This is a genomic window from Methanomassiliicoccales archaeon (genome assembly GCA_036504055.1).
Lineage (GTDB): Archaea > Thermoplasmatota > Thermoplasmata > Methanomassiliicoccales > UBA472 > DASXVU01.
In genome coordinates this window covers 1-56,231 of sequence record DASXVU010000030.1, presented here as the reverse complement: position 1 = coordinate 56,231, position 56,231 = coordinate 1, and the positions used below count along the sequence as shown (strand labels likewise).

General features: G+C 55.8%; 61 protein-coding genes and 1 tRNA gene (1 of these 62 running past the window's edge). 38 read left to right on the top strand and 24 right to left on the bottom strand.

Annotated elements, in window-relative coordinates:
• Positions 1–298: the beginning of a hypothetical protein gene (locus VGK23_06625; GenBank protein ID HEY3420211.1), read on the bottom strand. 473 nt of this gene lie to the left of the window's left edge; the window shows 298 of its 771 coding nt (coding positions 1–298); it begins with the start codon at positions 296–298; the stop codon falls past the left edge of the window.
• A gap of 865 nt (positions 299–1,163) precedes the next feature.
• Between VGK23_06625 and VGK23_06620 the strand changes: the two genes are divergently transcribed.
• From VGK23_06620 to VGK23_06610, 3 genes are read left to right on the top strand one after another with little or no spacing between them, the layout of a single operon-like run.
• Positions 1,164–1,424 (top strand): hypothetical protein, encoded by a 261-nt coding sequence (locus VGK23_06620; protein HEY3420210.1) that lies wholly within the window; start codon positions 1,164–1,166, stop codon positions 1,422–1,424.
• 1 nt (position 1,425) lies between these two features.
• Complete coding sequence (locus VGK23_06615; GenBank protein HEY3420209.1) at positions 1,426–1,788, top strand: acetolactate synthase; 363 nt, start codon at positions 1,426–1,428, stop codon at positions 1,786–1,788.
• 50 nt (positions 1,789–1,838) lie between these two features.
• Positions 1,839–2,765, top strand: a complete 927-nt coding sequence (locus VGK23_06610) for a branched-chain amino acid transaminase (GenBank protein HEY3420208.1) — start codon at positions 1,839–1,841, stop codon at positions 2,763–2,765.
• Between the two features lie 498 nt (positions 2,766–3,263).
• Here VGK23_06610 and VGK23_06605 read toward each other — a convergent pair whose 3' ends face one another.
• A complete protein-coding gene (locus tag VGK23_06605; GenBank protein ID HEY3420207.1) occupies positions 3,264–3,998 on the bottom strand; it encodes a hypothetical protein in 735 nt (244 codons plus the stop codon).
• Between the two features lie 312 nt (positions 3,999–4,310).
• A complete protein-coding gene (locus tag VGK23_06600; protein HEY3420206.1) occupies positions 4,311–4,739 on the bottom strand; it encodes a hypothetical protein in 429 nt (142 codons plus the stop codon).
• 121 nt (positions 4,740–4,860) lie between these two features.
• Between VGK23_06600 and VGK23_06595 the strand changes: the two genes are divergently transcribed.
• From VGK23_06595 to VGK23_06575, 5 genes are all read left to right on the top strand, one after another.
• Complete coding sequence (locus VGK23_06595; protein ID HEY3420205.1) at positions 4,861–5,763, top strand: 2-oxoacid:acceptor oxidoreductase family protein; 903 nt, start codon at positions 4,861–4,863, stop codon at positions 5,761–5,763.
• On the top strand, positions 5,757–6,929 hold the full coding sequence (porA, locus tag VGK23_06590; protein HEY3420204.1) for a pyruvate ferredoxin oxidoreductase: 1,173 nt from the start codon (positions 5,757–5,759) through the stop codon (positions 6,927–6,929). Before VGK23_06595 ends, porA begins: the two co-directional genes overlap by 7 nt.
• Positions 6,929–7,897 carry a thiamine pyrophosphate-dependent enzyme gene (locus VGK23_06585; protein ID HEY3420203.1) on the top strand — a complete coding sequence of 323 codons (969 nt, stop codon included), beginning with the start codon at positions 6,929–6,931 and terminating at the stop codon, positions 7,895–7,897. Before porA ends, VGK23_06585 begins: the two co-directional genes overlap by 1 nt.
• A gap of 18 nt (positions 7,898–7,915) precedes the next feature.
• Positions 7,916–8,902: a hypothetical protein gene (locus VGK23_06580; GenBank protein HEY3420202.1), complete on the top strand. Its 987-nt coding sequence runs from the start codon at positions 7,916–7,918 to the stop codon at positions 8,900–8,902.
• A gap of 68 nt (positions 8,903–8,970) precedes the next feature.
• Complete coding sequence (locus tag VGK23_06575; protein ID HEY3420201.1) at positions 8,971–9,369, top strand: carboxymuconolactone decarboxylase family protein; 399 nt, start codon at positions 8,971–8,973, stop codon at positions 9,367–9,369.
• Positions 9,370–9,406: 37 nt separating this feature from the next.
• On the opposite strand, the gene VGK23_06570 is transcribed toward VGK23_06575, so the two are convergent.
• Positions 9,407–11,041 carry a thiamine-phosphate synthase family protein gene (locus tag VGK23_06570; protein ID HEY3420200.1) on the bottom strand — a complete coding sequence of 545 codons (1,635 nt, stop codon included), beginning with the start codon at positions 11,039–11,041 and terminating at the stop codon, positions 9,407–9,409.
• A gap of 693 nt (positions 11,042–11,734) precedes the next feature.
• Between VGK23_06570 and nifH the strand changes: the two genes are divergently transcribed.
• The 18 genes from nifH to infB all read left to right on the top strand — a co-directional run bounded on the left by nifH (position 11,735) and on the right by infB (position 27,884).
• Positions 11,735–12,556 (top strand): nitrogenase iron protein, encoded by an 822-nt coding sequence (nifH, locus tag VGK23_06565; GenBank protein ID HEY3420199.1) that lies wholly within the window; start codon positions 11,735–11,737, stop codon positions 12,554–12,556.
• A gap of 30 nt (positions 12,557–12,586) precedes the next feature.
• Positions 12,587–12,913, top strand: a complete 327-nt coding sequence (locus tag VGK23_06560; protein ID HEY3420198.1) for a P-II family nitrogen regulator — start codon at positions 12,587–12,589, stop codon at positions 12,911–12,913.
• A gap of 12 nt (positions 12,914–12,925) precedes the next feature.
• Positions 12,926–13,345, top strand: a complete 420-nt coding sequence (locus VGK23_06555) for a P-II family nitrogen regulator (GenBank protein HEY3420197.1) — start codon at positions 12,926–12,928, stop codon at positions 13,343–13,345.
• Positions 13,346–13,357: 12 nt separating this feature from the next.
• The gene (gene nifD / locus VGK23_06550) at positions 13,358–14,980 is read left to right on the top strand and encodes a nitrogenase molybdenum-iron protein alpha chain (protein HEY3420196.1); all 1,623 of its coding nucleotides are present in this window, start codon (positions 13,358–13,360) and stop codon (positions 14,978–14,980) included.
• Complete coding sequence (locus tag VGK23_06545; protein HEY3420195.1) at positions 14,973–16,340, top strand: nitrogenase component 1; 1,368 nt, start codon at positions 14,973–14,975, stop codon at positions 16,338–16,340. Before nifD ends, VGK23_06545 begins: the two co-directional genes overlap by 8 nt.
• Positions 16,341–16,365: 25 nt before the next feature.
• Positions 16,366–17,754, top strand: coding sequence for a nitrogenase iron-molybdenum cofactor biosynthesis protein NifE (gene nifE / locus VGK23_06540; protein HEY3420194.1), 1,389 nt, complete (start codon positions 16,366–16,368; stop codon positions 17,752–17,754).
• Positions 17,751–19,127 carry a nitrogenase component 1 gene (locus VGK23_06535; protein HEY3420193.1) on the top strand — a complete coding sequence of 459 codons (1,377 nt, stop codon included), beginning with the start codon at positions 17,751–17,753 and terminating at the stop codon, positions 19,125–19,127. Before nifE ends, VGK23_06535 begins: the two co-directional genes overlap by 4 nt.
• A gap of 1 nt (position 19,128) precedes the next feature.
• On the top strand, positions 19,129–19,440 hold the full coding sequence (locus VGK23_06530) for a 2Fe-2S ferredoxin (GenBank protein HEY3420192.1): 312 nt from the start codon (positions 19,129–19,131) through the stop codon (positions 19,438–19,440).
• 13 nt (positions 19,441–19,453) lie between these two features.
• Complete coding sequence (locus VGK23_06525) at positions 19,454–20,086, top strand: Fe-only nitrogenase accessory AnfO family protein (protein HEY3420191.1); 633 nt, start codon at positions 19,454–19,456, stop codon at positions 20,084–20,086.
• Positions 20,087–20,181: 95 nt separating this feature from the next.
• Complete coding sequence (gene modA, locus VGK23_06520) at positions 20,182–21,000, top strand: molybdate ABC transporter substrate-binding protein (GenBank protein ID HEY3420190.1); 819 nt, start codon at positions 20,182–20,184, stop codon at positions 20,998–21,000.
• 31 nt (positions 21,001–21,031) lie between these two features.
• Positions 21,032–21,865 (top strand): ABC transporter permease, encoded by an 834-nt coding sequence (locus tag VGK23_06515; protein HEY3420189.1) that lies wholly within the window; start codon positions 21,032–21,034, stop codon positions 21,863–21,865.
• Entirely contained in the window at positions 21,855–22,661 is an 807-nt protein-coding gene (locus VGK23_06510; GenBank protein ID HEY3420188.1) for an ABC transporter ATP-binding protein, read from the top strand. Before VGK23_06515 ends, VGK23_06510 begins: the two co-directional genes overlap by 11 nt.
• A gap of 264 nt (positions 22,662–22,925) precedes the next feature.
• Positions 22,926–24,368 (top strand): hypothetical protein, encoded by a 1,443-nt coding sequence (locus VGK23_06505; GenBank protein ID HEY3420187.1) that lies wholly within the window; start codon positions 22,926–22,928, stop codon positions 24,366–24,368.
• Between the two features lie 169 nt (positions 24,369–24,537).
• The gene (gene rpl7ae, locus VGK23_06500) at positions 24,538–24,915 is read left to right on the top strand and encodes a 50S ribosomal protein L7Ae (protein HEY3420186.1); all 378 of its coding nucleotides are present in this window, start codon (positions 24,538–24,540) and stop codon (positions 24,913–24,915) included.
• 16 nt (positions 24,916–24,931) lie between these two features.
• The gene (locus VGK23_06495; protein HEY3420185.1) at positions 24,932–25,144 is read left to right on the top strand and encodes a 30S ribosomal protein S28e; all 213 of its coding nucleotides are present in this window, start codon (positions 24,932–24,934) and stop codon (positions 25,142–25,144) included.
• A gap of 18 nt (positions 25,145–25,162) precedes the next feature.
• Positions 25,163–25,537 (top strand): 50S ribosomal protein L24e, encoded by a 375-nt coding sequence (locus tag VGK23_06490; protein HEY3420184.1) that lies wholly within the window; start codon positions 25,163–25,165, stop codon positions 25,535–25,537.
• A gap of 17 nt (positions 25,538–25,554) precedes the next feature.
• Entirely contained in the window at positions 25,555–26,007 is a 453-nt protein-coding gene (ndk, locus tag VGK23_06485) for a nucleoside-diphosphate kinase (protein ID HEY3420183.1), read from the top strand.
• A gap of 128 nt (positions 26,008–26,135) precedes the next feature.
• Positions 26,136–27,884 carry a translation initiation factor IF-2 gene (gene infB / locus VGK23_06480; protein ID HEY3420182.1) on the top strand — a complete coding sequence of 583 codons (1,749 nt, stop codon included), beginning with the start codon at positions 26,136–26,138 and terminating at the stop codon, positions 27,882–27,884.
• 38 nt (positions 27,885–27,922) lie between these two features.
• On the opposite strand, the gene VGK23_06475 is transcribed toward infB, so the two are convergent.
• The 3 genes from VGK23_06475 to VGK23_06465 form a co-directional block, all read right to left on the bottom strand.
• Positions 27,923–28,681 carry a zinc ribbon domain-containing protein gene (locus tag VGK23_06475; GenBank protein ID HEY3420181.1) on the bottom strand — a complete coding sequence of 253 codons (759 nt, stop codon included), beginning with the start codon at positions 28,679–28,681 and terminating at the stop codon, positions 27,923–27,925.
• A 68-nt stretch (positions 28,682–28,749) separates the two neighbouring features.
• The gene (locus VGK23_06470; protein ID HEY3420180.1) at positions 28,750–29,802 is read right to left on the bottom strand and encodes an EamA family transporter; all 1,053 of its coding nucleotides are present in this window, start codon (positions 29,800–29,802) and stop codon (positions 28,750–28,752) included.
• A 211-nt stretch (positions 29,803–30,013) separates the two neighbouring features.
• Positions 30,014–30,151: a hypothetical protein gene (locus tag VGK23_06465; protein HEY3420179.1), complete on the bottom strand. Its 138-nt coding sequence runs from the start codon at positions 30,149–30,151 to the stop codon at positions 30,014–30,016.
• 337 nt (positions 30,152–30,488) lie between these two features.
• Here VGK23_06465 and VGK23_06460 point away from each other — a divergent pair, with 337 nt between their 5' ends.
• From VGK23_06460 to VGK23_06450, 3 genes are read left to right on the top strand one after another with little or no spacing between them, the layout of a single operon-like run.
• A complete protein-coding gene (locus VGK23_06460) occupies positions 30,489–30,884 on the top strand; it encodes a 30S ribosomal protein S6e (GenBank protein ID HEY3420178.1) in 396 nt (131 codons plus the stop codon).
• Positions 30,881–32,116: a translation initiation factor IF-2 subunit gamma gene (locus VGK23_06455; protein HEY3420177.1), complete on the top strand. Its 1,236-nt coding sequence runs from the start codon at positions 30,881–30,883 to the stop codon at positions 32,114–32,116. The genes VGK23_06460 and VGK23_06455 overlap by 4 nt, the downstream gene beginning before the upstream one ends.
• Before the next feature lie 6 nt (positions 32,117–32,122).
• Complete coding sequence (locus VGK23_06450) at positions 32,123–32,485, top strand: twitching motility protein PilT (GenBank protein ID HEY3420176.1); 363 nt, start codon at positions 32,123–32,125, stop codon at positions 32,483–32,485.
• On the opposite strand, the gene VGK23_06445 is transcribed toward VGK23_06450, so the two are convergent.
• Positions 32,482–33,300 (bottom strand): methanogenesis marker 8 protein, encoded by an 819-nt coding sequence (locus VGK23_06445; GenBank protein HEY3420175.1) that lies wholly within the window; start codon positions 33,298–33,300, stop codon positions 32,482–32,484. The two genes, VGK23_06450 and VGK23_06445, sit on opposite strands and share 4 nt — an antisense overlap.
• A gap of 173 nt (positions 33,301–33,473) precedes the next feature.
• Here VGK23_06445 and VGK23_06440 point away from each other — a divergent pair, with 173 nt between their 5' ends.
• The gene (locus tag VGK23_06440) at positions 33,474–34,148 is read left to right on the top strand and encodes a DUF120 domain-containing protein (GenBank protein HEY3420174.1); all 675 of its coding nucleotides are present in this window, start codon (positions 33,474–33,476) and stop codon (positions 34,146–34,148) included.
• Positions 34,149–34,152: 4 nt separating this feature from the next.
• Here the strand turns inward: VGK23_06440 and purQ are convergent, their stop codons facing one another.
• The 6 genes from purQ to VGK23_06410 all read right to left on the bottom strand — a co-directional run bounded on the left by purQ (position 34,153) and on the right by VGK23_06410 (position 39,749).
• A complete protein-coding gene (purQ, locus tag VGK23_06435; protein HEY3420173.1) occupies positions 34,153–34,992 on the bottom strand; it encodes a phosphoribosylformylglycinamidine synthase subunit PurQ in 840 nt (279 codons plus the stop codon).
• A 4-nt stretch (positions 34,993–34,996) separates the two neighbouring features.
• The gene (purL, locus tag VGK23_06430) at positions 34,997–37,324 is read right to left on the bottom strand and encodes a phosphoribosylformylglycinamidine synthase subunit PurL (GenBank protein ID HEY3420172.1); all 2,328 of its coding nucleotides are present in this window, start codon (positions 37,322–37,324) and stop codon (positions 34,997–34,999) included.
• Positions 37,325–37,329: 5 nt separating this feature from the next.
• Positions 37,330–37,572, bottom strand: coding sequence for a phosphoribosylformylglycinamidine synthase subunit PurS (purS, locus tag VGK23_06425; protein ID HEY3420171.1), 243 nt, complete (start codon positions 37,570–37,572; stop codon positions 37,330–37,332).
• A 58-nt stretch (positions 37,573–37,630) separates the two neighbouring features.
• Positions 37,631–38,284 carry an NAAT family transporter gene (locus VGK23_06420; GenBank protein ID HEY3420170.1) on the bottom strand — a complete coding sequence of 218 codons (654 nt, stop codon included), beginning with the start codon at positions 38,282–38,284 and terminating at the stop codon, positions 37,631–37,633.
• A 219-nt stretch (positions 38,285–38,503) separates the two neighbouring features.
• On the bottom strand, positions 38,504–39,268 hold the full coding sequence (locus VGK23_06415) for a tRNA (adenine-N1)-methyltransferase (GenBank protein HEY3420169.1): 765 nt from the start codon (positions 39,266–39,268) through the stop codon (positions 38,504–38,506).
• A 40-nt stretch (positions 39,269–39,308) separates the two neighbouring features.
• A complete protein-coding gene (locus VGK23_06410) occupies positions 39,309–39,749 on the bottom strand; it encodes a hypothetical protein (GenBank protein HEY3420168.1) in 441 nt (146 codons plus the stop codon).
• A gap of 121 nt (positions 39,750–39,870) precedes the next feature.
• Here VGK23_06410 and VGK23_06405 point away from each other — a divergent pair, with 121 nt between their 5' ends.
• The 3 genes from VGK23_06405 (at position 39,871) to VGK23_06395 (ending at position 41,874) form a co-directional block, all read left to right on the top strand.
• The gene (locus tag VGK23_06405) at positions 39,871–40,893 is read left to right on the top strand and encodes a hypothetical protein (GenBank protein HEY3420167.1); all 1,023 of its coding nucleotides are present in this window, start codon (positions 39,871–39,873) and stop codon (positions 40,891–40,893) included.
• Between the two features lie 188 nt (positions 40,894–41,081).
• Complete coding sequence (locus VGK23_06400; protein HEY3420166.1) at positions 41,082–41,534, top strand: DUF2127 domain-containing protein; 453 nt, start codon at positions 41,082–41,084, stop codon at positions 41,532–41,534.
• A gap of 130 nt (positions 41,535–41,664) precedes the next feature.
• Positions 41,665–41,874 (top strand): hypothetical protein, encoded by a 210-nt coding sequence (locus VGK23_06395; protein HEY3420165.1) that lies wholly within the window; start codon positions 41,665–41,667, stop codon positions 41,872–41,874.
• Positions 41,875–41,981: 107 nt separating this feature from the next.
• Here VGK23_06395 and proS read toward each other — a convergent pair whose 3' ends face one another.
• Positions 41,982–43,379, bottom strand: a complete 1,398-nt coding sequence (gene proS / locus VGK23_06390; protein ID HEY3420164.1) for a proline--tRNA ligase — start codon at positions 43,377–43,379, stop codon at positions 41,982–41,984.
• 118 nt (positions 43,380–43,497) lie between these two features.
• Between proS and VGK23_06385 the strand changes: the two genes are divergently transcribed.
• Positions 43,498–44,496: a hypothetical protein gene (locus VGK23_06385; protein ID HEY3420163.1), complete on the top strand. Its 999-nt coding sequence runs from the start codon at positions 43,498–43,500 to the stop codon at positions 44,494–44,496.
• Between the two features lie 3 nt (positions 44,497–44,499).
• Here VGK23_06385 and VGK23_06380 read toward each other — a convergent pair whose 3' ends face one another.
• Positions 44,500–45,348 carry a ribose-phosphate diphosphokinase gene (locus VGK23_06380; GenBank protein HEY3420162.1) on the bottom strand — a complete coding sequence of 283 codons (849 nt, stop codon included), beginning with the start codon at positions 45,346–45,348 and terminating at the stop codon, positions 44,500–44,502.
• Between the two features lie 174 nt (positions 45,349–45,522).
• Here VGK23_06380 and VGK23_06375 point away from each other — a divergent pair, with 174 nt between their 5' ends.
• A complete protein-coding gene (locus tag VGK23_06375) occupies positions 45,523–47,199 on the top strand; it encodes an ATP-binding protein (GenBank protein HEY3420161.1) in 1,677 nt (558 codons plus the stop codon).
• Between the two features lie 2 nt (positions 47,200–47,201).
• Complete coding sequence (locus VGK23_06370) at positions 47,202–47,498, top strand: DUF357 domain-containing protein (protein HEY3420160.1); 297 nt, start codon at positions 47,202–47,204, stop codon at positions 47,496–47,498.
• A gap of 3 nt (positions 47,499–47,501) precedes the next feature.
• Here VGK23_06370 and VGK23_06365 read toward each other — a convergent pair whose 3' ends face one another.
• The 8 genes from VGK23_06365 to VGK23_06330 are packed head-to-tail and all read right to left on the bottom strand — an operon-like array spanning position 47,502 to position 55,184.
• Entirely contained in the window at positions 47,502–48,806 is a 1,305-nt protein-coding gene (locus VGK23_06365) for a hypothetical protein (GenBank protein ID HEY3420159.1), read from the bottom strand.
• 47 nt (positions 48,807–48,853) lie between these two features.
• Complete coding sequence (locus VGK23_06360; GenBank protein HEY3420158.1) at positions 48,854–49,717, bottom strand: hypothetical protein; 864 nt, start codon at positions 49,715–49,717, stop codon at positions 48,854–48,856.
• Positions 49,718–49,720: 3 nt separating this feature from the next.
• Positions 49,721–50,908, bottom strand: a complete 1,188-nt coding sequence (gene coaBC, locus VGK23_06355) for a bifunctional phosphopantothenoylcysteine decarboxylase/phosphopantothenate--cysteine ligase CoaBC (protein HEY3420157.1) — start codon at positions 50,906–50,908, stop codon at positions 49,721–49,723.
• Positions 50,909–50,932: 24 nt separating this feature from the next.
• The gene (gene tmk / locus VGK23_06350; protein ID HEY3420156.1) at positions 50,933–51,592 is read right to left on the bottom strand and encodes a dTMP kinase; all 660 of its coding nucleotides are present in this window, start codon (positions 51,590–51,592) and stop codon (positions 50,933–50,935) included.
• A gap of 40 nt (positions 51,593–51,632) precedes the next feature.
• Complete coding sequence (gcvPB, locus tag VGK23_06345; protein ID HEY3420155.1) at positions 51,633–53,105, bottom strand: aminomethyl-transferring glycine dehydrogenase subunit GcvPB; 1,473 nt, start codon at positions 53,103–53,105, stop codon at positions 51,633–51,635.
• On the bottom strand, positions 53,105–54,427 hold the full coding sequence (gcvPA, locus tag VGK23_06340; protein ID HEY3420154.1) for an aminomethyl-transferring glycine dehydrogenase subunit GcvPA: 1,323 nt from the start codon (positions 54,425–54,427) through the stop codon (positions 53,105–53,107). Before gcvPA ends, gcvPB begins: the two co-directional genes overlap by 1 nt.
• Positions 54,428–54,471: 44 nt before the next feature.
• The gene (locus VGK23_06335; protein HEY3420153.1) at positions 54,472–54,894 is read right to left on the bottom strand and encodes a toprim domain-containing protein; all 423 of its coding nucleotides are present in this window, start codon (positions 54,892–54,894) and stop codon (positions 54,472–54,474) included.
• Positions 54,891–55,184, bottom strand: coding sequence for a DUF167 family protein (locus VGK23_06330; protein ID HEY3420152.1), 294 nt, complete (start codon positions 55,182–55,184; stop codon positions 54,891–54,893). Before VGK23_06330 ends, VGK23_06335 begins: the two co-directional genes overlap by 4 nt.
• Before the next feature lie 110 nt (positions 55,185–55,294).
• On the opposite strand from VGK23_06330, the gene VGK23_06325 reads away from it, so the two are divergent.
• Entirely contained in the window at positions 55,295–55,984 is a 690-nt protein-coding gene (locus VGK23_06325) for a hypothetical protein (protein HEY3420151.1), read from the top strand.
• A gap of 78 nt (positions 55,985–56,062) precedes the next feature.
• A tRNA-Lys gene (locus VGK23_06320) sits at positions 56,063–56,139 on the top strand.
• Positions 56,140–56,231: the final 92 nt, after the last annotated feature.

Genomic DNA, 56,231 nt, shown 5'->3' with positions numbered 1-56,231 from the left:
TGACCGCGGCCGCGTATACATTGGTATTGGCATAAGTCATGTCAGCATAGGATTGCGAATATCCTGACGCACTTCCATATAATACGCTGCCCCAGCCTTCGTTAGCATTCCACGATGCCAATTTGTTGACATAGACCTTAATTTCCTTGAGATCCTGTTTGTCGTAAATACTCTGATAACTAAAGTCTTTCCAATAAGTGACAATCTCGGTGTCGAGCATTGGACGTCCATCCCACGTTGGCTGGAACCCTCTTACTTGTGCAGAAATCGACAAAAGGCAGGGATCGTTTGCAGTCATCGCATTGGCCACCGTACTAACCCTATTTGTGTTCGGATTCAGATTGGCTTGGGGAAATGAACTCCAAGAATATACGACAAATCCAGTTTTCATCATGTCGGTTGCATACAGATTGTAATAGGGATCGAACAGTCTGACTTGACACCAACCCGATACATGGGATAATCTCATATCATATTGTATTGTCCCGCTCAAACCGCTCGCGGTCCATTGACCAAGCACATTTCTATGACTGTCATAAAGAACGACATAGAAGTTGGGTGTGCCAGAGGGCTTCGACCATGAGATGTTTAAAGTGGCCGGACTGAGGTCGTTCTTATTATTAAACGTCACACTGTATCCGACTGCCTGAGTGTTCTGTGCCGTCAATAATAGGGGCGACACCATCAGTATCAATACTCCTAGACATATTATACGATTCAATTTTTTTTCTTTGCCTCTATTGAACATATTACTCCTTCCAGGGAGCATGGTAGGTCTTGATGCATGCGTTAGACTGACTTAGAATAGCATTCTATCCTCCAAATTCCCCAAAAATCAATAGAATTATTCGGTATATTTACAATAGGTTATACTCTAATAATATCAATATACTGGCTATATTTATGTATGGATTCAAATAGTGAATGGAATTTTCAAATATTTGAATCCTATTCTTTATTTGGCCTTTCGTATTTCTCTAAAGATCAGAGATAGTGTTCAACAATCAAAATTGTTAAATATAATCCTTACAATCCATCGACGATGCTCAGCGTTGCTCAGACCCCAGTACTTATCGTAGTGGTCGAGCAGCTGGTATTGGGTATCTGAAAAGGGAGACTCTCCTGAGGGTCGGTCCCTAATTATCGCCTAGAAGGTTTAGCCTATGGTATCAAAAGTCATGCTCAAGTTCCTCATCTCCGGCATGGTCGCAGGTGGCGAGAGGAAGAAACCGAAACACGTAATGAACGATGACGACGGGCAGTTCTCGATGTCCTGGCTGTCGACCCCGAAGTATCCCATGGGGTCGGATAACGGCAAAAGCGACGAGGGCTACTATCACCCCATCAAGAAGAACCATTCGGTTCGCAACTATGAGGTTTCATCGACATCGTCGAGTTCGAAAAAGAAAGGGAAGGGTGAGTAAGATGCAAGTAATGTCAATGGTCGTCAACGACGAGTTCGGCGTGATGCAGCGAATACTCCAGGAGTTCACCCGGAGGAAGATCAACGTCGAAACGATCGTGGTAGGCAAGTGTGAGATCCCGGGAAAGGCGCGGGTGGTCCTGACCATCGTGGACAAGGTCCAGGCCGAGAGGTCGGTCGAGGCGCTCTCACGGCTTCACGATATAATCCAATGTGAGCTGGTCGATGAGACCAGGCAGGAATCGTACGCGTTGGCGAGCAACTCCTTCGGAAGGGTACGGTTGATCGGCAGCATCGAAGAGGTCGATTCGATGGTCGACAACGCCAAACCTGACAAGTTCATAAAAGCGGTCAACGCTATCTGATGTGACCGCCATCAAACAATATTAGAAGTATCACAAAAGGAGGGTTCAAAATGACAAACAAATCAAAGATCTGGATGGATGGAAAGCTGGTTAACTGGGAGGATGCCAACGTGCATATCCTGACCCATGGCTTGCACTACGGGGGCGGTGTGTTCGAGGGCATCCGTATCTACAACACGCCCAAGGGAAAGGCGATATTCCGTCTGCAGGAGCACATGGTCCGGTTCTACAACTCCGCGAAGGTCATCTGGCTGAACATCCCGTTCACGATGGATGAGCTATCTGAGGCGTCCAAGGCGGTCGTCCGATCCAGTAACCCGGAGGATGACTATCTCAGACCGTTGGCGTACTATGGGGCGAACCCGGAGGGTAAGATCGGACTTAACCCGACCAAGATGCCGACCAAGGTCTCCATAGTCGCCACCCACATGGGCGCCTACATGGGCAAGGAGCAGCTTGAGTCCGGTGCCAAGATCATCACGTCGACATGGGAGAAACCTGGTAACCGGTCCGCCATGCTCAACGCCAAGATCTGCGGTAACTACATCAACTCGGTGGTTGCAAAGCTGGAGGCGGTCCACCGGGGATTCGATGAGGCACTGATGCTCAACGCCGACGGGGAAGTGGCCGAAGGGACCGGGGAGAACATCTTCATGGTCAAGAAGGGTGTGCTGTACACCCCGCCGTTGTCGGCAGGGATTCTGGAGGGCATAACCCGGGACTCGGTCTCCACCATAGCCAAGAACCTGGGCTATGATATCATCGAGAAGTCGATGACCCGGTCCGAGCTGTATCTGGCCGATGAGGTCTTCATGACCGGCACGGCGGCGGAGATCACCCCGATCAGCTACATCGACGACATCTCGATCGGAACGGGCAAGGCCGGACCGATCACCAAGCAGCTGCAGCAGGCCTTCAGCGCCGCGGTGAGCGGGAAGGACCCGATGTACGAATCTTGGCTGGACTATGTCCAGTAAGAAAGGAGCCGCCAGAAAGGTGGCCATTATTTTCTTCCTCTTCTATGTTGACGGGGTCATTCGCGAGTAAGGATTCCCTCGACACCTATTTTTTATTTCTTCACCCCTCCGCCGAGTATGATTTTGATTGAGATTTGGTCGGACAAGCTTCTATTCGCGTTCAGAGTCGCAGTATGGCCACTTGGCCCATTGTCACGGACCTGCCTCAATCTTTTTTAGCGTTCTCATGTCGCAGGAAAAAGGTGGAGGTCCAGCCCGTGTAAGATAGTGTTGCCATAAGAAATCAGTCGAGAAATTTGGATTTAAGAAAATCGTGAGTTGTATCAAATACTTTGGTAAAGGTTAGATGGGGGTATTAATCATTATTAATGAGTATTAAATTGATTGGCTCAATTATCTTTCAAATTTTTATTAACAATAAGAAGGAAAAATGGAAAAAATCCGGATCTAAATTAGATCCGGATCTTACGAAGGTACTATCCATATTCTAGATCTAATTCAATATGTCACCTTCACATAGTTCAAATGGGCCATGTTTGGCTGGCTATTGATATCTAGATAAAAATCCAATTGGTTATCAGTCCAGGACGGTATAAAACCCGTACAATAGCCCCCTACGCTAGTCACTAACCGATAAACATGACCCACTTGCATCGATGCATAGCATGATACTGAGAAGGTAATGTCCTGTCCAGAATACCAACTGCTTACACCATTTTGGTTATGGCTGAATACTGTCAACCATACTTCATTGCAGGCCCAGAATCCCCCGGTAATATCCCATACTCTAGCGGTTGCATATACTTCCATGTAAAGATTGCACAAAGGAACCGTATATCCATTGATAGAACCCTGCATAGCGAATATTGTATGCCAATTGAAATCAACGCGACAATATGAGGAGGATCGCGGGGAATGATTGATGTTCATACCAAAATATTCCTTGAATTCCCCAACGATATTATTATTAGGTGATGGTGTGAAATCAATAGCATCAAACTTCAATCCTCCATTTCCAGTATCGATATTGAAGTAAGGGCTGCAATCATCAAAATGGCCAGACCAATAGCCGTTCTTCCATGAATCGCCATACCCTGTAGCTCCATATCTTCCATATGATGGTGTATATGTGTTGGATATCGCCTCGACTGATGGTGCTAATATCATCAGCACCACAATTCCCACAGCAAACATTCCAAATAATGATTTACTTATCGAGATTTTCTTCTCCATACTCTTCCCCTTCGGGGGCTAATTAAAAATGAAAGGCCTTAATTCAGTAGTATTTATTATCGACCATTACCATTTCTCTCAGCTTCCCCATAAATATTATGGGACCCAATACTATGTATATATTGTGCAATCACTTTCTAAATGTAACAATAATATATATAAAACGACTCAAATGTTATAAACAAAAAACGAAATAAGCCTGTTTAAAATACAATAATGGAGGGGCTATAAGAGTCATGCAAATAATGGATCTCCATTAATACTCAACTTATTGGGCTAGTAAGATATTATTCAGATCGAGGGTAATCTCGTTCATCCCAGGAATCGGCAGGTGACCGCCTTCTTACCTGGGTCAACCACACCGCTCTCGCATTTCGAACAGTCGACCACGTTCACCCCGCTTTTATGCCGGGGGCAGCTGGCCATGAAATGGATCTCCCGGGAACCGCAATATGTGCAGATCGTCTTGCCTTGATCCAGGAGGATCTCTCCGCAGTACTCGCAGCGCTCCCCTTCCCCTTGTATTATCTTATGTTCCTTGATCGGACAGGTCGCTGTGAACAGCCTTTCCACTACCTCGTAGGACTGGACCCGGTGCCTCCTGCCATGAGTCTCGATGCCCTCCAGCAGGTCGTTCAGGAACGTCTCCATGTCTGTGGTGTGGAGCGTCTTCATGACCGCAAGGAGCCTGTCCCGGGTCTCCCTCGAGATCTCCAGGCTTACCTTTTCATGATCGACCATCTGTTAGTCTTCGGAGCCGTGCATATTTCAACGTTGTGAATTACCCGACATTTCGCCTGGTCAAACCAGCCAGTGCATGATTATATACTTACATGACCAATTGTCAACCCAGTGTTGTACCATGTTCGAGGTTCGTTTTCACGGTCGCGGCGGTCAGGGAGCGGTCATGGCGGCTCAGGCATTCGCCGAGGCAGCGGTCATCGAGGGCCTTGAGGCCCAGGCGTTCCCGTTCTTTGGCGCGGAAAGACGCGGGGCACCGGTGAGGGCATTCGCACGGATCGACGACCAGAAGATCCGGATCAAGTCCCAGATATACCGGCCGGACATGTTGGTCATACTGGACGAGTCCTTGCTCGACATTGACCCAGTGGGAGATGGGTTGAAGCCGGAGGGTTCCGCCGTTGTCAATACCCGGAAAGGGCCGGAGGAGGTCGATCTGGGCGTTTCCGTCCGTTGCGCCACGGTCGATGCTACCGCCGTTGCCCTGGAGCACATCAAGGCCCCCATCGTTAACACATCCATCCTGGGCTCCATGGCCAAGGTCCAGGACCTGGTCTCCCTGAGGTCGATCAAGGCAGCGATAGCGGACCGGTTCGGGGAGAGGCTCGGTCCTGCGGCCGCCGAGATAAATGCCGCCGCAGCCCAGGCATCGTTCGACCGGACCAAGGTGGGCACCTGCAAGGGCAACCGCGAGATCGCCCACCGGGAGATGTGGATGCCGAACTGGCAGGACATACCGATAGGCGTCACGCTTCCTTCTGGGTCATACGGCAAGGTCAATGTCGGCCCGGGCAGTTCCTGGCAGAACATGACCGGGACCTGGAGGACAAGCTCGCCCCACTATCTGAAAGAGAAGTGTATCCGCTGCCTTCGCTGCTGGTTCAGCTGTCCGGAAGGATGCATACATCGCCTCGAGGATGATTATGAGAAGTGGGATTTCCGGTACTGCAAAGGCTGCGGCATATGCGCCCAGGTATGTCCGGTGAACGCCATCGAGATGGTCAAGGGGGTTAAGGAATGGTAGTCAAGGTCATCAGCGGCGATCACGCTGTGGCGTGGGGTGCCAGGCTGGCAAGGGTGGAGGTCGTTCCGGCGTTCCCTATCACCCCGCAGACACTGATCGTGGAACAGATCGCCGAGTTCGTCAACAACGGTGAGATGGACGCCGATTTCATCCCGGTGGAGAGCGAGCACAGCGTCATGAGCGTGGCGGTCGGGGCCAGTGCCGGGGGCGTAAGGACGTTCACCGCCACAGCATCGCAGGGACTGGCGTTGATGCATGAGATGCTTTACGCCGCACCTCAGATCCGGCTGCCAGTGGTCATGGCCAACGCGAATCGTTCCCTCGGCGCCGCGGCCGGTATATGGCTGGAGCACAATGACTCGATGCCGGAGAGGGAATCGGGCTGGCTGCAGTGCTACGTTGAGAATAACCAGGAAGCACTGGACATGACCCTGCAGGCGTTCCGCCTGGCCGAGGACCACCGGGTCATGCTGCCGGTGATGATATGCCTGGACGGTTTCGTGCTTTCGCACACCGTGGAGCGCGTCGACATACCCGATCAGGCGGCTGTGGACGGTTTCCTGCCGAAATATGTCCCGGTGAACGTACTGGATCCGGACGATCCGATCGTTATGAACCCTATCTGCCCGCCGGAGTACGCCACGGAGATGAGGTACCAGCTGGACCGGGCGATCGATTCGGCAAAGATTGCTATCAAAGAGATCGATATCGATTTCAGTAAACGCTTCGGCCGTTCCTATGGCGATCTGCTGGACCTGTACCGGATGGATGGGGCGGAATATGCCATCGTGGCGATCGGCACCGCCGCCACAACGTCCCGCCTGGTCGTGGACCGGCTGAGGGCGGAGGGTAAGAAGGCGGGTCTGATCCGGATTCGCTTCATGAGGCCATTCCCTAAGGGGGAGCTTATCGAGGCGGTGTCCGGTCTCAAGGCATTGGGGGTGTTCGACCGTTCCGTTTCATTCAACTCATATGGACCGGTATTCACCGAGGTGAGGAACGCCCTATACGGGAGCGTTCTGCCGGTCACCGACCATATCGCCGGACTGGGAGGACGGGACCTCACGCCGGAGATCCTCTCCAAAGTGTTCCAGGTGGTCGAGGACAGCATGGAGAAGACGCCCGAACGCGATGTTTACTGGCATGATCTGAGGGGTGACATGTGATGGAGGAGATGCACGGTCTCAAGGACATCAAGCGGAACGAGTTCTTCATGAGCGGCCATGGCGCCTGCCCCGGCTGTGGCGTGGCCATAGCCATCAAGAACGTGATGCGCATCCTCGGACCGGACGCCACCGTCTATGTCCCGGCCAGCTGTGCGGTCGTGTTCAGCGCCCAATATCCGACCTCATCCTTCCGGACACCCTACTTCTTCACCGCGTTCGAGAACACCGGAGCGGTCACCACCGGGATCAGGGCGGCATACCGACGCCGGGGAAAGAAATCGTTGGTGGTGGGCATAGCCGGAGACGGTGGTACGTTCGACATCGGGCTACAGGCCCTCTCCAGCGCCCTGGACCGGAACGAGGACATCGTGTACGTCTGCGTGGACAACGAGGCGTTCATGAACACCGGGATACAGCGCTCCTCATCCACCCCGTTCGGTGCCTGGACCACGACCTCGCCGGTCGGCAGCAAGGTACAGGGAAAGAGGACCTTCAAGAAGGACCTGATGAAGATCGTGGAGGCGCACGACCCACCCTATGCGGCAACGCTTTCGATCGCCCACTTCAACGATTTCGTTAGGAAGGTGGACAAGGCGAAACGCATGTCCGGGTTCCGATTCCTGCACATACTTACCCCCTGCGTCCCTGGGTGGAAGTATGAATCGGCCATGAGCATGGAGATCGCCAAGCTCGCGGTGGAAACGGGCATGTGGACGCTGTTCGAGTATGAAGAGGGCGAGTCGCGCACCACCTACAAGCCGAAACAGATGCTTCCGGTGACCGAATACCTGAAACTGCAGGGCCGCTTCCGTCACATGGGCGACGACGACATCAAGACGCTGCAGCGCTGGCTATGCGATAAATGGTACCGGAACTACGGGCACGAGATCGAGGAACCGGTGTGCGCGATATTCAAGCAGGAAGAGATGCAGCTGCACCATGACAAGGACGACCTGCACGTGTTCTGAAGAACTTGCTGGGTATGCATGACGCAAAGGATCGGGAAAGGAACGATCGAATGGCTGATGGGAGGGCCACCGTACGTGAGGTACCGGACGATGCTCGATCTCCTTCATCTAGACCGGTCCGATCACGAGGTCGTGGCCGCCCGGACCGCCATGCTCTCCGATCCGAAGATCAGGTCACTGGTGTCGATCGTTGCGGCTCCTTGGCGTCCTCTCAACAGCCACCGGTCACCATCGCATCCCATCCATATCCTGGAGTTCCTGTCCGATGTAGGGCTGAAGGCCGGTGACCTTGAGGTGAGGGTCGCGATCGACCGTTTGATGGCGAACATCTCGGAGGAAGGGCAGTTCCGGGTGCCGATGGTCATCCCCAAGCACTTTGGCGGCTCCGGCGTCGAAGAGATGGCTTGGGTCATCTGCGACGCACCGATGATAGTCAGCTCGTTAGCCCAAATGGGCCTGGCCGAGGATCCCCGGGTCGTCCGTGCCGCCCTGAACATCGCGGCCCTGTCATCCGAGAAAGGATGGCGGTGCAAAGGGTCCAAAGAGATCGGTAAATTCCGTGGACCGGGCAGGAAGGAAGACCCATGCCCATATGCCACCCTGATATCGTTGAGGGTCATGTCCGAATTCCCCGGCCTGGCCTCCAGCGACGCGGCGAAGTTTGGAACGGAGTGCCTGCTGGACCTGTGGAAGGACTCCCGGGAGAGGCATCCATACCAGTTCTATATGGGAACCGATTTCCGCAAGGTGAAGGCACCCCTGGTCTGGTACGACATACTTCACGTCGCTGATGTGCTCAGCCGGTTCAGTGGAGTCCGTTCCGATCTCCGATATGCTGACATGATGTCGGTATTGACATCCAAGGCGGACCACCAGGGAAGACTGACACCCGAGTCGATATGGCAGGATTACCGGGATTGGGAGTTCGGTCAGAAGAAGGCTCCCTCCAGATGGGCCACCTTCTTGTACCTCAGGATAATCGAAAGGAATTCGGACGGTGCCTAAGCCCACGTAGATGACCGTTGCCGTAACGGAGTGAAAGGATTATTCCATCGCACCGCCTTCGGGCCACCATGGCAGAGGGCAATCCCGAGGGTGACCGCTATAGCGAAGAGCGCGTTCAGAGGGTCCTGGACCGGGTCAGGAAGGTCTACGGGCAGATCCCGGTGGTATCGGAGGTGCTTTCCAGCCGCCCAGACATGTTCATCCCTTATTCCGAACTCTCCAGCGCTATCCTGTTCAAACCGAAGTTCATGGACCAGAAGACAATGGAGCTGGCATCTATCGCGGCGGGGTCGGCGCTGGGTGCAGAACATTGTTTGATGGTCCACTTCAAGCAGGCCTCGAAGTATGGAGCGAGCGAGGACGAGATGTTCGATGCGGTCATGGTCGGGGCGATGATGGCGATGACCTCCAGCCAAGCCGTGGCCTACCGGGTGCTGGCCGAGTTCAGGGATAGTACTCGTCAGTAGGCCGGGCAAACCGTATCATCGGTGAGATCCAGCAGCACTATCCCTGAAGGGCTTTGAAGAACATAGGCCAGAACTCGTCCACCGCGGGTACGGCCAGGTTCTCGTCCGTGCCGTCCATTCTGGTGATCAGGCGTTCCTCCTTCCTTCCGGTCACCTTACCGATCACCGAAGCGTCTATCGATCGTTCCCTTAGGCCGGTCAGGATCTTCTCTGAACTGTCGGGCTTGCAGGTGATGATGAGCGAACCTTCCGAGATAACCTTCAAGGGATCGATGCCCAGATGTTCACAGACCGCCCTGACCTCGGGCGGATATACCATGAGACGTTCATCCAACCTCATACCCACATCGCTCGCCTTGGCCACTTCGAATAGCCCTCCCATGACCCCTCCTTCTGTGGCGTCATGCATGCTGGTCACGCCCCCTTTGCCCCTGGCTATTTCGGCGTCCTCCACAACCGTCATTCGATAGGCCAGTGCTTCCGCCTTTGCCAGCAGCTCATTTCCGATGGCCGGTCTAAGCTTTTCCCTCATCAGGATCGCGAGCGCACCCACGGCCTCAATGCCCGGTCCCTTGGTCAGGATGACATCGTCGCCCGGCTTCGCTCCCATCGGGGTGATGAGCTCTTCCTTCTTGGCTATTGAGAACACCGTCACTCCGCCGACCAGAGGTGAGGTGATGCCAGGATAGTATGCCGTATGCCCGCCAACTATGGATATGCCGAGCTCCTTGGCTGCCTTATCAACTGAGCTTACGATCTCGGTCACGTCCCGGTCGCCTGCCGTGGGTGGCAGCAATAGTGTGTAGGTCATGAATTGGGGCTTGACGCCCATGACCGCTACATCGCTGGCCCCAATTTGCACCGTTGCCCAGCCGAAGAATGACAGAGGCAGACCAGGCAAGGTGAAGATCGGGTCCTCGGCTATCACCAGCACGTTTCCGTTCCCGATGTCTATGACTCCCGAATCGACGCCGGCCTTGGGCGGAACTATGACGGAGCTGTTGATCATTCCAACGTGAGGAAGTATGAGCCGTTCGAGGGCCTCTGGAGTGAGCTTGCCCACCTTGACCTCCGCGACAGGATTCCTTTGCTTGGCATATTCCCTGGCCAGTTCGCAGACCTGCTCTACCACTTCGATCGGGTCCTCTCCGAGCAAGGCTGTTACCGGTTCCTTTCCGACGGCTCCGTTCTCATATGCCAATTTGGGCAGTCTGTCCCCGCATATCCTCAGAACCTCCTTGGCCTTCCAAGGCACGGACATGCCCTCGATATCCACGATCTCCTGGGGTTCGTGCGATCGATCAATGGCGCACAGTATCCATCCTTTCTTTTTGGCGTAGGATTCCAGGAAGGGGACCAAGTCCTTGTCGTTCGCGAAGTTGATGCCAGCCCTGACTTGGGGGAATTTCTCATGCACCGCTATTAGAAACCTGGCCATGTGACTTGACGCCCCGAAAGACGCTTTTCCGGAGGCGTACGGTCTTCCTCCGACAGCCGTTATTCTTCCAGTGACCGCCAGGACATCGGATCGGTCCCGCGGCTTTTCCCTCGTGTACACCAGGTTTGTTCGTACCTCAGGGATGATCGAAACGAATTCCTCACAGCTCTCGAGGATATCCAAGGCGATCTTCATCCGGCCCTGCATTTCGATCTGTTCTTTGTCATAGATCATGGGAGCACTAAATGCCTATACTGGATATTGATAAAAAATGTTGTTCATGTGACTGATTGGCAGGTTGCATCCGACCTGATCTCATTTATAATCTATGCAAGTTTGAGTATCCAGCATAATCATTCTAGAACCATCCATCAATGTATCCAGTTAGTCGGTATTGTAGATGTTGGTTTATCGATTCTGATTATTTTAAGAATCGTAGATACGCCGAGATTTCTGATATTCTAACAAAACTCTATCGATGGGAAAGCAACCCTTCCAAGGTATCATCATCTCGACTGGCCATCAATTTGGGTTTAGAAATGCTTCGATGAACACATCTAATTATCGATTCAATCAATGTACAATCGTCTGCATTATGATAGTAATTATGCTCATACATCTAGGAATCAAATACTTTATTAGCTAATTGTACATGGACGAAGCAGGACATACAATGAGATCCACAACCTATTGCTTCGAGAGTAGACAGATGAGAGCGATCGGTGAGGGCGGTTGTTCGAAGGGGATGGAAGGGCGTCCCAATGCTCCGCCCCAATTCCGGAGGAAGCGTCCGGTCTTTGATCGGGAGAGTTCAGGATATCGGAGCTGTCACGGAACGGCTCGACCGAATCATTATTCTGGCAATGTCCAGACATTTTTCCTGATTGATGAAAACGATTTCGACGCGGAGAGATAGGAGGTTATGACATGAGGCAAATAGCGATATACGGAAAAGGCGGCATTGGCAAATCCACGACAACCCAGAACACCGTGGCGGCGCTGGCATCGGCTGGGAAGAAGGTCATGGTGGTCGGTTGCGATCCCAAGGCCGATTCGACCCGTCTGTTGTTGCATGGGCTGTGTCAAAAAACAGTGCTTGACACATTGAGGGACGAAGGGGACGACGTCGATCTGGACGAAGTTCTGAAACCGGGGTATATGGGTACCAAATGCGTCGAGTCAGGCGGGCCGGAACCGGGAGTGGGCTGCGCTGGTCGTGGCATCATCACTTCCATCAATCTGCTCGAACAACTAGGAGCGTACACTCCGGACCTTGACTACGTCTTCTATGATGTGCTTGGTGACGTCGTCTGCGGCGGATTTGCCATGCCCATAAGGGAGGGAAAGGCGGAGGAAATCTACATCGTCGCTTCCGGTGAGCTCATGGCCCTGTACGCGGCCAATAACATCGCCAAAGGCATCCAGAAATATGCCATTAACGGGAAGGTCCGGCTGGGCGGCATAATATGCAATAGCCGTAAGGTCGATAACGAGCACGCACTTTTGAAAGCATTCGCGGAGGAGCTCGGTTCTCAGCTCATCTATTTCGTCCCGAGGGACAACCTGGTCCAAAGGGCGGAGATTAACAAGAAGACGGTGATCGACTTCGATCCGACCTCCAACCAGGCAGAAGAGTATCGGAGCCTGGCCAAGGCCATCGACACCAACAAAATGTTCGTCATCCCCAAACCGATGAAGCAGGACCGTCTCGAGGAACTGATGATGAAACACGGGTTCATGGATGCTTGAAAATAGGAACATGTGAAGGAGGCCAGACAAATGTTACTGATCAGAGCCATCGTACGCCCGGAGAAGAAGGATGAGGTATTGGGCGCCCTGTGGGCCGAAGGATTCCCAGCCGCCACCATCGTGGATGTGGTCGGACGCGGAAAACAGAAAGGCCTCAAAGTGGGCAACGTCGTCTACGACGAGATACCGAAAACAATGATCATGGTGGTGATCCACGACGAGGGGAAGAAGACCATAATCGAGACCATACTGAAGGCCGCGAAGACCGGGGAGAGCGGGATGTTCGGGGACGGCAAGATATTCGTGAGCTCGGTCGAAGAGGCCTACACCATCTCCCGCGGCGGGAAGGGGCTGTAACGAGGTGTCGAGATGAAGGAAATAATGGCACTTGTACGGATGAACAGGACGAGCGCGACAAAGAAGGCGCTCATCGATGCGGGAGTGGCCGGGTTCACAGCGGTCAAGGTCCTTGGCCGCGGAAAGCCGGTCCCCAGGCCGGAGGTCCTCGAGGAGCACAAGAAGGAACTGATGGAGATGGCGCACGACGACATCAATGACCCAGCCGATACGGAGCATCAGGTGACCAGCTTCCTCGATGGATCGAGGCCGTTCCCGCGGAGGCTCTTCACCATTCTGGCCTATGATGAGGATGTCCCAAGGATAGTCAGCGCGATAACCACGGCCAACAAGTCGGAGAAGGCAGTGGGTGACGGCATCATACTGGTGCTGCCCATCCTGGACGTCGTTCGGGTGCGCACCGGGGAATCCGGCGAGGCAGCCATATGGTAAGGTGATTCATCAATGACCATCAACGAAGCCGAACTCGAGGGCATGTACTCCAAGTATCCGGACAAGGTCAAGAAGAACCGGAAAAAACACATAGTTATCAAGGACCAGGCGGCGGCACCGCAGCAGATCGAGGCCAACACCCGCACCATCCCCGGCATACTCACGCAGCGCGGCTGCTGCTATGCAGGGTGCAAGGGCGTGGTCCTCGGCCCGATAAAGGACATGGCCCATATAGTCCACGGGCCTGTCGGCTGCAGTTACTATGCCTGGGGCACCAGGCGCAACAAGGCTCGGGCCGATGACGACACTCCACCCGAGAAGATGCTCAACAGCATGTGCTTCACCACCGATATGCAGGAAAGCGACATCGTTTTCGGTGGAGAGAAGAAGCTGGCGGCGATGATCGACGAAGTGGTCAACACATTCCATCCGAGCGCCATAAGCATCTGCTCGACCTGCCCCATCGGACTGATCGGGGACGACATCAACGCAGTGGCCAAGGCGGCCGAGGCGAAGCACGGCATCCAGGTCCTATCCTTCAACTGCGAAGGATACAAAGGGGTCAGCCAATCGGGCGGCCACCACATCGCGAACAACAACCTCATGGCGTTCGTGGTCGGGAAGGGGGCCAGGGAGAAGGTCGGCAAGCATGTGATCAACATCCTTGGAGAATACAACATCGGCGGGGATGGATGGGAGTTGGAACGCATCCTCAAGGACATCGGTTATGACATCAACTGCGTCCTGACCGGTGACACCAGCTACCAGGATATCCGCAACCTGCACCTGGCCGACCTGAACCTGGTCCAGTGCCACCGTTCGATCAATTACATCGCCGAGATGATGGAGACCAAGTACGGAACACCATGGATAAAGGTCAACTTCATCGGCGTGGAGAGCACCGCACAATCGCTGCGCCAGCTGGCCCAGTGCTTCCAGGACGAGGCCCTCACCCAAAGGACCGAAGAGGTCATCGCCCGCGAGACGGCACGCATCATGCCGGCGATCGAACAGTACCGCAAGATATGCACCGGCAAGACCGCGTTCACCCTGGTGGGCGGGTCCCGCAGCCACCATTATCAATACCTCCTCAGGGACCTGGGGATGGAGGTGGTGGTGGCCGGATACGAGTTCGCCCACCGCGATGACTACGAAGGAAGGGAGGTCATCCCTTCCATCCAACCGGACGCGGACCAGAAGAACATTCCCGAGCTCCACATCGAACCGGACCAGGAACTGTTCCGCGAAGGCCACGTTCATCTCAGCATGTCCAAGGAGAAATTCGAGGAACTGAAGAAGAAGGTGTCGCTGAACTACTACGAGGGGATGTACTCCTGCATGAAGGATGGCCAGATCATGATCGACGACTTTAATCATCATGAGATCGAGGACCTGATAAAGATCCTCAAGCCGGACCTGTTCTTCTCCGGGGTCAGGGACAAGTACGTCATCCACAAGATGGGCGTGCCAGCGAAGCAATTGCACTCCTACGACTACAGCGGCCCCTATGCCGGCTTCACCGGGGCCATCGTATTCGCGCGTGAGGTCGTGAACGCCATGACCACCCCGGCCTGGAAGCTGGTCGAGGCGCCATGGGAAGAGGCTGAACCCAAGGGAGGTGTCCCCGATGCTTGAATGCGTCCCCAAGGAAACGGTAGAGCACACTGTCGGCAAGATCAACCCGGCCAAGACCTGCCAGCCGATCGGGGCGATGTACGCTTCCTTAGGCATTCACGGATGCCTGCCGCACAGCCATGGTTCCCAGGGATGCTGCGCCTATCACCGCATGCACCTCTCCCGGCACTTCCGCGACCCGGTGCTGGCCACGTCTAGCTCGTTCACCGAGGGCACCTCGGTCTTCGGCGGAGCGGCCAACCTCAAGACCTCGATCAAGAACGTGTTCGAGATCTACAACCCGGAAATAATGGCCGTGCACACGACCTGCCTTTCTGAGACCATCGGTGACGATGTCGCCACGATGATCAAGCAGTCAGAGGTGCCCGAAGGAAAATGCGTGATACACGCCAACACACCCAGCTATAAGGGCTCGCACGTGACCGGCTTCAGCAACATGTGCAAGGCGATGGTCACGTACTTGGCCCAATTTGACGGAGGTGCCCGTAAAGAAAGGGTCAACCTGATCCCCGGCTTCGTCAACCCGGGGGACATGAGGGAGATGAAGCGGATCGTTCACGACATGGGCATCGACTTCACCATGTTCCCGGACACAACGGACGTACTGGACTCACCGCTCACCAACAAGTACGAGATGTATCCCAAGGGCGGAACGACCGTGGCCCAGATCAGGGACTCGGGCAACTCCAAGATGACCCTGTCGCTGGGATCATACTCGTCGGATGCGGCCGGCATCGCCCTCCAGGAGAAGTGCGGCGTACCATGCGTCCCACTGGACATCCCGATCGGTGTAAAGGCGACCGATGATCTCATAATGGCCCTCAAAAAGGGATTCGGGGTCAAAGTGCCGGATGAATTGACCATCGAGAGGGGCCAGGTGGTTGATACCCTGATCGACACCCATTTCCACTATCAGGGGAAGAGGGTGGCGGTATTCGGTGATCCGGACATAGTCATCCCGCTCACCGAATTCCTGCTCACCATGGGCATGAGGCCGGTTTATGTGCTGACCGGTACGCCGGGGCCCCAATTCGAGATCCGGATCAACAAGATGCTGGACGGGGCCGGGATAACCGAGCGGAAGGTAAAGGCTGAAGGAGATCTCTTCGATCTGCACCAATGGATCAAACAATCTCCGGTGGACCTGCTGATCGGGACCTCGTATGGCAAGTACATCTCCCGGGCAGAGGACATACCGCTGGTGCGGGTGGGGTTCCCGGTGCTGGATCGCGCCGTCCACCCGTTGATGCCAATAGTAGGCTACCGCGGCTGTATGCGCCTGATCGAGATGATAAGCAACACCCTTCTGGAAAGGAGGGACCGGGACAGCCTGGACGAGGACTTCGAGCTGGTGCTGTGACCGGGACCGGACTGGAGTAAATAGCATGGGTACCAACTGCGGGTCTTCCGCCCAGACCGTGTGCATCGAAGAACGTCAGGGTTCGATCGTCACCAAGGGGAAGAGCAAGAGCCATGTGAGCTGCGGGAACGACAGTCTTGCCGGGTCGGTGAGCCAGAGGGCCTGCGTCTATTGCGGGGCGCGGGTCGTGCTCAACCCGGTCACTGACGCGGTCCACCTGGTGCATGGCCCGATAGGTTGCGCCACCTTCACCTGGGACATACGCGGGAGTCTGTCCAGCGGTTCTGAGATGTACCGCAACAGCTTCTCCACAGACCTTCGGGAGAGGGACGTGATCTTCGGAGGCGAGAAGAAGCTGGCGGAATGTATCGACGAGATCGTCTCAAAGTACCGGCCGCCGGCTATTTTCGTCTACTCTACCTGCGTGGTCGGGGTCATCGGAGACGATATCATCGCGGTGTGCAAGGAGGCCTCGCGGGTGTACGGCATAGACGTGATCCCAGTGGAATCGACTGGATTCGTCTCCGGAAACAAGATAGTCGGATACCGCGCCGCTGCCGAGGCGCTGCTAAGGCTGATCCGCCCCAAGGAAGGGACCAAGATCAAGAAGAACAACACCGTGAACTTCCTGGGTGAGTACAACCTCGGAGGTGAGAAATGGATAGTGGAGCGGTATCTCAGGGAGATCGGGATCGAGATCAACGTCGCCTTCACCGGCGATTCATCCGTTGAGGCATTGAAGAAGGCACCGGAAGCCCGGCTCAACCTGGTCCAATGCACCGGCTCCATGCACTGGTTAGCCTCCCAGATGGAAAAGGAGTTCGGCATACCCTGTCTGGACGTGAACTTCTTCGGCAGCGAGAACATCGCCACCAGCCTGCGCAGCATCGCCAGATTCTATGGCGACGATCAGGTCTCGAAGCGGGCCGAGGAACTGATCGAGCGTGAGACCAGCATGCTACGGCCGCAGCTGGAACGTTACCGCGACAAGCTGCGGGGAAAGAGGGCGGCCATCTACGTCGGAGGGGCATTCAAGGCCATGGCCATAGTACGTCAGCTAAATGAGCTGGGGGTCGAGGTTGTGGTCGTCGGCACCCAGACCGGGCGTTCTGAGGAGTATCAGACCCTCAGCGGCATGCTAGAGGATGGTACCGTAATCATCGACGACGCCAACCCAGCAGAGCTGGAGCGGTTCCTTCTCGAGAAAAAGATCGACGTCATGGCCGGAGGGGTGAAGGAGCGTACCCTGGCCTATAAGCTGGGCATCGGCTTCATCGATCACAACCATGACCGCAAGGACGCGCTGGCCGGATATGAGGGCGCGTTGCGGTTCGCTCGTGAAGTGTACATCAGCGCCTGCTCTCCGGTCTGGAAGCATCTTAGGCAGGTCCTGCCAGAGAGGGAACGGCAATGATCGCCAACGAGACCTTTCGGGCGAAGCAGGTCAATGAGAACCAGTGCAACATGTGCATGCCATTGGGCGGTGTGATCGCATTCAAGGGGATCGAAGGGGCGATGGTCCTTGTCCACGGCTCCCAAGGGTGCAGCACCTACATGCGCCTGGCCAATGTGGAACATTTCAATGAGCCGGTGGACATCGCCTCCTCCGCTTTGAACGAGAAGCAGACCATATTCGGCGGTGAGCCGAACCTCCACAAGGCCATGGACAATGTCCTTCGCGTGTACCGGCCCAAAGTACTGGGGATCGTCACCACCTGCCTGTCGGAGACGATAGGTGACGATGTGAAGGGGATGGTCCAGAAGTATCAAAATGCGCGTCCTGACTGTCAGGTTGACTTCATTCCAGTTTCCACGCCATCCTATGCGGGTAGTCATTCGGAAGGTTTCTGGGCGGCAACCAAGGCGGTGGTCCAACATTATGCATCGCTTTTAGAGAAGCATCAGGGCATCAATATCATAGTACCGCACATCAGCCCAGCGGACATTCGTGAGATCAAAAGAATGCTTGTTCTGATGGGGATCGAGCATACACTGATCCCGGATTATTCCATGACCTTGGACCGCCCTTTCGGGGGAAGGTACCAGAAGATCCCCTCCGGCGGCACCCCTACCCGATCGATAGAACGGATGGGCGGGGCGTCAGCCACCATCCAGTTCGGGAGGACCTGCCCAGCCAACATTTCACCGGGTGCCTTCTTGGAGGGAGAGTTCGGGGTGCCATTGTACAACCTGCCTCTTCCGATAGGGCTGGAGAGCACAGATCTTTTCTTGAAGACCTTGCGGGAGTTGACGGGAAGAACGGTCCCAGAGAGCTTGACCTTGGAGAGGGGGTGGTTGCTGGATGCCATGGCCGATTCCCATAAGTATAACGCGGAAGGGCTGCCGGCTGTCTATGGCGAGCCGGAACTGGTCTACGCGTTCACAACCTTGTGCGCAGAGAACGGCGCTTTCCCGGCAGTCGTCGCATCAGGGACCCAGATCTCCAGGCTGAAGGACCTCATCGCTCCGTTGTTCCCAGAGGACGAGCAGCCTGAGCTGATCGGGGAGGCCGATTTTGCCTCCATCGAAGAGGCATGTGTCCGTTCCGGCGTCAACATCGCCATCGGTCATTCGGGCGGGAAGGTGCTGACCGAAAGGCAAGGGATACCGCTCGTCCGGGTCGGATATCCAATAAACGACCGGGTCGGAGGGCAGAGGATCCTTTCCGCCGGATATGCCGGGACCTTGGCCTTCCTTGACCGGTTCACCAACACTCTGCTCGAATCAAAGTACGGCACATATCGCCAAAGGAAGAAACAGGAATTGTTCGAAAAGGGAGGTAAATGACATGCAAAAACCGAAGCACCATATTTTCGTATGCACCAGCTCGCGTTCGAACGGCCAACAGAAAGGATTCTGTCACTCCAAGGCCGGTGTGGATGTGCTGGCAAAGTTCAACGAGGAGATATCTGACCGGGAGATCAGCAACGAGGTCTTCGTCACGAACACCGGATGCTACGGCATCTGTGAGAAAGGGCCCATCGTGGTGGTCTACCCGGACAATGTGTGGTATGGTTCCGTCACACCGGGAGACGTCGAAGAGATACTGGACCAGCACATCGAGGGCGGCAATGCAGTGGAACGCCTGATGTTGAAATAAGGGATCTGGAAAGATGTGCGAAAATGATGCTCATGAGGTCGCCGCCATCGTTGAGGACGGCGCCACGATCCCTCTCAACCGGCCTGGGACAGTGGTCGTCTACAGACGGGACAAAGGGGTGTGGGTGAAGGACCGGGAGATGGACTTCAAAGTGGACCCGACCAAAGGATTGGGCGAGATGAGGAGCAAGGTCGGGGAACTCCTCAAGTTCATGGAACCATGCAAGATATTCGTAGCCCGTTCGGCCAGCGGGGCCCTGTTCTATGAACTGGAGAAGGCACAGTTCAACGTATGGGAGATCCCAGGAAAGCCGGACACGTTCCTGGAACAGGTCTGGTCAGAGAATGAGAAGGACCGCAACGAGGCGGCAACTCCTCTGACCGCGGCCGTCCCTGTCCCGCTGGAGAGCACACCCGGCAACTTCTTCATCTCGATCAAGGAGACACAGGGAAAGAGGCCTGAACTAAGCAGCAAGCAGATCCTTCAATCCTTCATCCGGAAGGGAAAGTTCGCCACTCTGGAGATCGTTTGCGATCACGCGCCCCCGTGGATCGAGATGGAATCCCGCACGGTAGGGTTCAAGATTGAGACCGCGAGGCTGGGGCTGAACGAGGTCCATCTCAAACTGATCAAGATAAATGGTTGAAAAAGAGGAAATTCCCATGATATACGAACCTGGTCGAAATGCATCTGGATTGGAAAAACTAGGGATAACGAATACAGGAAAATGGAGGATCTGATATGGCATTGAACAAGAAGGCCTTGACCGTCATCGCCGTAGTGCTGGTCATCGTCGCAATAGTCGTCGCTGGCGTTTCCTTAAGCACCCAACCGTCGGCGAACAAGACAGAGGTCACCGTGTTCGCCGCGGCTTCCCTGAAAGCGGCCTTCACTGAAATGGGAAACAACTATGAAGCAAATCACACCAACATCAAGCTGAATTTCAACTTTGACGGATCTGCCAACCTCAAGACACAGCTCCTTAACGGTGCCACCGCAGATGTATTCGCCTCTGCCGATTACAAGAATCTGAATGCGGTGGCGACCGCCGATATGATCGATAACTCGACCATTCAGACATTCGCTAAGAACCGCTTGGTGGTCATTGTCCCGTCTTCAAACACAGCCGGGGTGATCTCCCTTTCCGATCTCACGAAATCCGGGATCAAGATCGTGATCGGAGACACCAGTGTCCCCATCGGCAATTACACCAGGACCTTCATGAGATCGATATCGAACAGCAGCTCGGAGTTCACCGATTTCCAGACCAAGGTCATGGGCAACGTGGTGTCACAGGAATCCTCTGTGAACAACATCGTCACAAAGATATCATTAGGAGAGGCGGACGCTGGAATAGTCTATACCACCGATGCGGCAGGGGCAGGGTCGAAGGTCACCCAGATACCGATCTCGGACGCTTACAATGTTATCGCTGTTTATCCGATAGGTGGGCTTGTTTCCTTCGCCCATCCGACCGAGGCATCTGGTTTCATAGGCTATGTGATGTCACCAGACGGTCAGGCGGTAATGGCCAAATACGGTTTCATCACAGTGGAATGAGCCAAGAAAATAGGTCTGCCGAGTTGTGAAGATGCAAGAAACAGAGGCGAGGGCAAGAAAATGGGGGAACAAGATGGGCAGCTACGCCGGCCGCCTGTTGCTGGGCGTGATCATAGTGTTAGCCCTAGCCTTTATCTCGATCCCCATCGCCTCCCTTTTTCTCAAGATATCCCTTGGGGATTTTCTAACATCCCTGAACGACCCAACCGTTGCCGACGCGTTATGGCTCAGTCTGATCACTGCCACAGCGAGCACGATCATCGTATTGCTTTTCGGCACCCCGATCGCTTACATCAACGCAAGGTTCGAGTATCGGGGCAGGATGCTGGTTGACACCATCACCGATATCCCGGCCGTCCTACCTCCGGCCGTGGCGGGTCTTGCCTTGCTAATGGCGTTCGGCAGGCGCGGGATCATTGGACAATACTTCCATTTGTTCGGGGTGGACATCGCCTTCACCACATTCGCAGTGGTGCTGGCCCAGGTGTTCGTCTCCTCACCGTTCTATATCCGTCAGGCACGGATGAGCTTTCAGGGAGTGGATATAGAGTATGAGGAAACAGCCCGGACCATGGGTTCGTCCCGTTGGAACACATTCTCCCGCATATCCCTGCCCCTAGCTTCGAGCGGCCTGCTGTCCGGCGCCATCATGGCCTGGGCCCGGGCGCTTGGGGAGTTCGGGGCGACCATTATGTTCGCTGGCAACATGCCAGGGGTGACCCAGACCATGCCTCTGGCCATTTACTCATCGTTCGAAGGCGACATCGGGCCGGCCTTGTCCATATCGATCGTTCTGGTAGCAATTTCCTTCGCAGTTATCCTTTCTGTAAAATTGCTGGGCAGGAGGATGGCCAATGTCAGTTGAGATCAGGGTCAAGAAGCAGCTCAGGGACTACGTCCTAGACGTCGATATGATGGTCAAAGATGAGGACATCCATGTGCTGTTCGGTAGAAATGGATCCGGGAAGACGACCATACTGAAGATGGTCGCCGGACTCATGCAACCTGACAGCGGCAGGATCGTGATAAACGGGAGCGTCCTGTTCGATTCCGAGGCGGGCATCAACCTCCCGGTCGACCAGCGCGGCACTGGTTTCATGTTCCAGAACTATGCCCTATTCCCACATATGACGGTGTTAGGGAACCTGGCCTTTGGCCTTAAGGTCAAGAGGCTTAGAGAAAAGGAGATCATCGAGACTGTCCGTCCCTACATGGAGGAATATTCCCTATGGGAGCTCAAGGATGTGCGGATATCGAACCTTTCCGGGGGCCAGAGGCAGCAAGTGGCCCTGCTAAGGACGCTTGTCCTGGGACCCAACATTTTCCTCCTGGACGAGCCGCTGAACGCCCTCGACACGGGCGCCCAGACGACGATCCGAAAAGAGATCAGGACATTGATCCGAAGGACCAGGACCCCGTGCATCATCGTCACTCATGATATCGGGGATGCGGTGGAGCTGGGAGATAGCGCTTGCCTGTTGGATCAGGGCAGGATAGTGAAACGCGGGAAACCCAGCGAGGCCATCGCAAGCATAGGAATGACCCTGCCAGTCTCCTCACTCTCATGGCAGACGTCGGAGGAACGGCCATCGATTCACGGATTGTCCCTCCCACAGACGTGCAGTGGACAGAATGGAAATGATCTGGAGGCAAGAAAGTGAAATGAACGCAATAACCAGATCAGCCGACGATTGAAGCGGTAGAGAACGGGGCCGTCACATCCAAGGTAAGGATGAAAGACAGCCTCCCCCAACGATCATGACCGTCGCCACCAAGGCATCGGTGAAACGAAGGACCTGATACTAGGGAACGAGGTCTCGGTGGGCTTCAGCGAGCATGTCTTTCGAGATTCATTCCCATTCCAGTATATACAATATATACGGTAGAATAAATATCAGTCACAGCCTCTCATACTGGGAAGCAGATTGGATAAGATAGGTCGGAATCTCAAGCTCTTGGCGATATTCGTGCTCATCGCTTTATTTCTGGTATCATCTGGTATCATTGGGATCGGTCTCCTTGATGAGGAAAGAGCGACCGGAGGCATGGGTATCAAATGGAAGATAGACATGGAAACCAACCAGGGTCAAGTGGTCTCTCATACGAACGACTCGATAATCATGAATGATGTGGATGATCTGAAGATAAGATCCATCGATTCGAACAACAGAGTGGTCTGGGAACATCCATACACCTCTTTGGTTTCCTACAATCAATATTACATGGACGATCTCCTTTTGATCGACAAGCATAACGGAACCACGACACTGGAATGCCTTAAGAAGAACGGAGGTCTGAAATGGAGCTTCACAGAAGCGGGCATGGACAGGTGCGACACCGGATATGATCGCAATCTCTACTTGCATATCGCAAACGGATCCATGACAGGCACAGTGCTTTGCCTTAACAGTAATGGTTGGGTGAATTGGAGGTATACGGATAATGGCTCGGTGAATTTATGGGGATCGTGCACCGATGGGACTGTCCTGATCGACCACGGGGTCGGATCGAAGAATGCCATCAGCCTTTATGATGACCTTGCCTTTGATGAGCTAATTTCGATATCATCGGACGGATCGATCCTCGGCAAAAGGAATGCGTTCTCATATTCATCCATAATTTCAGGCTCTGTTAACTTTATTAACTTCATAAATCTGGAGAAAAACGGAACGATCACAATACCATTCATTAATGACAATTCCCTCAGCGGCCCGTTTTACGTCGAAATGGGATTGACCAAGGATCTGCAAAAGAATTGGACGATGGAACCGACGGAACCTATCCAACCGCAAGAGCAATTGAATGACTGGATGATTACAATACAGACCGTGAACTACAGCTTCAGTCGCTCCATCGATGATCACGGCAATATCAGCAACACCACGCTGAGTGCGCGAAGAACAAGCGATAGTGCTTTCCGGTTCAGAACGGAATTCCAAGGGGCGGTCGGTAATGTATTTGTCAATGGAGACACGGCCTATCTCGAAGATGAAGCCAGAATGATATGGGCAGTAGGTCCGGACGGTCGAGCCTATCGATCCAACGAAACGGGTGTGGTTTGGATCATGGGTATTTATGGGGACGGCCTGCTGGTCCAAAAGAACGATTCGATAGTGCTGATCGGCAGCCATGGTTCCACAGAATGGAGGTACGGTCTGGACCTGGATACCAACTTCAATACCAGCTTTTTGCTGGCAAATGATACAATAATCGAGGTGACCGGCAACTCGATCACCGCCATCTACAAGCCAGGAATGTCCACCACGATGGCATACGTGTTCATATTGGTAGGAGTGGACCTGTTGGTCGGCCTGCTTGGCTCGATGTGGTTGGTAGACCATTGGTTGCACAGGAAGGTTGGTCCGTAAACATATCCGAAATGGTCTTATCAAAGAAGTCCTTGTCGTCGCCTGGCCATTGTCCAAACTACCTCCTATGGGACCACCCGACAAGTTATAAATATCACCATGACTTTGGCACATTCCGCATTCTACCAATGAATGATGAGGATGTTTAACATCCGAATGAGGTGAAATAATGGCAAAACCAGCATTCGTTAGATTCGAGATGACAAAGGAACTGCAGGACAAGGCCTACGAGGTCGTCGAGCTTGCTCGCGACACCGGCAAGATCAAGAAGGGGACCAACGAGGTCACCAAGCTTGTCGAGCGAGGAGAGGCGGTCCTTATCGTAATGGCTGAGGACGTCCAGCCCCCAGAGATCCTGGCTCACATGCCCCTCCTGTGCGAGGAGCGTAACGTCCCGTACGTCTACGTAGCATCCAAGGCGGAGCTCGGCAACGCGTGCGGACTGGAAAAGCCCACCGCGTCCATCGCAATACTGGACGCCGGAAAGGGGAAGCCAGTGCTGGACAACCTCGTCGAGAACGCCAGGAAGCTCAGGGCAGCGAAGTAAGGTAAGGTGCTAAACCATGGTGGATGAAGAGAGCATCGCCTCGGAAGTGGTCGAGATCATCGGCCGCACCGGGATGACGGGTGAGGCTACCCAGGTCAAGGTCCGTGTACTAGACGGTCGCGACAAGGGGAGGATCATCACCAGGAATATCATGGGGCCAGTGCGCATGGGCGACATCCTAATGCTAAGGGAGACCTCGAGAGAGGCCCGCAAGCTATCTATTCGGTAAACTGGACGGTGACATAAAATGGTTGAGCAAAAGATATGCTCCTTCTGTGGAGCATCGATCGAGCCAGGCACCGGTAAGATGTACGTCAAGAAGGACGGAACCACGTATCTGTTCTGCAGCAACAAGTGCTCCAAGAACATGATCGACATGGGCCGCGTCCCGAGGAAGGTCACCTGGACCGCCGCGTACACCGCACGCAAGAACCTCGCCACGGATGCCCGCAACCTGAAGGCAGCGGACGACGCTGCCGCAAAGGCAGAGCTGGCACCGGTAGAGCCCAAGGCTCTCCCGGCTCCGGAGGAGACCGCAGTCGTTCCCGCAGCCGAGGCCAAGCCCAAGAAGGAAAAGAAGCCAAAGGAAGCCAAGGCGAAGGCCAAGGCCCCTGAAGCGTGATCTGGGGCGAAAACCAGATGATCGAGCGCACGTTCGTTATGCTTAAGCCGGACGCTATCCAGCGCGGGCTCATGAGCGAGATATTGGGCCGGATCGAGGCCAAGGGCTTCAAGCCGGTCGCAATGAAGTTCATGAGGATCCCAAAGGAACTGGCCGAGCGCCATTATGGGGAGCACAAGGGAAAGGGCTTCTTCAACGGCCTGATCGAGTACATGACCTCCGGTCCGGTGCTTGTAATGGTCTGGGAAGGGGACGACATCGTCGCCACACTAAGGACGATGATGGGCAAGACCAATCCCAAGGAAGCCTCCCCTGGAACGATCCGGGGCGACCTGGCGCAGCAGACGGGCAGGAACCTGATCCACGGCTCCGATTCCCCGGAATCGGCGAAGCGGGAGATCAACCTGTTCTTCAACGACTACGAGCTCCAGGACTACAAGTACAACGTCAGCTCCTGGCTGTTCGAGTGAACCGACTGGCAAAACGTTTTCCTAACCTTCTTCCATTCTCATTTTTCTAGTCGTATTCCCACTATCCATCCCGATTGTTCGTCGGTGCTAAGAAAGATAGAAATACATTTGCCATAATCCGATTGGATATGAGCATCAGGCAGCCTATAGTCAGTGTACTTGGTCACGTCGACCATGGCAAGACCAGCCTGCTTGATTACATCCGCGGCACCGCCGTAATGTCACGCGAGGCCGGTTTCATCACCCAGCACATCGGAGCGACCGAGGTGCCGCTGGAGCATATCGAGAAGGTGTGCGCCCAGCTGATGGGGAAGAGGAAGTTCGGTGTGCCTGGCCTATTGTTCATCGATACACCGGGACACCAGTCATTCACTTCACTGCGCGCGAGGGGCGGTTCCCTGGCGGACATCGCCATCTTGGTCATCGACATCAATGAAGGGCTGAAGCCGCAGACCGTCGAATCCATCAACATCCTCAGGCGTTTCAAGACGCCCTTCATCATAGCCCTCAACAAGATCGATCTGGTGGATGGCTGGATATCTCACCCCAAGTCCCCTTTCATATTTTCCGAGAAGGAGCAGCCGGAGAACGCCAAGGAGAACCTCAACAACCGGTTGTACGATATCTCCGGCAGGTTGGCCATGGAAGGTCTCTCCGCTGACCGCTATGACCGGATCGAGGATTTCACCAAGAACATCGCGCTCATCCCCATCTCAGCCAAGACCGGGGAGGGCATACCCGACCTGTTGCTGGTCCTGGTGGGACTGGCCCAAAGGTTCCTGGAGAGCGAACTGAAGACCGAGGAGGGTCCGGCCAAAGGCACGATCCTGGAGGTCAAGGAGGAGAAGGGGCTCGGACCGACGGTCGATGTCATCCTCTACGCAGGTACCCTCCACCGGGGAGACGTGGTCGCCCTGGGCACCAGGAACAAACCGGTCATAACCAAGGTCAAGGCCATCCTGAAACCGAAGCCGCTGGACGAGATCCGGGACCCGCGGGACAAGTTCGGGTCCGTGACCGAGGTCACCGCCGCGGCAGGCGTGAAGGTCATGTGCCAGACATTGGAAGGGGTCATTGCTGGTGCTCCGTTGCGGGTGATCAAAGGCAATGAGAAGGCGGTCCTGGAAGAGATAACCAAGGAGACCAAGGTGAACATCGAAACGGTCGACTCTGGCGTCATGATAAAGGCTGATGCCATCGGTTCCCTGGAGGCTCTGGCGTTCGAGGCGGCCAAAGCCGGGATCCCGATCCGCAAGTACGAGGTAGGGGACGTTTCCAGGAGGGACCTCATCGAGGTGTCCTCATACAATGACGAACTCCACCGGGCAGTGCTGGGCTTCAACATCGATATGCTTGTCGACGCCAAGGAAGCGCTGCCAAATTACCCGGGCAAGATCTTCCTGAACGACATCGTCTACGGACTGATCGAAGACTATCAGAAATGGGTGGCGGAAGAGAAGCACAAGGCAGAACTGGAGAAGCGGTCATTGACCGCCTTCCCAGGCAAGATCCGGTTGCTTCCCAACTGCGTCTTCCGGGTCAGCAAACCGGCCATCGTCGGCGTACGCGTTCTGGCCGGACGAATCAGGAACGGCCAGAGGCTGATCGACAAGGATGGAAACGAGATCGGCAAGATCAAGAGCCTGCGCGACAACGAGGACATCCTGAAGGAAGGTATCTCCGGGCAGGAGATCGCCATATCCATCGACGGTCCGACGGTGGGCCGCCAGATCGACGTCGATTCGATACTGTACGTGGATATCCTGGAATCGGAGGTCAAAGGCCTGGCCGATTACGATCTCAACACCGACGAGAAGATGGTGCTGGACGAGACCCTCGAGATAAAGCGGAAGAAGGACCGCTTCTGGGGAATGTGAGTTTTTAGAAAAAGGATCGGGGGTTGATGCCCCCTTGTTCATTTCAAACGATTTCCGCAGTTCGGACATACCATGAAATCCGCGCTCACCGGTTTTCCGCAGACCGGGCAGTTGCCCTCCGGTGTCATCGGTTTGATCACTGGCTGAACTGGCATCGGTGTCACCATCGGCGCCGCCATCGGTGGGGTCGGGGTCGTCTTCTTCTTTCTGGTAACGAAATACAGGACGAGCAGGACGACCACGATGATCGCCAGTATCGCCATGACAGCAAGTACTGCCAATCCGATAGCCACCGGGTTATTCGACGGGAACTGGATGGACATATCGTATCCGGTGAGGACGTACCCGACACGCAGTTCCTGGGTCGGAGTGGAACCGCCTGCCGGCAGGTTGGTATTGTCCGCCACCAGGAAATAATGTGTCTGCTGGGCCAGTGGCAGGGTGGATACAGAGACCGATTGCACTGACTGGCCGATCTTCGATCCGGCAGCGATGTAGGAGAAGTTGCCGTTGTTCTGGTATTTGGTGTAGTTCGCCTGGTCCATGAGCAGGATATCGTAATAGACCGGGCCGTTGTCGCCGATGGTGAACACGGTGTACGATATGTCCGGTGTCACTGCCAGGCTCTGGTCGGTGGTGAACTCTCCGATGACCGAATAGCTGTTAAGACCGACAGTGGAACTGCCCGTCCGGACCTCCCTGCGCAAAGGGTCGGCAGCCAAGGCCGGGACCGCTGCGCTCAGGATCAGGCAGGACAACGCTAAGATGGACGCCAATATCATGATAGATTTTCTCATCGAATTCCTCTGTTTGAGTAGGACAGCCCCTTCTTTATAAGATTATCATCGACCATGAGACAATAGCATCAATGCTCGTGCTGATGCGATGTGTCCGGCCAATGAGAGTGGCTGTGCACCGTCTCCTCATGGGTGTGCATATGGGAATGGGTCTCCTCGATCGTCTCTCCTGGGTGGTGGCGATGATGTGGGTCATCATTATCATGAGGGTGGGAGTGGATGACCGCCTGGTGACGATGCTCATGCACATGCTTCTCCCCGGTGATCATCCAAACGGCGGTTGCCATCAGGACCGCTGATGGCAGCATCAACCACTGAATCGATTCGCCCAGAAGTGGAATGGACACCAATGCCCCGATGAAGGGGCCCACCGCGAACAGCGCCGCCGTCCTGGCCGAGCCCATCTTGCTAAGGGCCAATATGAACAGGACCAACGAGGCTCCGTAGCTGAACGCGCCCAGTATCAGCGCGTAGACCATTTCCGGACCTATGACAATCTGGGAGCCGAGAAGCAGCGTGATGCCGATGGACGCGCTCCCCGCAACGGCGCCTTTGGCCATCGATATCTGGACCGGGTCCTTTCCGGAGATTCTCTGGGTAAGATTGTTGTCAAGTCCCCAACAGAGCATGGCCCCCGCCAGGAAAAGTGTTCCTTCCAGCCGGAAACCCCCGTTGACGGGGTCGTACGTGAGAAGAATGCTGGCCAGCGTCATCATGAGGAGGGCGGCCCATAGCCGTTTTCCCTCCTTCTGCCGGAAGATCGTGACCGCCAGCAATGCCGTGAAGACCCCCTCGAGGTTAAGCAATAACGAGGCGGTGAAGCCCGAGATCAGCGTCAGACCCGTGACCATCAGGATCGGGGCTACGATGCCACCAGACACTATGGAACCGGCCAGCCATTTCGTGTCCATGCGGGTGACGGGCTCGTAACTCCCCTTCTGTCTCAGGAGGCTCTTCGAGACCGCGAAGAAGCCCAAGCCCAGGAACGCGCCGAGATAGAGGAGCCCCGCCAGCTCTGTCGGGGGCATTCCTTGGACCAGTGACTTCGCCAAAGGCGCGCTTACCCCGAACAAGGCAGCTGACGCAGTGACTATGACCACCGGACGAAGGTTGGAGTGCATTGTGAAAAGGTCACAGGTCATCCGCTCGTTAATCCTTTTCGCAATGCTAGGATTCGATCCCTGAACGGCCCCCGGTCGACAAAGCAGGGTTTCGCTCGGGCTCGGGAACAAGGGGGATTGGAGGTTCAACAGGCCGTTACGGGTCCATATATGCTTTCATGGACCCTTTCCCTTGAAGGGTAGCAGTCCGCGAAGCCATTGCTCGTGAACCTTACTTCTTCCCCTTCGGCTTCGCATTCTGATGATGCGGGTTCAGCTGGTCCTGGGTCTTGTGAGCGGCCAGCTTCGAGGCGGTATCGTCGGTATCCTTATTCGATTTCTTATCGGCAGGACTGGTTTTTTTAGCCATGGATATCAGTTAATCAACATTTCAAGTCCGGAGTAATATTATTTGCCTTCCTTACTTCCGTTAGGGACCCGTTATACACTGCACCAACGGTAGATGATAATTCATTCATTTCAAATGTTGAGCCAGAAGTGATGTGAAACGAGTAAATGTTTAAGGCCGGGCGGCCATGCCGATGCTAGGCCGTCATCCGTTTTGCGGTCGGCCGCCCAAGGTGTTCACGACCGGTTCCCCGGCTCTGCTGGCGACCATGGATATCCTGCGCTATAATGTGGCATTCATGACACCAATAGTTATTTAAGGCGAACTACATTAGGGCGAGATACTCACAGGTGTTAGTATGGTTGAATTTAAAGCCGTTATTAATGATGGAAAGAACGGTAAGTCGTACCAGGTGTCCGTATCCGGGCACCACGCCAACTCCCTGATCGGGAAGAAGATCGGGGATGTCGTTGACGGCATCTTCGTTGGACTTCCAGGCTACAAGCTCGCGATCACTGGTGGAAGTGACAAGGACGGCTTCCCGATGAGGAAGGACCTACCGGGACCGAGGAGAAAGAGGCTGCTCACCGCCACGAGCACTGGATTCCAGACGACCGAGGGCGGATTGAGGAGGCGGAAGTCCATGAGGGGCAATACCATCGCTCCGGACACGGTTCAGCTCAACATGAAGATCTCGACCCAGGGCTCCAAGCCCATCGAAGACCTCATAAAGAAAGAGGAGCCTAAGCAATGAGTATGGCCCACCAGCCGGAGATCAACATCGGCATGATCGGTCACGTCGACCATGGAAAGACCACGCTGACCAAAGCGCTTAGCGGGGAGTGGACGGACCGTCATTCGGAAGAGATCAAGAGAGGGATCTCGATCAGGCTGGGATACGCGGACGTATCATTTTATAAATGTCCCAAGTGCGGCGACACGAAGGCATACACGAGCAGGCCAGAGTGCAAGGAATGCGGCGGAAAGGCCGAGTTCCTGCGATCGGTGTCGTTCGTGGATGCTCCAGGTCACGAAACCCTCATGGCGACGATGCTTTCAGGCGCGGCCATGATGAACGGGGCGCTGCTGTTGGTGGCGGCGAACGAGCCTTGCCCGCAGCCGCAGACGAAGGAACATCTCATGGCGCTGTCCATCATCGGCGTCGAGAACATCATTATCGTCCAGAACAAGATAGACATCGTCACCAAGGAAGAGGCGCTGGACAACTACAAGCAGATCAAGGCGTTCGTCAAGGGCACCATCGCCGAGAACGCGCCGATCATACCGGTGTCCGCCCACCACGATGTCAACATCGACAAACTTATCGAGGCCATCGAGAAGTACATACCGACCCCGAAGCACGAAGGCAAGGGGCCGGCCAGGATGTATGTGGCCCGTTCATTCGATATCAACCAGCCAGGAAGCGGCCCGGAAGAACTGAAGGGCGGCGTCCTGGGCGGATCCATCATCCAGGGGAAGCTGGAGATCGGTGAGGAGATCGAGATCGCTCCGGGCCGCAAGGTCGAGCTCACCGGCGGCAAGGTCGCCTGGGAAAAGATCATCACCACCATCGAGTCACTTCACGCCGGCGGTACCGAGCTGCAGAAGGCGAAACCGGGCGGACTCATCGCCATCGGGACCAAGCTGGACCCAGCATTGACCAAGTCGGATGGCCTTACCGGACGGGTCGTAGGCAAACCGGGCACGTTGCCGCCAGTGTTGCACAAGATCATCATGGCGACCACTCTTCTGGAACGCGTGGTCGGAGCGGCCGAGGACCTGGCGGTGGACAACATCAAGACCAACGAACCGCTCATGCTCAGCGTCGGTACGGCCACCACGGTCGGTGTCGTCACCTCCGCCAGGGGGAACGAGTCCGAGGTCGTGTTGAAGATACCGGTCTGCGCCGAGAAGGGCCAGCGGGTAGCCGTTTCGAGGAAGATCACCGGCAAGTGGCGCCTTATCGGCTTCGGCATAATCCAGTAGGCCTTCATGCAGAAAGTGGTCCTTGACACGAACGCGCTTCTCATGCCCTTCGAGTTCAAGATCAACGTGGATCTTGAGCTCCAACATCTTTTGGGCACCTATGAAGCGTATGTCCCTGGACCGGCCATAGGCGAGCTGAAACGTTCCAAGAACAAGTTCAAGAACGTCGCGTTGCAGCTGGCCGGCAAATACAAGCGCTACGAGACGGCGATCCAGGGCGACGAGGGTATAATTGCCGCCGCGATCGACCTGAATGCATACGTGGTCACCAATGATGCGTTGATGCGTGCGAAGCTCCGCAAGGCAGGCATCAAGTGCATTTTCCTAAGGTCTCGCACGCATCTCTATCTGGAAGACGACCAACTTTAGATCAGCGGTTTGGGCGGGTCTTCCGGGCCGGTCGCAGGCGGAACCTTGGTCTGTTCCAGTCTTGCGGTCATGATCCTCTTTCCGGTATCTGACACTGCATAGATCGGGACCTTGTTGCCATATCTCATGACATCGACCTCGGACATGAGCTTGCGCACTTCCTTGGAGGCGCACGCCGTGACGATGTCGCAGTTCTTCAGGAACTTGATCGCATCGCTCCTCGACACTTTGCTGGTGTGGACCGCAAATATGACCGCGGAGTCTTCCAACTTCTTGCGGATGGTCTCCGCATCCTTACCAGTCGCCACTGAGACGCCGATCCTTCTGAAACCGAGGTCCAGGGCCCTCTGCACTCCGCTGACCTGGTCGATCTTGGCCGTCTTCGGGTCGAGCACACGATCCTTCCCTATGGCCTGAATGACGCTCTCGATCGGTGACGTCTCCAATATTCCGGAGATCCTTCCCCCGATGCCCTGTGCAAGCTCTGGGTCGGTGACAACGACGGTCCCCGCACCCTCACAAACTATGACGGCGGCGTCGATCATGCCCTTGGACAGGGCCATGCCCATGAGTTCGGACACCCCGAACGAAAGGAAATCCTTCATCCGCATATTTCGAGCCTCGGTGCACATACCGAAGTCCCTGATCCGGAACTCCACGTTCTCCCGGACCACTTCCGGCGTTATCTGTTGGATCCCGCGATGTTTGGCGAAAAGAGGGCAATACTCCACTTCCGGCTTGCCAACCTCGGTCACTTTTCCGTCCTCAACGACAACTCGCGTCTTGCCAAGAGCTTCAATCACATGTCTTCCCATGCTCTCACCGGAGGCCGATTATGCCCCTCGGTAATAAACTGTATCCTCGAACAATCGTCAACCTCATTCTCATATTTCATCCGGGGAACAACAAGATTGATTAGCTACACATTTTATTGGTGGTAGTCCCGTTCACGCTCGGCTTACGGGCCGGCGCAAAATCTGGAGTGGATATGGTGGAAGAAGAGACGGACGAGAAGTTCATACTCGCTCTCAGGCGGATCGCCCTAATGGGCGGCATGCATGACTATGTGGCGATATCCTCGCGCGAGCTAGGGGAGATGCTGGACATGAGCCAGCAATCGGCATCAAAACGGATACTGGAACTCCTTGACGGAGGCTTCATAAGCCGTGACCTGGGGGCCAGAAGGCAGCGCATCCGGTTGACCGACAAAGGCGTCGACATGCTGCGCAAGGAATACACCGAATACCAGCGCATCTTCGAGATGAAGGACGAGCTGGTCATCAAGGGAACGGTCATAACCGGAATGGGCGAAGGCCAGTACTACGTGACGCAGCCGGGATACATCGAGCAGTTCACCGAGAAGCTGGGTTTCACGCCCTATGAGGGAACGCTGAACGTCAAGGTGAACCCGTCCGAAGTGCACAAGGTCGACACCCTGAGGCAGACCAAGGCCCTCATCGTGAAGGGCTTCGAGAGGAACGGACGTACCTTCGGTGATGTCCAGTGCCATCTAGCGACCATTCAGAACGTCGAGTGCGCGGTGGTCATACCGTCCCGGTCCCACTATAGCGACGTGCTCGAGATACTGTGCAAGTACCACCTGCGCCGGACGCTCGGATTGAACGACAACGACCCGATCGAGGTCAGGGTCTCGCTGATCTGAACGTTCAGTTCTTTTTCAGAACGGTCTTCAACGCCGACTCGAATACCACGCGTCCGTCACCGGACGCGACCGGGTTATCTCCGGTCCTGGTCCAATCCGGATGGGTAAGTCGGTCGAACACCCTTTCTGGGTGGGGCATCAGCCCGAACACGTTCCCATGCACATTGCTTATGCCGGCTATGTTCCTGACCGACCCGTTGGGGCACCAGGGATAACCGGCATAATCGCCCTTCTCGTCCACGTACTTGAACACCACCTGGTCGTTGTGCTCCATCTTGTCCAGGATGGAATCCTCCGACTCCTTGGGGAACATCAGCTTGCCCTCGGCGTGCGCGCAGGGGAACATGACCGTCTCATGCTTCGGGATGTCGGTCGTGAACACGCATTTGCCCCTGTTCTCGTGCTTCAGCAGTGTAGGTATGCATTCGAAGCGTCCGGATGAGTTCGTGTAGAGCGCCGCCTCCGGTTGTTCCGACATCGCCTCGCCGTCCAATGCCGGCAGCGCTCCCAGCTCCACCAGGATCTGGAATCCATTGCATATGCCGATGACCGGCCTACCGGACTCGATGAACTTGATCAGGTCCTTCGACAGACCAGACTTCATGCGCGCCGCGAAGATCGCTCCAGCCCGGACGTAGTCGCCGGCGGAGAAACCTCCAGGGAACGCCAGGATGTGATAGTCGTTCAGGTCCCTCCTCATCGCCGCCGGGCACTGGCCCAGCAATTGCTTGAGGTGTACCTTCTCGGCGCTGGCGCCGACCGAGCTGAACGCCCGGGCGCACTCGTCCTCGCAGTTGGTGCCTTCGATCCTGATGACGCAGACCTTGACCTCTTCCGCTCTCATTTGATCACCCCAACAGCTTCCACAACGGTTCTGACCAGCACTTCCTTAATGAATCGACCGACAGAGTTATGAGGGCGCCCTTGCCCTTGATCGTGAGATCCGAACCGCCCACGTGACCCAGTCGCGCGATCGGGATGGTCATGTGGTCGATGAACTCCTTCTCGCGGCCTTTGTCGACCTCCACTATCCAGCGGGTGTTCGACTCTGAGAATAGGCGCACCATGTTCGGCATGTCGCCCATGGAGCTGACATCGATGTCCGCTCCGATGTCCCCGGCGATGCACATCTCTGCCATTGCCACTGCGAACCCTCCGTCCGACAGGTCATGACAGGAACGGACCATGCCATCCTTCATGCACTCGTTCATGAGCTTGATCGAGCTCTTCAGCCTTCTGGGGTCCACGCTCGGGACCAGCCCGCCCTTCCCGCCGAATCTGCGGTAGAGGGCCGATCCGCCCATCTCCTCTTTCGTCGTGCCTACCAGGAAAAGTGGATTCCCCTCTTTCTTCAGATCGGTGGTGACGACATTCCGAACGTCCTCCACGATGCCCAGTCCCAATACCGTGGCGGTCGGAAGGCACGGCCCCCTGGAGGTCTCATTATATAGGCTTACGTTCCCGGACGGGACCGCCAGACCGAGCTCGATGGCGATGTTGGCCAGGCCGGCGATGGCCTCCTTCAGTTCGCCCAACCTTTCCGGCTTCTCCGGATTGCCGAAGTTCAGGCAGTTGGTGAGCGAATGCGGTGTCCCCCCCACCGCCACGATGTTGCGGCAAGCCTCATCCACCGAGGCCTGTCCTCCCTTGTAAGGGTCCAATGCGGTGAACCAGGGATTGACCCCGATGGCCAGCGAAAGACCGCGGTATGAATGGTCCAGCGGCTTGAGCACGGTGGCATCCGACGGTCCGCGCTTGTTCATCTTGCCCTGCATGGGCTTGACGACGGTGTTGCCGCGGACCTCGTGGTCGTACATCCGGACGACCCATTCCTTGGAGGCGATGTTCGGTTCCGACAACAGAGCCATCAGGACCTCGTTCATGTCCTCCGGTACGTTAGGGACGGAATGGACCGTCGCCGATGGCGAACTGACCTTGCTGGGCCGGCAGTACTCAGGACCCTTGGTCAGGAACTCCAGGTCGATGTCGAAGACCTGCACGCCGTGATAGATCAGCTTGACGTGGTTGCCTTCCACCACTCTGCCGATGACAGAGGCGTTGACATCCCACAAAGCGAATATGTCCAGGATGTCCTGGACGTTCTCTTCCGGCGCCGCCAGCATCATCCTTTCCTGTGATTCTGAGACCCACATCTCCCACGGGGCCACGCCCGTCTCCTTCAGCGGGACCTGTTCCAGGTCCACGACCGCACCGCATCCGCCGGAAAGCGCCATCTCCCCCACGACGCAGGAGAGCCCGCCCCCTCCCAGGTCCTTCATTCCGTGGATGAGCCCTTTCGAGTTGACCTCGAGACATGCGTGTATGAGCGGTTCCTTGGTGATCGGATCGCCCAGCTGGACCGAGCCTCTCGATTCCTCCTCGGAGGTCGATTTCAGTTCGGCCGACGCAAAGGTGACGCCGTGGATACCGTCCCTGCCGGTCTTCCCTCCGACCAGGATGAGCACGTCCTCGGTGCCCTTGACCGCATTGTTCACCAGGTCCTTGCGTTTCACGATGCCGACGCAGCCGACGTTGACCAGGCAGTTGCCCACGTACGATTCGTCGAAGTACAGTCCCCCGCAGACGCAGGGTATCCCGATCCGGTTGCCATAGTCGCGTATCCCCGCGACCACCCCGCCCACCAGGTACTTGGGGGATTTTGAACCGGCCGGCATCTCTCCCTTGTAGTCGATGGGGCCGAAGAACAGCGGGTCGATAAGGGCGATGGGCTGCGCACCCATGCACAGCACATCACGGACTATGCCACCTATGCCGGTGGCCGCACCACCGTACGGTTCGATGGCCGAAGGATGGTTGTGCGATTCGATGCGGAGCGCGTATCCATACTCATCATCGAAGACCATCACCCCGGCATCGCCCTTGGACAGTATGTCTGGGTGTTTTATGTTGAAGATGTGCTCCCGCAGGAACACTTTGGAGCTCTTGTAACAGCAATGCTCGCTCCACGCCTGCGCGATGGACTGGATCTCGATATCCGTGGGTATGCTCCCACGCTTCTGGAAATATTCCCGGACCCTCTTCATCTCATCGATGGACAGATTAAGCCCTAGCTTGGTGCTCAGTTCCTTGAGCTGCTCGTCGTTGGCCGAGAATAGGTCGACGTCGAATAGCTCGAACGGCACCGCCCGCCTTTTCAGCAACTGGTCGATCGCCATTGTTCTCACTGCTTGATCTCGACTTTGAACTTCTGGATCACCGGGTTGGCCAGGAGCTTGCGGCACATCTCATCTGCCTGCTTCTTCGCCTCATCGGCCGGCAGGTCCAGTTCGACCTCGAAGGTCTTGATCGAACGAACTCCCTTTATGCCCTTGAAACCGAGCAGTTCGAGCGCTTTCCTGGTGTTCTGGCCTTCGGGGTCGGCCACGCCCTGCTTGAGCTCTATCCGGATCTCTGCCACGACCATTGACGCACCGGATTCTCGTATCGACTGCCGGTTAATAATCTTCTCCCTGCCACGTTGCCTAGTGGACGATGTGGTAGTATGAATCGATCGCACTGAACGTTCCGGTGATTATGAATTCGATGGCGATCGCTGCCAGAAGCAGACCCATGATCCTGGTGAACGCCCCGGCGCCGCTCTTCCCCATTCTCGAGAAGATCGGCTCGGCGTATCTGAGCAGGAAATAGCTCGCAATTATGGTGAGGATAATCGAGATGAATATCGAGGCCAGGTCGAACACGACCTCGTTCGAGGTGGTCGCCAGGGAGATGTAGATCATCACCGTGGTGATGGCTCCCGGGCCGGCGAATAGCGGTATGCCCAGGGGCACCACTCCAACCTCCTCCTTCTCCATTGCCTCCTCGCTCTCTTCGCCGGTGAGCTTGGAGCGGGGAACCTGCCCGCGCGTCATGGTGAACGCGATGGAGAAAAGCAGCATCCCTCCGGCGATCTTGAAAGCCGGAATGGTTATTCCGTAAATCGCGAAGATGTAGTTGCCGAAGATGCCAAAGGCCAGCAGGACACTGACGGCCACGATGCATACCTTTCGGATGACACGCCGCTTCTGTTCCGGGGTGTAATCCTGGGTGATCGCGACGAATACCGGGATGTTGCCTATCGGGTTCACGATGGCGAAGATCGCGGCGAAAACGGTGATGGCAAATTCGAAGCTCATCTGTTCAAGCAAAGGTCTGGGTCGTTATTATGCTTTGCCTACCGGCCTGGCATATCGGAAGCTTAAGCCCGCACTCATTTCCTGGACGATCGTTCCATCATTTCCTCGGTCAGTGATTTGCCTGTCCGGATGGGCTCAAGGTCCTAAGGACCCTTTTCTCCCTGGTTCCGGTCCCCTTTGCCTTAAGACCCATCGTTGAAATCCTTCTTTCGCGGTAGTTCAGAGTAAGGTTATGGTCAGTCTTCCGAACACTAGGTACCCTGTATGTCCTAACATATCGAACGAGGGCCTAACACCACCCTCGTGCACGTCCATGGTCCGTTGGATGTTCTCCAGTGCAACCACTTCGATGAATCCGGAAGTGCGCAGCTTCTTCACTGTCGATTCCAACTGGTTTGTGTTGGGCACATACCCGCAGAACCGTCCCCCCGGTTTCAGGAATCGTTTGACATTGTCCACCGCCTCCCAGGGGTTAGGCATGTCCAGGATGGCCGCGTCCACAGGTTCTCCGACATCGATGTTACGGACGTCACCGATCATCAGCCTCCAGTTATCCTGGAATCCGGTGCGCTCCACGTTCCTGCGTCCCTTGGTCGCAAAATCATCCCGCAGCTCTACGGAGATGACCTTCCCGGCCGGCCTTACGACATTCAGGAGCGGCATTGTCAACGAGGCTGAGCCGAGTCCAGCCTCCAGAATGGTGTCGCCGGACTTGACGTCAAGATTGAACAGGATCGTGGCCGCATCCTTGGCTATGATGACCTGAGCGCTGCGATCCACCGATTCCATCAGTTCCGGGTTTCCCGGGACCATCACATAGAATTCAATACCGGCGAAGGAGACCTTGGAACCTGACTCGAGTGCCAGAAGCTTGTTGCCGTCGAGAGCGCCCAGCCCTTGGATCTTCAGCATCTCCGGGCGGACGTTCGTCCAGTATTTGCGTCCTCTTTCATCCAAGAGATAGACCAGCTGCCCTTCCTTCATCGCACTGCTGATTGCGCGGTCCTGATAAAAAGTATTACTCTCATTTTATTTTGGCACCGCACTCCGCGCAGAACACATCAAAGCCGCTGGCGGCCACTCCGCATTTCGGGCAGCGGGGGGCTCCTTCGATCTGTTCCTTGATCACCGACGGCCAAGAACTATACTGGGAGCGTTCCTCCGTCTTGGCTTCCTCAGCTACTTCCTGCTTTGGCGTTTCGCTCGATTGGACCGGTTCCGCCGATGGCGTTGAAGGGACCTTGTATTCTGGGGAGGCGCGGAACTCCGGCGATTTGGTCCCGTCAGCCCTCTTGCGCATGTAAAGATAGAGCACCAGCCCGATCACGCTCAGGAACACTCCTGCGGCCACCCACCTGGCCCCCTCGACCTTCCTTCTGAACGTATCGATCGATATCCAGCCTCCAATGACAACCCCAATGATAAGCCAGATCAATATTATCTCTAGGATGATTTCGGTGTCCATTCCCCATCGACCCGAAATGTATATGCATTCATCTTATTTTAATTTAGATTCAAGAAAATCCTACTGTGAGTCTATTGTCGATTTCGAAAGGATGATGAACTATCCACTGGAATGATTCATCATGCGCAGAACGATGTTGGTCATGATCATTTTGATATTTGCAGCATCCTCGCTGCCATTGATCTCGCAGGCGGTGACCGCACACTCACCCGCGTTCCCCAATGACAACACTTCTCTGGCCAATGCGGCCCACGTGGACAATCCCTCAAAATCATGGGCGATCTACACCCATCTGGAAGAAGGAGTCTTTCATTACTACGCTTTGGACCTGAAGGCGGGTGACCGGTTGTACCTCAATCTCATCGTCCCGACGGATGAGAGAGGATCCGAGTTCCAGCCGAACATGGCCATACTGGGGCCTTTCATGGAAGAGAATGGCACCCTCCCCACATCGGTGGAGATACCGATAGGCTACGGATGGAAAGTGGTAAATGGTACATTTCCGAGCGGTCCTACCTATGAATCATTCTCTCCTGGAACGTTCATGAACCTGGCAACGTTCGATGCACCGGCCGCTGCAGATGGACGATATTATGTTGTGGTTTATCAGGATGCAGCCCTCGCACCGGTGCATGGAGATTACGGTCTGGCCGTCGGCTACATAGAATCATTCACCCTGACGGAGTTCCTCGCCATCCCTTTCAGTCTGCTTAACGTCTATCAATGGGAGGGACAATCATTGGTCCAGATATTCATCCCGATGGTAGCGGTGTTCATGGTCGGATTGGCGGGACTTTATCTTTGGAAAAAGGAAGCGCTCATGACGATTGGCCTGCCTCAGGGGGCTGCTCTGTTATCCGGTCTTCTGTTCTTGGGCACAGCCACGAACACTATGATCCAGACCTTGATCGCCATTTCCCAAGCTGGACTGGTCGCGGAAGTGCTGGTGACCTTGATTTTCATCGCCGCCCCTATATTGCTCGGTTCGTTCCTCATCCGTATGGCACTTCGCAGGCCTTTGACCCAAAGAAGCAGAGTCGAATTGTTCATAATCGGCCTCATCGGCCTCTTCGTCTGGGCCGGTCTGATCTTGGGGCCCATTATCGCCATGGTCGGAAGCGTATTGCCAGGAAAACATCGTTAGGCAAACTCTTCCCTGGATCTCCGACCAGAACGATCAGGACGGTCTTGATTCCAAATAGAGAATTCCGGGGGCTCGTAAATTTACATATAGCAGGGAGATACAAGCTGGTATCCATGACCGCAAATCAACCAACTCAGCCAACTCAGCCTTATCAACCATATCCTGCACCCCCGCCCGCACCCGCTCCCATGTACCAACCATTCCAACAACCGGTGAGGAATAGGCCTGTTGGAGTAACCATTCTAGCCATCCTTCAGATATTGGGAGGCGTATTGGAACTGATCCTGGCATTAGGCTTCTTCCTCCTAGCGGCCTTGATCAACGTCACCGACATCAGGAATAGGATAGGCACTTCAGTGCCCGACTGGGTCATCAACAACGCCCCAGTGTTCTTCGGGGTGTTGGGATTGTTATTCCTTATCATGGCCATTATCTCACTTGTACTGGCATGGGCCTTCCTTAAGGGAAAGAACTGGGCTAGAATGCTGGCCATTGTCTTCCTGGTCTTGTCCATCATCGGGAACGCGATCGGAATCATAGGGGGAACGAGCCTGATAACAGTGGCAATCTCCATACTCTTCTCTCTGTTCATCGTGTGGTACCTGTTCCGGCCCAATGTCAAACAATGGTTCACGGCGTAGGCCCTCCCCTTTCTTTTCTTTCTTTGTTCTCATCGCCTAAGTGTCACGGCCGTCGGTCAGTGGCCATCCTCCAGCATCCATGGGGCGTAGCCCAATCTATTAATAGGCTGACCGCATTTTGGCGCCCTTGATGGAAGAGAACACCTTCCCCAAAAGAATCATGATGGGTATCTCAGTCCTATTGCTCATCGGCGGTATTGCATTGTATGTCGCCTGGGGAATCGGGTTCAACGGTTGGAACTTCTTCGACCCGAAGTACATAGGATTGTATTCCTTGGTCATCGTCATGGTCCTCTTCGGAGTATTCGGCATCCTGCTCACCAGGCTGAGAAAGGATTGAGAGTTCTCCCGACAAGTTCCGCTTGGTATTTTTGATAGTTCTTCTGGTCAGCTCTTGCTCTCTAATAACTGGTCATTTATTAGAAAAAGAAAGGAATTCAAAGGGTTTTACATCGCCTTCGAGGCATAGGCGACCTTATCGGTGTCCTTGCCGCAGACAATGCATTTGCCGTGGAACTCCTCTTGGATGTAAGGTGTTCCCAACAGTTTGAGCTCGGTCTTCTGCTCCAAGGTGTGTCCGCATTCGGCATCGCCGCACCATCCGAACCTCAGCGTCTTTCCGGGGATATTGTCCAGCGAGAAGATAGTGACGTACGAGTCCTTCATCCGCTTCTGGGCTCCCTCGAGCATCTCGGTCATGATGGTGTCGAGCATGGCCTTGACCTCCTGTACACATGTGGCACGGGCGAACGATCCCTTCTTTCCGTCGTTCCGCTTGGCATAGGCGACCTTGCCTCCCTCGATGTCCCTCATCCCCAGTTCCAGGCGGAACGGGACTCCCTTGATCTCCCAGTTGTAGAACTTGCTGCCCGGACGGTCGTTGGAATCGTCCAGCTTGACCCGCACTCCGGCGGCCGTCAGCTCGGCCTTCAGCTTCTCCGCTTCCGCTGCCACCGCTTCGACGTTGCCCTTTGCCAGGATCGGTATGATGACGACCTGGAAAGGTGCCACCGCCGGCGGCAGGACCAATCCCTTATCATCGCCATGGACACCTACCACCGCTCCGACCAGGCGCTCGCTCATACCGAACGTGGTCTGATGGCAGTATTGCATCTGTCCGTTGACATCCTCGTACTTGATGTCGAATGGCCTGGAGAAGTTCTCCCGGTAGTGGTGGATCGAGCCCAGCTGCAGCGACTTGCCCTCCGGCATAAGGGTGTCCACGCCCACCGTATAGTAAGCGCCAGGGAACTTGTCCCAGTCGGTCCTCTTCAGCAGCGAGTAGGGCAGGCAGAGCTTGGCCATGATGTTCTTCAGGATGACGAAGTCCTCTTCCACCTGCTTCTGCGCATCCGCCTCGTCTACGTGACAGGTGTGGGATTCAAAGAAGTGGATCTCCCGGACCCGAATGAACGCCCTGGTCTGCTTGGTCTCGTAACGGAAGGTGTTGACCAGTTGGTAGGTCTTGAGCGGCAGGTCGGTGTGCGAGCGGACCCAAAGTGCGAATATCGGATACATCGCCGTCTCCGAGGTGGGTCTGAGGCAAAGACGGATGTCCAGTTCATTGAGGCCGGCATGCGTCACCCAGTAGACCTCAGCATCGAACCCCTTGATGTGGTCCTTCTCCTTCTGGAACTCTGTCTCCGGTATCAACAGGGGGAAGTTAACCTCACCGTGGTCGGTGGCGTCGCACTCCTGCCGGATGTATGTGTCGATGTGACGCATGATCTTCCAGCCATAGGGTGTCCAGACGTTCATGCCCTTGATCGGGTATCGCTTGTCGGTCAGGTTGGCAAGCTCGACAATCTCGTTGTACCATTCGCTGAAGTCTTCCTCTTTCTTCATCAGGACACCTTGGCTTCGATTGGGGTGGAAATGTGATTCGTGACTTAATAGTTACATCTCGAACTGAGTGCTTCCCAACCAACAACAATATACTCCAGGCCCTACATTGAAAGATACCATGCGGCGAGGGCTGGCTATTGTGGTCTTGGTGGCATTGCTCACTATCGGTACCTTCGCCATGGCGTCCAACTCGGAAGGACAGGCGGATATCGCGCCTTCATTGGTGAAGACCGTACCATCCCTGAACACGACCGATGTCCTGGTGGGCATCTATGTCAACGGCATCAGCAACTTCGATTTCGGCAAAGGGGCATACTCTTTCGATTTCTATCTTTGGTTCATTTGGACCGATCCGAACATCAGCAGCATGAACTTCGAGATCATGAACGGTCATCCTGCCTATGCCAACGCTTTCCAGAAGATAATCGATAATACCAGTGGAGACATCAAGGAACAATGGTTCCGGCTCAGGGCCGACCTGTTCATACCACCAGATCTCAATGAGTATCCGTTCGAGTCCGGTGGGTTGAAGGTGGAGCTGGAGGATGCTGTCCTCAACGAGACCGAGCTGCACTATGTCTGGGCATCGGACTACAGCGGCTACGACGGTTCCAGCGTGGTCATCCCCGGCTGGAGGATAATGGATGTGGACTACTCCGTGGGCGAACACGCGTATACGTTCGGAGAGACATATTCCCAGGCGACCTTTGCCATCCAGGTGGAGCGGGACAGCCTCCCGGCGGCGATCCAGATAATCCTGCCCCCGATCATATTCTGCATGGTCTCCAGCCTCTCTTTCTTCTTCCGCGAGACGAAGGAATCGAATATCGGGCTCAGGCTGGGTCTCAACTCAAGCATGATCATCTCGGCAGTCCTTTTCTACTATGGGCAGCAGTCGACCCTGCCGCCGATGAGCTCTTTCAGCATCTTCGACGAGCTGATCATATCGGTCTATGTATTCTTGGGTCTGACCATAGCAGTGACCGTTTTGGGGGTGGTGGAGACGGATTTCTTTCGCCATCCAAGAAGGGTCAACTTCATCAATCGGTATGGCGCGGTGACCGCACTGGTCTCAGCGGTCATGGTCTTTGTTCTTCTCGAAGCCTTCAATGTTTGAGCATCACACGGCCTTGGCCACTTCCGGCGCCACTGAGATGACCGAGACCTCGCTCTCCAGCGTGTTGGCCGCGGTGATCTTATCACAATACTTCTTCAGCCGGTCCAGTGCTCCTCCCACAAAGAGGCCGTGGGTGCAGGCCGCGCTGACGCTCCTGGCACCCAGGCGCCTCAGTTCCTCGGTGGCGGCCACGATCGTTCCGCCGGTGGAGATGATATCATCGACGATCAGTACCTTCTTGTTCTTGGCGTCGATGTTCTTGGGCGTCATATGGACGTTCGTACCGGATAGCCGGGTCTTAACCAGGTAGTCCCACTCGCAGTTGAGCACCTCGGCGACCCAACCCGCCCGCTTGAGCGCCCCCTCATCCGGCGCAAGCACGAGATCGATGCCCTGTTCCTTGTAGAACCTGCCGATGGCCGGGGCGGCATGGGTATCGATGACCTCCGCCTGGTCGAACCAGTCCAGCATCGCATGGTTATGGATATCGACAAGGATGACCTTGTCCGCGTTCATCTGAATATGGTCGACCATTACCCGGGCCGACAGGGGTTCTCCCTTGTTGAAACGCTCATCCTGCCTGGCATATCCATAGTAGGGGATGACATTGGTGACCTTCTTGGCCCCCAGGCCTATAGCGGCGTCCTGCAGCAGGAACAGCTCGATCATCTTCTCATCGGGGTAGGAGTTCTGAACTATGACGACGTCGTCATCCAGGGATTCCTTCTCGATGCGAACGTAGCATTCCCCGTCTGGGAACCGCTTGACCGTCGCTGCTATGTATTCAGCATTCAATTCCGTGGCCAGGTCCATGGCCAGTTTGGTCGATGCCGATCCTCCAACAACAAGCATTCTTATCATTCAGTCATGCTGCTTCGGATAATTAATCCAATCGCATTTCCTGATGTTTTTTGGTCACTGACGGGACCTCTTAGAACTTAAATTCCTGGTCAAGGCGATTGTTACAATGCATCCACGACTGAGTTGCAAACATATTTATTCCATCCGCTTGATATGTCGGTCAGGATGGGAATGCAAACCAATTCAGATTTTGAATCTACACCAGGCCATGCCTTCTCTGAGGAAGAGGACAAGCTCGACCTCGAGCCGAAGCCAGAGGCGATCATTGAGGACCCAGGTACCGACGATCCAGTCGAAGCGGAGCCGTTGGTCCACCCTTCTGAGCTTGCCCCGGCGAAGGTGAGGGCGCCTTCCAAGCACATCGTCAAGGACGAAAAGTACGGCGACCTCGATGGTGTCGGCATCATCTACGGTAACGTCGGATCCACCGAGCTCCATTTCCGGGTCGACGGGGACATAGAGAAGATGGAGTATATCCAGATCAAGCATCTTCACGACGGTTGGGTGCTGGGTCAGGTGGTCGACGTAGAGAGGAAGACCGACCTGACCATTGAAAAGGCCAAGAAGATCTCCGAAGGGATGAATGTGGACATCGACGAGATGGTGGCCGCGACGGTCAACATCGTCGGTTTCCGTGATGACAGAGGACTGTTGCAGGTGCCCCGCTCACCGTTCAAGGCAGGGGACATGGTCTTCCGGGCCAGGGATGAGCTGATCAAGGATTGCATCGGTCTGAAGGAGCACACCAAGACCGGCGCCTATCTGGGCTACTTGTTTGGCCATGATATCCGGGTCGAGGTGGACATCAACGCCATGGTGCAGAAGCACGTTTCCATCCTTGCCAAGACCGGAGGGGGCAAATCGTTCCTGTGCGGCGACCTGATCGAGGAACTGATGAAGCACGACGTCACGGTCATGGTCATCGACCCGCATGGGGAGTATTCCGCGATGCGGGACATCGGCTCTGCGCCAAAGGGCGGCAAGGACTTCCACATCCTTCCCCAGGGCTTCGGGGAAAAGATCCAGGAGTTCGCGACGGACGTTTCCGTCAACAAGAGCGCCAAACCTCTCAAGTTCACCCTCGCGAACATCGACGCCCGCGAGCTGCTGGGACTGACCCAGATCAAGAACGGGAAGGTGTTCCTGACCGCTCTCCGCAAGGCGATCGATTCGGTCAAATCGGTCAAGAAGGATTTCGGGCTCAAGGACATCATTGCCATGCTGGAGGCTGAGGAGGATGCCGCCAACAACTCCCTGATCGCCGAGCTGGAGTACCTCAACGAGGTCAACATATTCGCTCCCCAGGGGACCCGCATCGACGAGCTGGTTGTGCAGGGCAAGATGACCATCATCAATCTCCGTGGGACTCCTCCAGACATCTCTGAGCTCATCGTCAACCGTATCTGTACGGCACTGTTCGAGCTGCGCAAGATCGGGAAGATCCCGCCGATGATGCTGGTGGCCGAGGAGGCTCACAACTGGTGCCCACAGCAGGGACTGGCGGCTTCATCGAAGATATTCCGGACAATTGCCGCCGAGGGCAGGAAATTCGGTCTGGGTCTCACCATCATTTCGCAGAGGGCGGCCAAGATCGACAAGAACGTCCTGTCACAGTGCAACACCCAGATGATCCTCAAGGTGACCAACCCCAACGACCTGAAGGCGATCCTTTCTTCGGTGGAAGGGCTGTCGGAGGGAATGGAGGATGACATCCAGCGCCTGCCGATCGGTGTCGCGCTGATCGTCGGTGGAAACATCCAGATGCCTTTGTTCGTCGAGGTCAGGCCCCGTGAATCGAGACATGGCGGAGAAAGCGTCGAGATCATCCCTACGAAGGGTTAGAGATGAGGCGGGACCAGATCACCGATGAGCACCTGGACCGCTATCTGGGCATAACCAGGCGGGCCCTGGACATGATCCGGGTCTCTCCGCCAGAACGCTCATTCAACCGGAAGCTGGCCGAATCGTTCCTGGAGATGGCGACGACCTATTACAACGACGCCAAGCACTTCCGTGAGGTAGGCGACTTCATCAATGCCTTTGCCTGTGTCAACTATGCCCATGGATGGCTCGACTGTGGGGCCCGGATCGGTCTGTTCGACGTCGGCGGGGATGACCAGCTTTTCACCCTTTACGAGTGAGGATCACTTTCCCGGAAGCTCTTCCAGGACCAGGTCCAATATTCTTTCCACGCTGTCATTGCCGACGCCATCGCGGCAGTATCCGGAGGTCAGTGTCAGGGAGCCACGGTAACCGGTCACCCCGAGCATCAGGTATGGCGGGAACATGATCGGTGTGGTGATGTAGGCGTCCGTTGGGTCCGACCCATCGAAGGCCAACCGTTCCGGTTCCAGTTTCCCGAAGTTCGATAGTAGCGGCATAGCTACGCCCTTGTTCGCCCGGCCCGCGGTCATCTGTTGCATCGCTGCACTGGCCTTGGGGTAGTTCATGAAGCGGAAGGGAATGCCGATGGCGTAGGCGCCGACCAATGGCGATCTGGCCTTCTGCCGGTTCATCACTTCTTTGACCCTCTCCAGCGTCTTGAAGAACTCCTCCGCGCTGGTGGGCGGTATGGCCGCGAATATGGCAGAACTCAGGTTGCCTATGACGTCCGTCGTTACCGGATTGTACCGTCTCAGGTCAACGGAGACCTGCAATGGAACGGGCGCGCTGCCGTCCACCGGGATGATCTTGAAAAGCGTACGGAAGTACGCTGCCAGCAACATGTCGTTAAGAGTGGCATCATGCTGTTTCGCAATATCTGTGATCCTTATTCCCCAAGCTTCGTCGATCCGTCTTACCGCCATGGTCCTTCTCGTGTTCGATGAGGATTTCACTGGCAACTGCCACGAACGGCCGACCTGAGTGTTCGCCTTGCGCATGAACCTCATCGCAGCCCGGGCGAGCCCGATCCTCATGCCCAGTCCGTACTTGTTCAGCACCGAACGCATGCTGCGTTCCCGTTCGTCTATTTTGGGAACGAATCCGGGGTCCCTCCCGAGGGCGTTGTAGATGCTGACCAGAAGATATGCATAGTTACGGGTTCCTGCCCCGTCGGCGCAGACATGGTTCATCTTGACGCACAGCGTGTCCTTCATTCCGCGGAACAATCTGACCTGGGCCAAAGGGTCCTTCCTCGGGTCCCCCGGAACCAGGATGAAATCGTTCAATTGTTTGTCGATATCGGACCCTTCGGCCACGGAAAAGCCCCATCCCTCGGAGCGGTCGACCGGCCTCCAAAACGGTTCCTTGCCCGTTTCATCGAGAAGGCAGCCGAGGACCGGGTGAGCCACAACACAGAGGTCCACCGCTTTGCGCAGCCTTCCCTCATCCAGTTGGGCCGCGCACCGGATGACGAAATGCAGTTGCTGGTCGGCGATCCCGCGTGAGATGTAGTTCATCAGGTCCTGGGATGTCGCCCTGTACTTCTTCCGCCTTTGAGAGGGCATGGGATCGGCACGTCATCTGTTTATTCGATATTTCTAAAGAACTATTTTCATTGGATCGATCTTGGACCTTGGACATCCACCTTGCTACGGTAGACAGGCCCAAACCTGCTGAGGACCTCCTCTAGGCGGCCGACCTCTCCGAAAGCGAATATGGAGTTGCCAAGCATCGACATGCTGGCCTGCCCGAATTTCTCCGCTGCTGCGATCGCCTTCAACGATTCGGGGGATGCGATACCGCTCTCGATGGCGAAACGTTTGGACAACCGGCAGAACTCGGACAGGCCAGTGCCGTGCTCAAACTCTTCCAGGCATTTCTTGCCTATGGCGTTGATCCTTTCTTTCATCCGTTCATCGGTAAGGACGTCACTGGTCTTTATCGGCGGTCCTATCTCGCAGAGGACCACCTCCGGTTCACCGTCGAACCTGTCCACCTTTCCCAGTGGCGGCAGGCCCTCCTTCCTGCGGAACGTCATTCCGCTGCGAAACAGCGCGGACACATCTCCCATGCCGGTGTGGTTGACTATCTCGGATTCATGGGCCGCCTCGAACCCTTCGTGGGATGGACGGTCCAGGAGCTTGCACAATGCCAGGGTCGCGGATAGGGCCCCGGCCGCACTGGTGCCGAATCCCTGCGATATCGGCAGGCCGAGCGTCGTCACCACGTTCAGATCGTAAGGTTCGGTCTTCAATATCCTTCTCAGAGCGTATTCGGTCACCGGGGCGAACATGGGCTTACCGTTGATGATCACCTCGATGCTGCCCTCGCCATCGGTGATCCAGACCTCGCTCCTTGCTCCCAGTTCGGTGCAGAAGCCTGCCCCTCTGGAGCCGGCGGCGAAGATATTGTCATGCTCGATGATCTGGAAGAATCCGGTGATGTGCCCTGGGCAGAATGCGATGGCCCTCCTCATGGTTCATGCCGCCTTGTCCAGGAGCAGGTCAGCGACCTCCCTTTTGGTCCCGGTCAGCCTCACATACTTCCCCTTGCTGGTTATGAACAGGACCGACGTCAATCCCGGTCGGACCTCGGTCAGGTCATTGGCCACGATGGCATCGAGCTTGTGCTGCTTGAGCCGCTGTTCGGCCTTTACCACCAGTTCGGTCTCGCCCATCCCGCTCTCGGCCTTGAAGCCGATCAGTTTGACCTTCTTCTTCCTGAGCAGCGGCAGGACCTTCACCACCGGTTCCAAGGAAAGCTCAAGTTCCTTCGGTTCGGATGATATCTTGCCCGCGGTCCTCTTCGGAGCGAAATCGGACAGGGCCGCTGGAACGAACACCATGTCGTGGGCTACCAGGGGCACCATCTTCACCAGGTCCTCCACCGTCACGAAACGCCTGGTCGGTATGTACGAGGGCAAAGCGACCGAGCACCGCCCCATCCACAGCTCCACGTCCGCGCCCCGTTCATGGGCCGCTTTTGCCAGTTCCACGGCCGTCTCTCCCGTGCCGCGGTTGGTTATGACCCTCATGTCGTCGATCGGCTCCTCGGAGGAACCTCCGATGACCAGGACCTTCTTGCCCCGGTAGTCGCCCTTTCCCAGGCGTCGGAGGACGGCCTCCACGATCTCCTCGTTGGTGGCCACCTTGGCCTTCCCCTCCTCCATCCGGGGCCCGACGAACTCCAATCCGATGTACTTCAGGGCGCTGATGTTGGTCTGGACTATGGGGTTGTCGTACATCGCCGCGTGCATGGCAGGGGCGATCATGATCGGTGTCTTGGAGCCCAGCGCCGTCGTGGCCATCGTCGTAACCGGTGTGTCATCGATCCCGCAGGATATCTTTGAGATGGTGTTGGCGGTGCATGGTGCGATAAGAAGCAGATCGACCCTGTCCTGGGCGCTGCCTAACAGGTCCACATGCTGCACCCATCCGTCGAGGTCGGTGATAGCTTCGTTTCCGGTGGCAAAGACCATAGAGCAGGGTGTGATGATCTTCCGTGCTTCCGAGGAGAGGACAGCGTGCACTTCCGCCCCGTGTCTGATCAATTCCCGGGCGAGCTCCAGGCATTCCACGGCCGCGATCGAACCAGTGATCCCCAGAACAATGCGCCTGCCGAACAATTTCTTGCTTTTGGCGCAGCGTATGGCCTCGGAGGGATGCATGCTCTACCAACTCCACCCTCGGACTTAAACGTTCTGCTGTACCGCCTTGAGCACTTCAGCGAACACGTCCTCCAACGGTCGGGAGGCGTCAATGACATGGGCACTGGGGTCGGAGACTGACATCTCCTTGTATATCGAAGCCACCTTCCTAAGGAAACCCAGCTTCTCGAACTTGCTCTTCTCGTCCCGGTCCTTCATGCGCTCCATCGCCTTCTCCGGTTCGATCATGAAGTAGAATGTGATGTCCGGGCGTCGTATGATCGGCGCGTTGACCGCCCTCAGCCAGAGGACCGCATCAGGCACCAGGCGTTCAAGCGTTACACCCTGGTATGCCAGTGTGGATATGTAATAACGGTCGCAGATGACGATCTTACCCTGGTCCACCGACCTGGCGATCTCCTGGGTGTGCTGGGCCCGGTCGGCCATGAACAGCAACGCCTCGGCGAAGTCGTTGACGTCCTCCTTGTTGGCCCGGCGGACGCAATCGCCGATCCATGAGCCGCTCGGTTCCGCGGTGAGCACCGTCTCCCGGCCGAAGGACTCGATCAGCTTGTCATTCAGCATCCTTGCGATGGTGGATTTTCCCCCGCCGTCGATGCCCTCGAAAACGAAGAAGCGACCTGTGACCTTGGTTGCCACGGACAGATGGGCCACGCCTGCCTCGGACCCGAGCGAACTGTTCATCGCCTCCTCATAAGAACGATGGCTAATAATATTCTGTTGTTCAGCGGGACCCCTTTTCCTCTTTCTCAATCGCCAGGTAATCCTTCCAGGTGAGTATCAGGTTCCGGGCGGCGAACAGTTCATCGACCCTGCCGACCGAAGTGTTGCTGGGCGCGGCGTGGACCACCTCCGGGTCCTCTCTCGATATCTGGATGAGGGTGTCCGCGAACCGGTCCAGGGTCTCTTTGGTCTCGGTCTCGGTGGGCTCTATCATCAGCGCCTCCTCCACCAGTGACGGGAAGTAGATCGTCGGTGCCATGTAACCATAGTCCAGAAGTCTTTTGGCGATGTCCAGGGCCTTGACCTTCCGGTCCTTCGCTTGCCTCCTGGCGCTGATGACGAACTCATGCTTGCGCAGCGTTCGATAGGGAAGGTCGAACTCCCCGGTAAGCTTGGACTTCAAATAGTTCGAGTTCAGGACCGCGGCCTGCGATATCTCGCTCAGGCCGTCCGCCCCATGCCTAAGGATGTAGGCGTAGGCACGCACCAGCACTGCGAAGTTGCCATGGAACGCCCGCACCTTGCCGATGCTGTCCGGTCTGTCGTAGTCGAGCCGATATTTGCCATCCCTTTCCACCACCCTCGGCACTGGCAGGAACTTCGTCAGGTGCTCCCTGACTCCTACCGGTCCCGCTCCCGGACCCCCGCCCCCATGGGGTGTGGCGAACGTCTTGTGCAGGTTGAAGTGCATTATGTCGAAATTCATCTTGCCCGGGGAGGTCATCCCCAAGATCGCGTTGAAATTGGCCCCATCATAATAAAGAAGGGCCCCGGAATCGTGAACGATGTCCGCGATCTCCCTTATCTGGTCCTCGAAGATGCCTAGCGTGTTGGGGTTGGTGATCATGAACGCCGCGGTCTTATGGGAAACGGCGTTCTTGAGCGCCTCGATGTCCACGCAGCCATCTGGGTTGGAAGGGATCTCCAGCACCCCGAAGCCGGCCATGGCGGCGCTGGCGGGGTTCGTCCCATGGGCCGAATCGGGTATGACGACCTCCGTCCTGTCCTGCCCGTTCGCCTTGTGGTATGCCTTGGCGATCAGCATGCCGGTGAACTCCCCGTGGGCACCGGCGGCCGGCTGCAGGGTGACCGCATCCATATCGGATATGGCGCAGAGAGCCTGTTCGAGCCGGTGCATGAGCCGGAGCGCCCCCTGGACGGTGTCATCGTCCTGGTACGGATGGATGGACGTCACCGAAGGCATCGAGGCCAGTATGTCGGCGAACTTGGGGTTGTACTTCATGGTGCAGGAGCCGAGCGGATACAGTCCGTTGTCCACCGAGAAGTTGCGCTGGGACAGGTTGACGTAGTGCATCACCACATCTCTCTCCGGCACTTCTGGAAGGCAAAGCCCCTTTCTCATCATCCCGTCCGGGACCGCGTCCTCCAGGTCCTTCTTCAGCCGGACACAGGGGTCGGAACCCCCTCCCAGCTCGAACACCGTCCTGGTATCGTACCTGGCCTGCCGATACATCACGCCACCTCCCGGAGGGCGGCGATCAGTTTGTCGTGGTCCTCCTCGGAGTGCATTTCGGTGGTGGCGAACAGCATGTGCTCGTTCATGCGGGGTATATGGCGTCCCAGATCGAGACCGCCGATGATCCCTTTCCTGGCGAGATGCTTGTTGAGCTTTTCCGGCCGGACGCTGGTGCGGACTACGAACTCGTTGAAATGGTATGCCTTGAAGGCCGGGGCGTCGAACCCGGGGAGCTCATCGATCCTGGTCATCAGGTTCCTGGCATTGCTGATGTTGGCCTTGGCGATCGCCTCCAGCCCTTTCGGTCCGACCACGCTCAGGTAGACCGCCGCCGCCACCGCCATCAGTGCCTCATTGGTACAGATGTTCGATGTCGCCTTTGACCGGCGGATGTGCTGTTCCCTGGTCTGCAGGGTCATGCAGAACGCCCTTTCCCCGGCATTGTCCCTGGTCATACCGATCAGGCGTCCAGGCATCTTCCTGACATGTTCCTTCCGGCAGGCGAAGATGCCCAGAAGGGGGCCGCCGAAGTTCATCGGGGACCCGAGTGATTGGCCTTCGCCTATCACGATGTCCGCCCCGTACTCTCCGGGAGGAGTGAGCAACCCGAGGGAGATTGGGTCCACGCCTATGACCACAGGCACGCTCGGAAACATCTCCTTGAGCCGCATGACCGCCGGATCGATGGTACCGAAGAAGTTCGGTACCTCGGCATAGACTCCGCAGACGTTGTCGTCCATCTTCTCCGCGAGAGAAACGGGGTCGAGGCCGCCGGTGTATGGGTCATAGCCATATTCGACCGCTTCCAGGCCAGGACCCCGGAGATAGTTGCGAAGGACGCTCTTCTTCTCCCAGGACATGGCCTCCGGGATCAGGAACCGTTTCTTCGGGAGGATACGATGACACATCGTGGCCGCCTCGCCCAGCGCCGTCGAGGCATCATAGTTCGATGAATTGACCACGTCCATTCCGGTGAGCTCAGAGACCAGGCTCTGGTACTCGAACATGGAATGGAGCATACCCTGGCTTATCTCGGCCTCATAGGGCGTGTAGGCGGTGATGAACTCCGAGCGCATGACGATGCTCTTGACGGCTGCCGGGATGAAATGGTCGTAGATCCCCGCCCCAAGGAAGCAGGGGGCCTTTTCCGAGTTCAGGTCGGCCGACAGCATCTCCCTTATGGCCCTGACCACTTCGCGTTCGTCAAGACCATCTGGCAGATCGAACCGGTCCTTCCGGATATCCTTCGGGATATCGGCGAAAAGTGCTTCCACGTCCCCGATGCCCAGCTCCTTCAACATCCTGCCGTCGATGGTCATTACGGTCAACGACTACGCATCGGGGCCGATAAATAGATAATTGCTCAGGATTCGACCGCGGCCGGTCCATTGACCTGGGCCACCAGTCTTGAGAAGAACGAGGGCAGGGATTCGACATCCTTTATCTCCCCTCCCACCACGTGGACCAGGCGGGAACGGGTGGTCGCCTCATGCTCGATGGCGTTCGCCCTCAGAGCGTTCTTCAACAAAAGGCAGAGCTGTCCTCCCTTCCTATCCCAGTCGGTGAGGATGATGGCTTTCTTCTTCCTGAGCGCCAGGTCCTCCGCTATGCCCAATATCCCGTCGCTTGATTGAACCTGTATGATCTCTCCCCTCACGCCCAACAGGTTCAATGCGCCCCGGTCACGTTTGCCCTCTACCAGCAGCACCACATCTTCAGGTCTGGATTCCAGCTCATCCAGAATGGCCGTGAGCTGTTCCAACGCCTCTTTCGGCCGGCGCATCATGCCTTACCCTCCAGGATCCTGAGCACCTCATCCCGTTGCCTACGGACCAAGACCGTCTTCATGCGGTTGGTCGACCCCCGTCCCAACTCGGCCGTGCCCAGCAATCCCGAGAAGAGTTCGATGAGCTCTTTGTTTGCCTTGCCTGCCTCAGGCGGTGCCCTGATCTTCACGATTATGCGGTTTCTCCACTCATCGATGCCTTGGATTCCGGACGAGTTCGAGTGAGGGGAGACCATGACGTCGATCTCCGTGCCCTCCTTGGTCTCCCGGACAGCCTTGGAGAAATCCACGGGCGAGCAAGCTCCTGCCCCTTAAAAAAAGGTTCCCCTTTGGCTATCATCAAAGGAGGAGAAATCCTGCTGGAGAACCCTCAAATACAATCAACCAAATCTATCCGATGATGAGCAACGGTCAGCTGCCGCCCCTTAATTACAATGATATCACAAAGATATACCGGACGGAACAGGGTTCGACCGAGATAAGCGAGATAAGAAAGGATTTCTACCCGTCCCTCCGCGAGTACATCGAGCGGATGAAGAATGAGAGCGAGGACGAGATCAGGCGCGACCCCTACTCCACGAAGGCGTCGTCCATGGCTAATGAGATCAAGAAGGTCACACAGAAAGGGAACCAGATCTTCCAGTTCCGGCAGAAGAAGGTGATGCTGATGGCGCTGCGCGAGTCGAACGGAGGCAAGGTGGACATCTCGAGGCTGACCGAGGAGGAAAAACACTTCTTCGACGACATCGCCGACCGGTTGAAAGTGGTAAAGGCGGCAACGATCGAAGGACAGGGCTATGTCCCGATGAGAACGTCGGCCGACGACTCGGTCTGCGGGTTGGTGGCAACAATGGAGGCGGAATCCCTGGCAAGAGGAAATGTGCCCGGGTCGGCCGGCCAAAGCGGCGCGGCGTCCGGTCTCAACGTCTTTGTCCGGATCATTCAGGACATTCCCTCATGGCCGGTGGGGGCAAGGGTCTACGTTTTCGCAAAGGAGGATGTGGTCAGTCTTCCGGCATCGGTCGGCTGCGAACTGGTGAAGAACGGCAAGGCCATAGAGATCGTACCGAGCATCAATGGCATGCACTAACCTGCCATGGATCGGTGACATTTTTTGGTCGGCCGGGCGATATGTTTATGTATTTTCAACCGATACCACGATTCCGCGGGGCCCGTAGCTCAGCTAGGTTGAGCGATCGGCTCTTAACCGATAGGCCATGGGTTCGAATCCCATCGGGCCCGCCATCTTCTTTATCCAGCTTGCCCAAATTCTGACCGAATAACGGGTCTATTCTCGCTTTTCGCCTGGCTCATTAGTACCGACTTCTTTGTTCTCA

Coding starts and splice junctions, on each gene's coding strand:
- VGK23_06620 (HEY3420210.1), top strand. CDS start 1,164: ATGGTATCAAAAGTCATGCTCAAGTTCCTCATCTCCGGCATGGTCGCA.
- VGK23_06615 (HEY3420209.1), top strand. CDS start 1,426: ATGCAAGTAATGTCAATGGTCGTCAACGACGAGTTCGGCGTGATGCAG.
- VGK23_06610 (HEY3420208.1), top strand. CDS start 1,839: ATGACAAACAAATCAAAGATCTGGATGGATGGAAAGCTGGTTAACTGG.
- VGK23_06605 (HEY3420207.1), bottom strand. CDS start 3,998: ATGGAGAAGAAAATCTCGATAAGTAAATCATTATTTGGAATGTTTGCT.
- VGK23_06600 (HEY3420206.1), bottom strand. CDS start 4,739: ATGGTCGATCATGAAAAGGTAAGCCTGGAGATCTCGAGGGAGACCCGG.
- VGK23_06595 (HEY3420205.1), top strand. CDS start 4,861: ATGTTCGAGGTTCGTTTTCACGGTCGCGGCGGTCAGGGAGCGGTCATG.
- porA (HEY3420204.1), top strand. CDS start 5,757: ATGGTAGTCAAGGTCATCAGCGGCGATCACGCTGTGGCGTGGGGTGCC.
- VGK23_06585 (HEY3420203.1), top strand. CDS start 6,929: ATGGAGGAGATGCACGGTCTCAAGGACATCAAGCGGAACGAGTTCTTC.
- VGK23_06580 (HEY3420202.1), top strand. CDS start 7,916: ATGACGCAAAGGATCGGGAAAGGAACGATCGAATGGCTGATGGGAGGG.
- VGK23_06575 (HEY3420201.1), top strand. CDS start 8,971: ATGGCAGAGGGCAATCCCGAGGGTGACCGCTATAGCGAAGAGCGCGTT.
- VGK23_06570 (HEY3420200.1), bottom strand. CDS start 11,041: ATGATCTATGACAAAGAACAGATCGAAATGCAGGGCCGGATGAAGATC.
- nifH (HEY3420199.1), top strand. CDS start 11,735: ATGAGGCAAATAGCGATATACGGAAAAGGCGGCATTGGCAAATCCACG.
- VGK23_06560 (HEY3420198.1), top strand. CDS start 12,587: ATGTTACTGATCAGAGCCATCGTACGCCCGGAGAAGAAGGATGAGGTA.
- VGK23_06555 (HEY3420197.1), top strand. CDS start 12,926: ATGAAGGAAATAATGGCACTTGTACGGATGAACAGGACGAGCGCGACA.
- nifD (HEY3420196.1), top strand. CDS start 13,358: ATGACCATCAACGAAGCCGAACTCGAGGGCATGTACTCCAAGTATCCG.
- VGK23_06545 (HEY3420195.1), top strand. CDS start 14,973: ATGCTTGAATGCGTCCCCAAGGAAACGGTAGAGCACACTGTCGGCAAG.
- nifE (HEY3420194.1), top strand. CDS start 16,366: ATGGGTACCAACTGCGGGTCTTCCGCCCAGACCGTGTGCATCGAAGAA.
- VGK23_06535 (HEY3420193.1), top strand. CDS start 17,751: ATGATCGCCAACGAGACCTTTCGGGCGAAGCAGGTCAATGAGAACCAG.
- VGK23_06530 (HEY3420192.1), top strand. CDS start 19,129: ATGCAAAAACCGAAGCACCATATTTTCGTATGCACCAGCTCGCGTTCG.
- VGK23_06525 (HEY3420191.1), top strand. CDS start 19,454: ATGTGCGAAAATGATGCTCATGAGGTCGCCGCCATCGTTGAGGACGGC.
- modA (HEY3420190.1), top strand. CDS start 20,182: ATGGCATTGAACAAGAAGGCCTTGACCGTCATCGCCGTAGTGCTGGTC.
- VGK23_06515 (HEY3420189.1), top strand. CDS start 21,032: ATGCAAGAAACAGAGGCGAGGGCAAGAAAATGGGGGAACAAGATGGGC.
- VGK23_06510 (HEY3420188.1), top strand. CDS start 21,855: ATGTCAGTTGAGATCAGGGTCAAGAAGCAGCTCAGGGACTACGTCCTA.
- rpl7ae (HEY3420186.1), top strand. CDS start 24,538: ATGGCAAAACCAGCATTCGTTAGATTCGAGATGACAAAGGAACTGCAG.
- VGK23_06495 (HEY3420185.1), top strand. CDS start 24,932: ATGGTGGATGAAGAGAGCATCGCCTCGGAAGTGGTCGAGATCATCGGC.
- VGK23_06490 (HEY3420184.1), top strand. CDS start 25,163: ATGGTTGAGCAAAAGATATGCTCCTTCTGTGGAGCATCGATCGAGCCA.
- ndk (HEY3420183.1), top strand. CDS start 25,555: ATGATCGAGCGCACGTTCGTTATGCTTAAGCCGGACGCTATCCAGCGC.
- infB (HEY3420182.1), top strand. CDS start 26,136: ATGAGCATCAGGCAGCCTATAGTCAGTGTACTTGGTCACGTCGACCAT.
- VGK23_06475 (HEY3420181.1), bottom strand. CDS start 28,681: ATGAGAAAATCTATCATGATATTGGCGTCCATCTTAGCGTTGTCCTGC.
- VGK23_06470 (HEY3420180.1), bottom strand. CDS start 29,802: ATGCACTCCAACCTTCGTCCGGTGGTCATAGTCACTGCGTCAGCTGCC.
- VGK23_06465 (HEY3420179.1), bottom strand. CDS start 30,151: ATGGCTAAAAAAACCAGTCCTGCCGATAAGAAATCGAATAAGGATACC.
- VGK23_06460 (HEY3420178.1), top strand. CDS start 30,489: ATGGTTGAATTTAAAGCCGTTATTAATGATGGAAAGAACGGTAAGTCG.
- VGK23_06455 (HEY3420177.1), top strand. CDS start 30,881: ATGAGTATGGCCCACCAGCCGGAGATCAACATCGGCATGATCGGTCAC.
- VGK23_06450 (HEY3420176.1), top strand. CDS start 32,123: ATGCAGAAAGTGGTCCTTGACACGAACGCGCTTCTCATGCCCTTCGAG.
- VGK23_06445 (HEY3420175.1), bottom strand. CDS start 33,300: ATGGGAAGACATGTGATTGAAGCTCTTGGCAAGACGCGAGTTGTCGTT.
- VGK23_06440 (HEY3420174.1), top strand. CDS start 33,474: ATGGTGGAAGAAGAGACGGACGAGAAGTTCATACTCGCTCTCAGGCGG.
- purQ (HEY3420173.1), bottom strand. CDS start 34,992: ATGAGAGCGGAAGAGGTCAAGGTCTGCGTCATCAGGATCGAAGGCACC.
- purL (HEY3420172.1), bottom strand. CDS start 37,324: ATGGCGATCGACCAGTTGCTGAAAAGGCGGGCGGTGCCGTTCGAGCTA.
- purS (HEY3420171.1), bottom strand. CDS start 37,572: ATGGTCGTGGCAGAGATCCGGATAGAGCTCAAGCAGGGCGTGGCCGAC.
- VGK23_06420 (HEY3420170.1), bottom strand. CDS start 38,284: ATGAGCTTCGAATTTGCCATCACCGTTTTCGCCGCGATCTTCGCCATC.
- VGK23_06415 (HEY3420169.1), bottom strand. CDS start 39,268: ATGAAGGAAGGGCAGCTGGTCTATCTCTTGGATGAAAGAGGACGCAAA.
- VGK23_06410 (HEY3420168.1), bottom strand. CDS start 39,749: ATGGACACCGAAATCATCCTAGAGATAATATTGATCTGGCTTATCATT.
- VGK23_06405 (HEY3420167.1), top strand. CDS start 39,871: ATGCGCAGAACGATGTTGGTCATGATCATTTTGATATTTGCAGCATCC.
- VGK23_06400 (HEY3420166.1), top strand. CDS start 41,082: ATGTACCAACCATTCCAACAACCGGTGAGGAATAGGCCTGTTGGAGTA.
- VGK23_06395 (HEY3420165.1), top strand. CDS start 41,665: ATGGAAGAGAACACCTTCCCCAAAAGAATCATGATGGGTATCTCAGTC.
- proS (HEY3420164.1), bottom strand. CDS start 43,379: ATGAAGAAAGAGGAAGACTTCAGCGAATGGTACAACGAGATTGTCGAG.
- VGK23_06385 (HEY3420163.1), top strand. CDS start 43,498: ATGCGGCGAGGGCTGGCTATTGTGGTCTTGGTGGCATTGCTCACTATC.
- VGK23_06380 (HEY3420162.1), bottom strand. CDS start 45,348: ATGCTTGTTGTTGGAGGATCGGCATCGACCAAACTGGCCATGGACCTG.
- VGK23_06375 (HEY3420161.1), top strand. CDS start 45,523: ATGGGAATGCAAACCAATTCAGATTTTGAATCTACACCAGGCCATGCC.
- VGK23_06370 (HEY3420160.1), top strand. CDS start 47,202: ATGAGGCGGGACCAGATCACCGATGAGCACCTGGACCGCTATCTGGGC.
- VGK23_06365 (HEY3420159.1), bottom strand. CDS start 48,806: ATGCCCTCTCAAAGGCGGAAGAAGTACAGGGCGACATCCCAGGACCTG.
- VGK23_06360 (HEY3420158.1), bottom strand. CDS start 49,717: ATGAGGAGGGCCATCGCATTCTGCCCAGGGCACATCACCGGATTCTTC.
- coaBC (HEY3420157.1), bottom strand. CDS start 50,908: ATGCATCCCTCCGAGGCCATACGCTGCGCCAAAAGCAAGAAATTGTTC.
- tmk (HEY3420156.1), bottom strand. CDS start 51,592: ATGAACAGTTCGCTCGGGTCCGAGGCAGGCGTGGCCCATCTGTCCGTG.
- gcvPB (HEY3420155.1), bottom strand. CDS start 53,105: ATGTATCGGCAGGCCAGGTACGATACCAGGACGGTGTTCGAGCTGGGA.
- gcvPA (HEY3420154.1), bottom strand. CDS start 54,427: ATGACCATCGACGGCAGGATGTTGAAGGAGCTGGGCATCGGGGACGTG.
- VGK23_06335 (HEY3420153.1), bottom strand. CDS start 54,894: ATGATGCGCCGGCCGAAAGAGGCGTTGGAACAGCTCACGGCCATTCTG.
- VGK23_06325 (HEY3420151.1), top strand. CDS start 55,295: ATGAGCAACGGTCAGCTGCCGCCCCTTAATTACAATGATATCACAAAG.